Raw genomic sequence first — 57,280 nt, 5'->3', positions numbered from 1 at the left:
CCTGTACAGCCTGCGTCGACGTGCGCACGATGAGTTTCGTCGGGAAGATCTTCTGCTCGGGCTGGAGCCGGGTGCCCGCCGGAGCATTGAGTTGTTCAGTCAACATTCTCGCGGCGTAGACCCCCTTCTCCACCATGGGTTGACCAATGGTCGTCAAGCCGAGCTGAACCGCTTCCGGAATGTCGTCGAAACCGATCACCGAAAGGCTTTGCGGGACGTCGCGATTGAGCGCATGGGCCGTCTTCATGCAAGCGATTGCCATGACGTCCGAACAGGCAACGACCGCCGTGACATCGTTGGAGGTCAGCAGCGTAAACGCCGCCGCTTGTCCGGACGTCGAATCCAATCCGCCCGCTTCAATGATGCTCAGGTCTTCGAACGCCAGGCCAGCTTCGCTGGCGGCTTCGAGATACCCCGTGAGGCGCTCCCTGACGATACGTTCGCTCGCGCTTTCGAATCGCTGCCGGTCAATCGGGCCGCGATAACCGTCAGGATTGAGCCGGTCGATGATGATCCCGATCTTCCGGTGCCCCAGGTCCAGCAGATGTTGGACCTGCATGCGAGCGGCACCCCGGTCGTCAATCCCGACAAAAAACGAGTCGGGTACCAGTGGCGAGTCGATCACCACAAAAGGGATGTTCTGCTTCACCACCGCCAATACCGCGGGGTGGTCATCGGGCAATGTCGAAATGATCAGGCCGTCCACCAGGCCACGCAGCGCCAGGCTGCCATGTTTCTCAGCCGGGGCGCGACCGACGAGCCGGTTGTTGTTGAGGGGAAACAAGGTCAGCGCGACATTTTCCAGTTCCCCCACTTCGCTGATGCCCCGTAGCAAGGCAATCGTGCAGGGGTCAGCGAATGCCAGCGACAGCTTGTCCATCATCATCAGCCCGATCGCCCCGATTTTTCCGGAGCGAAGGCTACGCCCCAGGACGTTCGGCCCCGGGTAGCCCAACGAAGCAGCCACCTGGAGAATGTGCTCGCGCTGGGCCTGCGACAACTTGGAGGGGCGATTGTAGGCGTAGGACACCGCCGGCTGGGACACCCCTGCCGCCAGTGCTACGTCTTTCATTGAAACCGATGCCATCGCGTGTATCCCAAACCTTGAAGGACCTCAGGCGAGGTCCGTGAAAAAAAAGACGCTCAGTGTAACCGCTGGCGGGAAGCCTTCGGAACCAGCCGAGCGGCGCTGACGATAATCGCGGTCATCAGTGAAGCAACGGCCAGCAGCGCCGCCGAGAGACTGGACAGGTGCGCGAACAAACCCACTGCCGCCGGCCCCATCAGGATGCCGAGGTAACCGAGGCTGGTGGCTGCGGCAATCGCCAACTCACCCGGCATCGTGCGCTGGGCACCGGCCAGCGACAGATAAACCGGAGCGACGTTCGCCAGCCCCGCGCCAACGACCCCGAAACCCACCAGGTTCCATAACCAGTTTGTCGCGAACACCACCAGCACGAATCCCGACATGACGATCAGGCCCCCGCCCACGAGCACCGTGCGGGGACCGAGCCTCGCCACAATCCGGTCGCCAGTCAATCGTCCCAAGGCCATCATCACGGCAAACACCGCATAGCCCAGGCCTGCAATGGCAGGCTCGACAGCACGAACCTGAACGAGGAACACCGCGCTCCAATCAAGGATGGCGCCTTCGGCGAGAAATGCGATCAGGCAGAGTATCCCAAGCATCAATACGTTGCCGGAGGGCCTGGCAAAGACAGGGCCGGCTGCGTCGCCGCTACGCCCCAACATCTGGCGTCCGGCCGTCAACACGAAGGCGCCCAGCGCCACCAGCACCGCGCAACTGGCAAGCAACGGTGTCGCACCGAGCCATAACAACCCGGTGATCACCGCGGCGCTGACAATCGTTCCAAGGCTGAACAAACCATGGAAGCCGGACATGAGAGACCGCCCGGTAGCGCGCTCGACCATCACGCCTTGCACATTCATGGTCACATCGACCGTTCCGCAGCCCGCGCCAAAGAGCATGAGGGTCACCACCAGGCCGGAGAACGAATGCACCGTAGCCAACAGCGGCAGCGTCAGGAAAACCAGCGCGATGCCGACATGCATGGTGAAACGACAGCCCCGACGCGCATTCAGGACTCCGGCAAGCGGCATCATGATCAACGACCCCAGCCCAAGGCAAAGTAACAGAAGACCCAACGCGCCGTCGTCGATCCTGGCGCGATTGCGCGCGAACGGAACCAGGGGCGCCCATGCGCCCATGCAGAGGCCGGCCATCAGGAACGTCAGCCGATAGGCAGCCATGTGGGGAGTGATGCACGGCAATGTTTGCTGTTGTGAAGACACGAAGGGCTCTACGTTGGACGGATTAAGTTATACGTATAACCCAAATTCACCAAATAGACCACGCCGCTATGCCCGGAAAACTGTATTTGCCGCCTGAATGGCCATGATCCATCTTAAATACGGACCATAGATCCAAAAGCAGTTGACAGCGAACGGCCACTCGATTTTACTTTTTGCCAGTTATACGTATAACTCATCTGTGCATGCCCCCCACAAAAACAACAGGACAATGCAGCGTGATCAAGACTCTAGAAACGACACCGGTCCCCGGTCGTATCCGCAAGGCGCGCATCGCGACTTTTCTCGGCTTCATGATGATTGGCGCCATGATGTACATCTGGTCCACAGGCGTCAGCGTCTTCCGGGCGCAACTGGGTTTCAGCGGTGAGCTGGGCGATGGGGACTTCGGCTTGATCGCGCTCGGCGTCGGCGTCGGTTCGGCGGCGGGGGCGCTGTGGGTGGGTCGCTTGCTCGACAGCTTCGGGGCGAAGCCGGTCATCACCATCTGCGCCCTCGCCTATCCTCTTTCAATCATTCCACTGGGCTTCGTCACAGGCTTCTGGTTCGCGCTGAGCTTTGGCGTGGTACTCGGCCTGCTGCGCGGCGCGCTGGATACCGCGTTGAACGCCCATGGAGTTCAAGTCGAGCGTTTCTATCGACGCTCGATCATGTCCGGTTTCCACGCGTTCTATTCCTTGGGTGGCTTCTTGCTGGGGATGGTCTGCAGTTGGCTGACCGGCCTGTATACCGACAGCGTACAAGTCCCCTTTACTGTGCTGGGCCTGGCGATGTTCCTGGTGGGGTGCGTCTTCAGCCGATGGCTCTTGGGTAAACACGACGTTCCGGAACCGTCGAACAGCGATTGGCAGACAGGCGCGCCCACTGGCGAAGCCGGTACCGGGCCGTCGGTCAAAACCCTGCTGGTGATGATTGCCCTCGGCACCTTGTTGCTGGGGAGCATGATGGGCGAAAACGCGATTGCCGATTGGGGCCAGGAATACATTCGTCGAGAATTCTCGACCAGTACGTCGACGGCGGGCATGGCGGTGTCTGTATTCGTCGGGGCCGCGTTCGTCGGACGATTGTTCGGCGATCGGTTGGCCGCGGCGTTCGGCAATGCCCAAGTGGTTTTCGGCTGCGGGGTGGTATGCGTGCTGGGCATGATCCTGACCATCGTTGGCGGCAGCGCAACGACGGGGATCGTCGGCTTCGCGCTGTTCGGGCTTGGCCTGTCCTGCATCGCGCCCCTGATGATCTCCGCCGCCGGGCGCAGGGACCCGGAATATGCCGGTCGCAATATCGGAATCGTCAACTGCATCGGTTTTTCAGGGATGCTGGTCGGCCCCGCAGCCATTACCGTGATCGTGAGTAATTTTGGCTTGAGCAAGCTGATGTTTTTCCCGCTGGTCATGCTTGGGCTGCTGGCTACGTTCGGCCCCTTGTTGATGCGCTCGCCCAAATCCACCGTGGCGGAGCAAGCGTCTGCAGCCAACACCGCACCTCGATAATTTCCACGACGCGCTTGCAGCGAAATCGAGGTGATTGAGCGATCATTCACCTCGATTTGCTTCCCCTAGATCATCGGCGAGCTGCTCACCACCCGCAGCGCCAACCCCTCGAACGCATCCAGCGTGATGGTGAACTCGCCCTCGTCCGTGAGATCCCCTTCGACCCGCTCATTGATGATGTCCACCACCGGCCCCGGCGCAATATCCGGCAGGTGCAGGGTTTCAGTGATCGGCGTCGAGCCGAAGTTCAGCGCAGTAATCTGCGTGCCTTTGCCGGCCGGCAGTTCGTGGACCATGATCAGCAGCGCCGGATGTTCGACGTCCGGAATCAGTATCTGGCGACTCGCCGCGATGTCGTAGGCCCGGCGCGCAGCCAGGATCCTGCGCAGTTGCGAGGCGAACGAATCCGGATCCTTCAATTGGCCCGGCAGGCTGCCGTACAAAGTCCTTGCCCGGGGCATCTGCCCAGCCGACAACGGCGCTTGCGGGTTGAGGTCCACCAGGTCGTAGGCACCGCGATGAATCCAGCGCGTATCGCCGTCGCGCATCAGGTGTTCGACCTGCTCCGCCGGCAGCGGCAATGCCCCCACCAGATCCCAGCCCGACAAGGCGAACACGCCCGGCTGCATGGCGTTGAACATCACCAGCAACAGGTGGACCTGGCGAATCTGTTGGATATCGGCGGCGGTGATCGCATCGAGATCGCGAATGCCCAACGCCGCGGTGATGATACTGGCCGTGGTGCAGGACACGCCGTTGGTCACGAACCGGAGGTTGTAAGGCGCATGTTCACCGGACAGGCGCTCGTACATCTGCTCGCGGATGTGCTCGCGTAAGATGCTGCCGGGGAACGTCTGGCCTTGGTACAGGTAGGTGTCGTGGGCGTGCAGCGTCCAAAAATGCACCAGCTCGAGGGTCAATTCGTCGTGGTTCTGCAACGCGTGGATCAGCGACCCCGGATCGATGCCGAAGGCATGCATCTGGCGCAGCATCAACCGCAGGAATTCGGTGTCGCCCATCAGTAATGCATGCTGGTAGGCCGGGCGCGTGATGAAGTCATAGGACAGGTCCGCGCCGCCGTGGGACATGGCGGCGATGTCATCGAGGGTCAGGTTCAGCTCCTGGAAACTGAAACCGCCGGCCTTGCGAATCGCACCGCCGAGCAACTGGTTGCCGGTGATCGACAACGGATGGCTCTCGGACCAGGCGGTGCCGTCGAGCTTGCGTTCCACGCCAAGAAAGCCGTTGGCATCCAGACGGAGGATCTTCGCCCCCATGCAATCGATGGCGTGCAGCGCATCGCCGATGATCATCTGCTGCGCGGCAAAGCTTGGGTCGAGCCAGTTCAGCGACGGCTGGCCTTCCTTGAAATAATGCAGGTAGACCCAACGCCGCGGCTTGCCATCGACGCCTATGACGACAGGGGTCGCACTCCAGTCGGTTTCCTTGACGCCGGGCTCGAAGAAAATCACTCGCTGCAACTGGCCAACGATGTAGTGCTTGTCCCGCAGAGCGTCCACCTGCTGCGCGGTGAGGTTCTGCGCATCACGCCCCTCCTCGACCTCGGGGAGCAGCGGCCAGTCTTCCTCGCGGATCTCCACCATGTGGTAGAGCCCCGGATAATCTTCATAGGCCATTTCTGCCAGGCGAAAATCCGCACCTTTACCAGTATGGGACGGGATGACATCGTCAATGACCACCGCGTTGTGCGCAGCGGCCATGCGCGTCAACGCCTGGAGCTGGGCCTCGGTACCCAGTTCCGGGTCGATGTCGAAGCTGATGCGGTCGAAGTTGCCATCGATGGTCGGAGTGTATCGGGTGCCCCGCAGGCCACCCGATTGCTTCAGCGGGCCGTTGTGGATGCCCTGGATACCGATTTTCGACAACGCGTGCCACAGCGTTTCGTCCCCCAGCGCCTCGAGGACGGTGCCCTCTTCGCGGGTAACGATGGACACTGGGTACGCCGTAAACCACACCGAAGACAGCGCCGAGGCATCACGGGGGCGAGTGTGCGCAAAGGGCTGCTGCCAGAGACGTCCCTGCCCCGAATAGAGCTTGGCCCGCTGCCTCGCAGCCTTGAGCATCGATTGTTCGACCAGCCAGTCAATGTGGTTTTTCTCAGCCATCGTCATGAAAACAATCACCTGTCGGGATGAAAAAACGCAGCAGTCCTGGGGTTCAAAGCTGCGGCTCGTTAGTCATCAGAGGCCTCGACCCGGCATTCGTTGCATTGAGACCAAGGGCCGGTTGTTATTCGCCGGACCGTCTGTTCGGCGTGAACTCTGAAACGCCTGCGCCAGACCAATGTGGGAGCGAGCCTGCTCGCGAAGAGGCCCTTTCTGTACACACCTCATGCTGACCACCGCCTTCGCGAGCAGGCTCGCTCCCACAGGGCATGTCCAAGGAGAGTGCACGATGAAAACTTGGTTGATTACAGGTACATCCACCGGCCTCGGCCGTCTTCTCTGCGAGCGGTTGCTCGGGCGCGGCGACCGTGTCATCGCCACGCTGCGCAGGCAAGGCGCGCTGGACGATTTGCTGGCGTTACACGGCGATCGCTTGCAGGTACTGACACTCGATGTCACCGATACAGCGGCAATCACTGCGGTTGTTTCACAGGCCTTCGAAGCAGCCGGACGGATTGATGTGGTCGTAAGCAACGCCGGTTACGGCCTGTTCGGGGCCGCCGAAGAAGCCAGTCCCGAGCAGATCGAACGCCAACTCGCGACGAACCTCATCGGCTCCATTCACCTCATACGCGCGGTACTGCCGCATCTGCGCGCCCACGGTGGCGGCCGCATCGTCCAAGTGTCCTCGGAAGGCGGCCAGATAGCCTACCCAGGCTTCAGTCTTTACCATGCGACCAAATGGGGCATCGAAGGGTTCGTCGAGTCCGTGGCCAAGGAGGTCGCGCCGTTCGCGATCGATTTCGTGATCATCGAGCCTGGCCCCACCGCCACCCATTTTGCCGAAGGGCTGGATCGCACGACACCCATGGCCTGCTATGAAGACACCCCGGCCGGGGAGGTTCGCCGGGCATTGGCCTCGGGTGACTTCGTCGTCAAGGGCGACGCTGGAAGAACCGTCGAGGCCTTGATCGATGCCGCAGATATGATTCATCCGCCGCTACGCCTGGCCTTGGGCAGTACAGCCTACGCATCCATCAGCGAAGCGCTCGCCGAGCGAATCCGGTCGCTGGAAAAATACAAGGACATGACGTTCTCAGCGGACATCGACGCGAAGGCCTGAACGCTTCAATCGTCATTGAACAGCGCATCAGGATTTCGTTCACCTGGCGGACCGGGCCATTGCAGGGTTGCGCAATTTGAACCAGCGTCCTGTCCGCCAAGCCGGGCCCCGACGAAGGCTAAGGCATCTTCCAGCGAACCATGCAGCACCCCGTCGTGCCCCAGGCCTTCATACATGCGCCAAGTGACTGCGTTGCCGGCGGCGCACAACGCCGCCGCGACCGCATATTGCCGCTCCGGCGTAATCGTGTGATCTGCCTGGCCGGTGGCGATGAACAGCGGGAAGGCGATGGATGCCTGTGGCATGTCGGTGGTCGGGATACGAAGCCCGGCCAGCGTCTCTGGAGTGATGGTCAACAGCTCGGCAAACGAACTGATCTGCAATGCCTTGGATTTGAGCGCGACGTCACGGGTGCAGCTCTGCCGGGCGACCGCCAGCAATTGAAGACCCTTGGTGGTCAGGATGCCTTCTACTCGCGGCCCGTCGTCGCGCAGGCCGCCGGACGCCAGCGCCAGGAACACGGTGTTGGACTGGCGCGGTGGCAGCGAAATGGGGCCTTGGGGAAAGGTGCTGTTCGGTGCCGTCAGCAGCGCGCCCAGGATAGACAGCTCCGGCGCGTAGCTCGCGGCAAGGATGGCCGCGCCCAACGCCGCTCCGCCGCCCTGGGATTGGCCGGCGAGGAACGTGCGATTGGCAATCAGCCCTGGCCGGATGGCGCGGGCAGCGCGAATCGAGTCGATGACGGAGCGTCCCTCGGCTTGCCAGAACGTGTAAGGATGCGGTCCCGGCCCTCCCAGGCCTTGGTAGTCGGTCACGACCACCGCAAAGCCACGCGCCAGCCAGCGATTGATGTACGCCGCGTCGCGATCGCGCAGCCCCGTCCAGGAAGGCGCGCACGCATCGGCAATCCCCAGCGTGCCATGGGCCCAGGCCAGCAGCGGCCAGCCTTCGGCGGGTGGAGTGCCCGTCGGCAGGTACAACGCGCCACTGACCGCAACGAGACCGGAATGCCAGCGTTCGTCGCTGGAACTGTAGAGCAGACGCAACGCCTGCGCGGCGGCGGGCATCTGCGCCTGCACTGGCAGGCTCTCGCTTCTCAGCAGCACCCCGGGCAACGCGGGCATCGCTTCAGGCCAGCGATAGAAGGCCGACAGCTCCATATCCCCTGCGGCAGGACCGACCGGCAGCGTGCCGGCGGCCATCACCACGGACGTGCAGAAGCAAGCACAGGCAAAGGCCACGATTCGGAAAAGGTTCATGGAAGGTTCGCCTCCCTGGAAAGCGCCGCACGCAAGGCGCTGCCCTGCTCGGCAATGACGCTGCGGGCGACGGGCGCCCTTTCATTGAAACGGACAAAACCGTGGGTCATGTTCGGCAAGACTTGCAGGTTCGTCGCCACCCCCGCGTCTCTCAGCCGCTGCGCCAGTTTGCGATTTTCATCCGACAACGGGTCCAGCTCGCCGACCACCAATCGTGCCGGTGGAAGCCCCGTCAAATCAGCAATGATTGGCTGCACCCGCCAGTCGTCTTCGTCATTGGCCAGGTAGCTTGCCCAGTAGGCACTCATGGTCTCGACCGACAGATTCTGTCCTCCATACCCGCCAAGCCGTTGCCACGAATCGGAACTCATGTCCCGCGAGTAGCTGCCGTAGAACAGCAACAACTGCCGGAGCGCATCGATCCCCGAATCGCGTAATGCAATCGCTGCCCCCAACGCCAGGTTGGCGCCGGCCGAATCGCCGCCCAGGGCGTAGCCGCGCACTGGGCAGTCGGTGACGGCGCCCAGATGAATGACACGGCTGATAATTGCCACCACTTCATTGAATGCCACCGGGAAGCGATACTCCGGCGACAGCGCATAGTCGATGGACAGCACCGCTACGCCACTGTCGCGAACCAACTGTCGCAGCGGCGCATCCCAACCGGCCAGCGAGCCATGGCGAAATCCGCCGCCGTGGCAGTAGAACATCAAGCAAGGCGTCTCATCGCCTTCCGGCCAATAGAGCTTGCAGGGCACGTTGCGCCCATTGACGGAAAACCCCAGGGTGCGCTCGTAGGACAACGGGACGCTGCGCTGCGCGGCCCAGGCGTTGATCCGCTCCAGCTGCGCCCGGACGCTTTGCACGTCGCCATGAACCACAGGCAGCAGGCCGGCCTCGCGCAACGACGTTGCCACGGCCAGCAAGTCAGGGTGAACCGGCGGGCGTGAATCCGCCGACGGATTTTCGCGACGAATCATGGCTGCTCATCCTCTCCGGCGGTTCGACGCCCGTCCGCGATAACACAATGGCTGGGTGGGCTGCGTCCTTCGAGCACAGCCACCGCACATTGGGCGGCAATCAGATTGGTACGGTTGAGCCCCTCGACCGTAGACGCCCCGACATGGGGGGTCACGACCACATTGGGGAGTTGGATCAGTTGCTCGGTCACAGGCATCAAGGCGGGATCCGACTCGCTTTCGAACACATCGAGCCCCGCGCCTGCCAGTCGCTTTTCCGTCAGGGCCCTGAGCAGATCGGCATCGCGCACCAGGCCGCCCCGCGCGGTGTTGATCAGCACGGCGGAACGCTTCATCAGGTTCAGCGCACGATCATCGATCAGCCCCCGCGTCTGCGGATTGAGCGGCGCATGGAGCGTGACAAAGTCGCTTTCCCTCAGCAGTGTTTCCAAATCCACAACGCTACCCTCGGCTTGGGCGCTGTCGGGGCTGGAGGTATGGATCAGCGGTTTCACCTCGAACCCGGACAAGCGCTCCAGCACGCCCCGGCCAATCCGGCCCAAGCCGACGATACCAACCGTCTTGCGGTACAAATCGCCGCCCAAAGGGATCGACCAATCATTGGCGGACAGCCCCTTCTGGCATTGCTTGAGCTGGCGACACACCGCGAGCATCAACGCAACGGTGTGGTCGGCAACGCTGGCGTCGTTACCGCCGATCGCGATGGTCGCCACTTTTCCCGCCGCCTCCACCGCTGCAGTGTCGACCCGTTCATAACCCACGCCACGACGGGCGATGACTTGCAGGCGCGGTAGCCTGCTCAACAGACTTGCGGTGATATTCGCGTGGCCGACGATCCAAGCGTCGGCGTCGGCGAGGAGGTCCGCCAGGTGTTGTTCATTCAGGTCGCCGTCCGCTTGCCCTGGTGCGAGATCCGCGATGACCACTTCGCAACCGTGGCGCTTCAGGAAGTCAATCGCCATGGCGTCGAAGAACCGCTGTGTAATGACTATTTTGCGGCGAGATTCAAGCATCGAGGGCCTCTCGAAATAAGGTTCAACGATCAAAATGCATAATCCAGATAGACCCGTGCCTCAGAGCCGCTCACGACGTTATCGGGTTGCGCGGAGACAACTGCGACAAAGTCCTGGTCAATCCGGTAGTTGAGATAAATCAAGCCCACTGAAAGACCGGCGTATTCCTTTTCGTCGAAGCGATAATAGAGACGGTATTCATTTTGCCGCTCGACCACGTCGGTACGCCGGCCGCTGAACGGATCGATCGCATCAAACTTGCCTTGTTTATAAATGCTCATGACTTTGAAGCCATCCAGCGAAGCACCCAATAAAGAATGCCCGCTCAAGTCATACTCGGCGCCAAGTTGCCAGGTGCGCTCGCCATCGTTATTGAAGTCATTACCGGAACGCGTCCAGGCATCCATCCTGCCGTCAACATTATCGCCATGATCGAAATAGGCGTAACCCAATTGCCCATTGCTCAACTTGGCATTTGTTTCGGAAAACGAAACGCCCAGACGCAACTTATCGAGCAATAAACCCACGTTGATATTCAACCAGGTCGCGTCATCATCGTAAGCGGCCTCGCCGGCCTCCCAATCACGCCCCCAGATTCGCCCGGCTTTCTTGAACTGGTAATATTGAGTGTCCAGCACCACACCGGCCTTGTCGCCGAGGGGGGCTTTCAATGTCAGCCCATAACGGGTGCTTTCATTGAAATCCCGCGCCACCCCATGGGCGTAACCCAATTCAACGGCTTTCAAATCGTAATTGATGCCGTAGGTATACAGGTCCTTTATTTCTTCGCCCGTCTGGCTCAGCAGATGCTCGAACTCTTCCCGGTCCCGAGGCGAGGTGCGGTTGATATAGGCCGTTTCAAGCCCCAACGTACCTGGAAGTGGACCGATGCCCATCTCGGTGAAATTCAAATGGGCGCGGCCGCCCTGATAGGAACCCGGCACGATCCGAGTGTCGAGGGTGACCAAGGTCCCCGCATCGAACCGACCGCGACCTATCTGGGAATCAGCGTTCCAACCGGCCCCCTCATAACGCAATTTGAAATAACCCTGTCCGACTTTGGCGAAGCCGCCGTTCGTACCATCGGAATCGTCAAACAAGTCCCGCCCGTTATCCTTCGAGTCGATCATCGCCACGCCATACAACGAAGCGTCAAATCCAACGACCCCGGCCCAATAACTGGAGTTGTAATCCAGGATCGCGCCGATCCCTGTCCCCCCCAATTCGGCCCCGTCGGGAAAACCTCCAAAACGGTCTTCAATCAAGTCATTGGATATCCGCGTATTGATATACATCGAACGAAGATACGCATTCAACTTGCCTTCATGCTGGAACCTGTCTGGATTACTGATGCTTGCTGAAAGACAAACATCAGACACACACAATGTCGACAGCAACGTCATAGCGACGGCGTTAATCGATTTCATCGACCACCTCATCTATTATTCTTATTTTGACGTGAGCAGACGCGAACAGGCGTCCTTGAAACTTCGGCGCAGTGAACTAGTTGATCAGATAATTGCCCGCGTCATAGCGGCCGTTATAATCAGGACAAGACTGCTGCCTATGGCCCAGAGCAGGCAATAGCGTTGCATATCGCCCATGTCACGCTTGATGATTCCACTAATGAGATAAACCGCCGCAACCAATGGGCTTAATGCATGGACCGGTTGCCCCAGCACCGCCGCGCGCGCGATATGCATCGGGTCGATGCCGTATTCGGCAGCCGCTGCCCCGAGCACCGGCAAGATACCGAAGAAAAATGCGTCATTGGACAGCAGGAAGTTAAGCGGCAAGGCAACCAGTGCGGTAATGATGCCGAAGTATTGGCCACCGCCCTCGGGAATCAACTGGACGATTTTCTCTGACATGCCGTCGACCATCCCGGTGCCTGACAAAATCCCCGTGAAGGCACCTGAGGCAAATATAAGCGCGATCACCATCAGCACGCTTTCCGCGTGAGCCGCGACTCTCGCTTTCTGCTCCGCCAGGCGCGGATAGTTGATCAACAGCGCCAGGGAAAACCCTACCATCATCAACATCGGCAAAGGTGCCAGCCCTGTCGCCATCGAGTACATGAGGCCGGCGGTAAGCGCCAGGTTGATCCAGAAAAGTTTCGGTCGATGGGTTTCACTCTGCACGGTCGGTAACGCGGCCTCCTCCGGTGCGGCGTCCTGGGTACCGGGCGTCCATCCCAAGCGGCGCCGTTCCTTGCGGCCTATCCAGAACGCCACGAGAAACGCGTAGACAAGTCCGGCGAACATTGCCGGCACCAACCCCAGGAACATCTGCGCCACATCGAGGTGAAGTGCACTGGCGGCGCGGGCGACCGGCCCTCCCCACGGAATCAGGTTGACCACCGTGTTTGTCAGCAAGAGCATCAACGCCAGAATAAGCGGGTTCATTCCGAGGCGCAGGTAAAGCGGCAGGAATGCGGTCGTTACGATCAGGACCGTCGTTGCGCCATCCCCATCAAAAGAAATAACCGTGGCCAGCAGTGCAGTGCCAAGTACCACTCTAAGGGGGTCATTGCCTACGTAGCGAAGAATGCGTCGCACGGCGGGTTCGAAGAGCCCAGCGTCGAACATGATTGCGAAATACAGGATTGCAAACATCAGCATCAATGCGGTGGGCGCTACTTGCTTCACGCCATTCATCACCATCCCGCCCAGTTCCGGTCCTGCCCCACTGGCCAGCCCGAAGGCAACCGGAATCAGGATAAGTGCCGTCACAGCAGAAAGCCGCTTGCTTATGATCAGTGCCATAAACGTGACGACCATTGCGAAACCTAACCAAGCCATGCGTTTCACCCTTTCGTTATTATTTTTATCGATGCATCGAAATCAATGTGAACATCTCTTGCGCAGCCGAAATCTACATAGGGGGTGAAACCCTGTAAATCTTGATTTTTTTCGTCAACATCCCCGCTGGATCGGGCTTATCAGCCCTCAGTTGTCCCACCAACAGAGACTGGATTTTTTATCGCCAATACATGTTGACGACATGACGGCATATCCAATAAACATGTACGCCTTTCAATTCACTTGAGTGGGCCCGTCATGCCAGAACAAGAAGGCCTTTACCTCTCCGCAGACGAGGCGGCCGCCCTGCTCCGGGTCAGCCTGCCAACGCTGTACGCCTACGTCAGCCGCAAGAATATTCGCTCCATCAAAATTGCCGGGACGCCCAAGCGTCGCTATTGGGCCGAGGATATCCAGCGGCTGGTGAAAGTCCCGGCGGCAGAGAAACCCATGGCGAAGCGCTCGCCGCCGTCGGACAGTGCAATTACGCTGATCACCGATGACGGGCTGTTTTATCGCGGCCACGACGTCATCGAGCTCGCGGATCGCGCAACTGTCGAAGAGGTGGCTGAATTGATCTGGCAGGTGCCGTCGGCGTTCGGCGAGTCACTGCCTCGTGCGCCGAAGGACAGCGCCCAACTGCTGAAGATTTATGAGCACATGTCCGCCCAGGAAAAAGCCATCGCGCTTTTCCCCCTGGTTCAGCGAGAAAACCCCAAGGCGTTCGACCTTTCCCCTGAAAGTTATGCCCGTACGGGCGCCGATGTCGTGAGATGGTTTGCCGCGCTGGTCGTGGGGGCGACCGAGCCGAGCACGCAACCCTTGCACGAGTTCATTACTCGTTCCTGCGGCGCCCCGTTGGCCCACGCCGATCTGATTCGGCGCCTGCTGATCCTCAGTATCGACCATGAGCTGGACCACACCACCCACAGCGTCCGTGTCGCCGCCACGACCGGCGCCACCCCTTATTACGCGGTCATCGCCGCACTCGCCGCCGCCCGGGGCCATAAGGTCGCCTATGGCAGGAATGAAGCGGCCAGCCGCATGATCGAAGAGATTTGTACTGCCGTAGACCCTACGCGGCCGATCTTGCAGCGCTACAACCAGGACGGACACATCGTCGGATTCGGCCCCAACGTCCACTCGATCAACGACCCGCGGGCCAGTAACCTCTTGGCGGCGCTGACCGCTGCCTTCGATGGCGACAGCGAGTTCATCAAGCTGCAAAAGGCTTTCTCGGTGGCCTCTGAGCTCGTTGCGTACCCACCGGAATTCATTCTCATGGTGAGCTTCATCGGCAGGAAACTGGGATTGCACGGGCAGGAAATTTCATTGGGAGGCGTAGGGCGCTCCATCGGCTGGATTGCTCACGCCAGTGAGCAATACAACCAGCACCACGAGGGCAGGCCTCGCGCTCGCTACACCGGGATGTTGCCAACGGCGACCCATACCGGACGCCGCTGATTCCGCCTCGGGCGCTCCTTTGGGCGATGCCATTGGAGCGCAGGCACTGCTAGGAAACAGCCATCGCGGTGAACAACGACTCGAACTCGGTTTGATCTTCAAGTCTCGCCACGAATTCAAGCACCGCGGCCTGTGCCGACGCGTCGATATGGGGCATCGCCATGCGCCGGAACTTGCGTTCGAAGTCGCTATCGGTCATCGGCGTTTCCACCGATCCGGGCCCAGTGATCATCTCGCTCACCACTTGCCCGCCGGAAACCAGGGTCACGCGAACACGGTTGGCAAGGTGCCGTGGGAACAGCGCCGTCAGCGCCGGATCCTCGACGACACTGGTCTTCTCCATCAAGGCAATCGCCGCAGGGTCGGCGATCATCTCGGCAGCGTACGAGCCAACCGTGATGTCACCGTCCAGCAACGCCCGGGCGACGTTATAAGGCAAGCTGTGGTCAGCCGTTTCGCGGGTTCTCGGCAACCATTTCTCAGGGGTATCGGCGAGCACTCGACGGTTGAATTCGGACGTTTCGATTGAAATCGCGGCAATGTCTTTCACACCGTCAATCCGCTTGCGGATATCCAGCGCCGCCCAGACGGCGGTGTGCAGTTCGCCATTGGTTGGGAATGTCTTGGTCAGGGAGCGGCGTATGGCGTAGTCGCCGTTGTCGGATGTACCGAAACGATCAACATCCAGTTCGAATCGCCCCGAAACCTGTTTGAAGAAGCCCATCTCGCCTTCAAACACCGGCGACGGCCCTGTCATGCCGTGACGCGCCAACTGCGCTGCGAAAATAGCGTTGCGCGCCGCATTGGCTGCGGAACAGCCCTTCCAATCGGACAGCGAACCGCTGCGCACTTGGCGCATTGCCAGGTGCCCACTCAGGGCGATGTTGATGGCTTGCTCGGTTTGCACCACGTCCAGCTTCATCAGGTTGGAAGCCGCTGCAGCCATCGCGACGTTGATGTAGTTGACGTGGTCCCAGCCACGCTTGTTCAAGCTGGCCGCATCCTGCAGGCGCATCTGGATTTCATAGGCCAGGACGATGGCCGAGACCAGCTCGGCGCCGGTTGCGTTTTCGGCTTGCGCCAGCGCCAGGCTGGCCGGGATGTTGTCGCTCGGGTGGCCGGGTTCCAGGCTCATGTATCCATCGTTGTAGTCCAGGAAACGAACCATCAGGCCGTTGGTGAAGGCGGCGATTTCTGCTGTCGTCCTGAGGCGGGTGCCGAATATGCTGGAGGATTGCGCCGTGTTCGCGGCGGCGTAACACAGCACTGCCTTGACCGGATCAGCCCCGTAGGCGCCCAGCACGCACGCCAGGCTATCGATAAAACGCTGGCGTACCAGCTTGATGATGTCTTCGGGCAGTCGCTGCTCCCGGAATTCGCAGGCATAGCGCGCGAGCCGCCTTGCAACGGTCGAGTCCGTCATGATGACCTCTAGGGATTAGGTTGGAGGGGCCTCGTCCATGAGGCAAACGTGGGCCTCAGTCGATCACCACATCGAGCAGGCGCACATATTGCTGGCCGGCGTGCATGTCCCGCTCAACCATTCCGCCTTGGGGCGTTGCACGGGGATAGGAAATCTTGACCATTTCCAGGTCGGGCACGGCGATGCGCTTGATCCGTTCGGGGTCAGCTCCGTAGAGCCTTGCGAATTGCGCAGGGGACAGCGCGGCGCAATCGTTATAACGCTCAAAACTCTCGCGCCCGTTGAAAAAGACATCGAACGTAATCCAGAACGGTCCCGCCTGTTTGGATCGTACATGTCGGCAGACATCACGCAACTTGGTCATTATGCAAGCTCCTTTATAGCCATCGACCTATCCGATAAATCAATCCACTCCAAGCGGACCAACTCCATAGGATCTTCAAGTTGCACCACATGGTTCAACTTGAACTCATATATCTGCCCACGAGGTATATCGGCTGGCGTAAAGGCAAATCCGTAGGAAGGCAACTCCTTGCCCATGACACTCGGATAATGAAAGAAATAGGGATTACAGGCGTGAGCAATGGTATTGGCCATCTCCTGAGTGGCCGCCGTTGCCACAAACAACATGCCTATTTCAGGCGGCGGCAATGTTCCAGCGGCGGGCTTTACACCGGTAACAGCATTCCATCCATACATCCGCAGGGAAATATGAAACTCACCCAACTCCTCGGACGGAATGGACTGCCGCGTTCTTTTATAAAGCGCGTCCAATAAACGATCATGAAAACCATCGATATCCTTGAGCACATCGGGGTCCTGTATGCCCACCAACATGATCGTCTGATACATACCGGCTGCGGCGCCTTCCAACTTCATGGTGTACGGCATGGGCTCCCAACGCGAGCCTTCTACCCGGACAGCGCGGCCATTCAAATCGGTATAACGCGCATCGGCAACATTCAAGATGCCGCCGGGCTCCAGCAACCGAAATGGGTCGCTGTTTTCGTACAACATATGAGCCGAAACACTGTGGGGCGTGCATTGGTTATCCCGGCTCAGCGGTTCGACTTCAAAGCCATTCGCGTCGACGCTCAACAAGATGCCCGAGCCAAGCGTAGGGTTGACGGCACATTGCACGCCGCACTCCCCGGTTTTGCCAGCGTGCCACGACGGACCCCAGGGCGCGCCTTTCCAGATGGGGTAGCAACCGATGACCGCGGTGTCGGTCGAGCGGCCGGCCAGTATGATATCGGCGCCCCCGTCCAGCGCGGCAAGAAAGGGCTCCACGCCGAGTGCCGCGACAATGTGCTCACATTGGTCAACGGTCTCATCGCCCAACTCGGTATGAGGCGGGAGCGGCTTGATACGACCTTGTGCATTCAATCGTTTAATTGTCTGCTTGTCTTGTTCGCAATAAATGAGCGCAAATTTCGGCGACACGCCCAATTCCCGAGCGATCTCCAAAGCAATATCCCGGGTCCAATCAAGGTTAAGATCGCCGCCCGCCTGTCCAGCAGTGCCGACAATAATCGGCACGCCGGACTTCGCCTGCGCCTTCATTAGAATTGTCAGGTCGCGCTTGACTGCGCCGCGATTGTTCTTGGACTTCCCAAGTGCAAGATAGGCCGCACCGCTGTCGGTGGAACCCGCGTCCGTGGCAATGACTTGCGCTCCTGCCGCCAACCCGTATTCAATTTCTTCCTCGCGAACACCTGCTCCCAAAGAACCACAAGGAACGATCACCTTTACGCAACCTTCAAATAACTGCTCCATAACACCCTCTTCTTGGCGACTCAGTGGGCCAATAATAGGGGTTGTAATTACGTTGACAAGTGGACAGATTTTGTCCACATAGGCGTGAAAAAACTGCCATCAGGTATTTATCAGAGCTATTTTCAAGGCAACTTTCGCTGCATCTATCAGCCAAAAAATGAGAGCCGTCGAATGCACTTACAAAGCGTTTGCATCGATGATTTGTACTCTATGGCGGGTGTTTTTTCCGAGTCGGTTCCTTTGCCGGATTAAGGCCGGAAAAACGCACAAAAGCGCCCTTCATGGCGCCAACAATCCGTCACAAAAAACCCAAATGTAAAAACTTTTAAATAAGGTGTCATTTTCCCGACAGATGGCACCGACGTCCCATTGCTGAAGGTTTAAAGGCAGGCTCATCATCCGCCGGGAAATCGCTGTGCGTTCAGGCGCCCTACCGCGCTGACACAGGACGTAATAACCACATCGCTCGATGGAGCAACATTAGGATGATGACTGTCTATTTTCTTGTCATGACGATCTGTAGTGGCATGGAAGGTTGTGTGGAAGAGCGAAAAACCGGGCCAACCTATGCATCCAGGGAAATCTGCATCGAAACGGCCAAGGACATAACGCCGCGCAAAGGCGTTAAATACAAATGCCGCAGCGAGCGGTTGTGGGTTTCCAACGAAGTGAAACCGGTTGGAAGCTACGAAGCGGTCGTTTCAACCAAGGTCAAGGAACAGCCTCTACCCTGAGTTGGGCGTGAACGCTTGCGTCATCCTTCCAATACCAGCGACATGTCCGGGTACCGCGCGCACATGAAATCGACGAACGCGCGGACTTTCGGTGCGGCTAGGCGCCTGGACGTGTGCAGGACCCAAAGCTGCGCTTCGACCGTCGACACTGCCCCCCACTGAACCAATTCCCCGCAGGCCAGTTGGCTCCAGGCGATGGACTGCGGGAGAAGTGCCGCCCCACCACCGGCCACCGCGGCGTCGCGAATCATCAGAAATGAAGAAAACCAGAGCCTGGGAATAGGCTCCAGGATCAGGCGCCCATCGTCGAGGTTCCACTGGGTCGGCTGGAAGTTGGAAAACACGATAGCCGGAACGGCACTGACTGCGCCGGGTTCTGGCTTGGCGACGCCAGGCGCGGCCACGACAACCAACCGGTCCTTGGCAAAGCAGCGTCCGACCAGATTGCTGTCCGGGCGTGGGTTGATCCGGATGGCGACGTCAAATTGCTCCTCGACAAGGTCCACCAGACGGTCCTCCGCCAGCACCTCGATCGACACTTGCGGATAAGCCGCGCAGAACTCCGCGCCGATACGCCCCATCGCCAGTTGTGAAAACAACACCGGAGCCGCCACCCGCAAGCGGCCACGAGGTGTCGAGACGCCTTCCTGGGCCGCTGTCATGGCTTCGACGACTTCGCCCAGCGGTCCTTCGGTGCGAGCGATCAGCATTTCACCGGCTTCGGTCAGCTTCAGTCCCCGGGCACTGCGCTCGATCAGCCTGACACCCAGTTGCTCCTCCAGCTCGGCGATTCGACGCGACAACGTCGCTTTCGACCGGCCGCTGGCACGGCTGGCCTTCCCTAACCCTTCGTTGTTGGCGACCAACGCAAAATCGATCAGCGCGTTCAGGTTCATGGTGTTCCATTTTTGAAACGAGGTGTCTGCATTTTGGCGTCTTCGTTTTACTCCTGCAACGGCCTATCGTCTGCTCACTGCAATCGAAATCCACCTTTGATACCGCGACAGGAGATCCACTTATGAGCATCTTGATCACCGGCGCCACCGGCACCATTGGTTCACTCATCACCGCACGACTCGCGGAGCAAGGCGCCGATGTCAAGGCGCTGGTGCGCCAGGCCGGCAAGCGTGAGTTCCCGGCAGGCGTCACCGAAGTCGTCGGCGACCTGACTGACGTAGCCTCGATGCGCGCCGCCCTTGCCTCTTTGCGCACGTTGTTCCTGCTCAATGCCGTCACGCCCGACGAAGTCACCCAGGCCCTGATCGCGCTGAACCTGGCCCGCGAAGCCGGCATCGAGCGCATCGTCTACCTGTCGGTCATCCACGCCGAAAAATTCACCAACGTCCCGCACTTCACCGGCAAGCACACGGTGGAGCGCATGATCGAAAGCCTCGACATCCCTGCAACAATCCTGCGCCCGGCGTACTTCATGCAGAACGAGCTCATGGTTCAGCAGACCATCCAGGACTACGGGGTCTATCCGATGCCGATCGGCTCGGAGGGCGTCTCGATGGTCGATGTGCGCGATATCGCCGACATCGCCGTTGCCGAGTTGCTGCGACGTGACCGGGCGCCTGCTGCGCTTGGGCGTGTCACGCTGGAACTGGTCGGCCCGCAGGCGTTGACCGGCGCCTCCGTGGCGCAGACCTGGCGTTCAGTCCTGGATCGCGAAGTCGCCTATGGCGGCGACGACGTGGCCGCCTTCGAAGCGCAAATGGCCTCGTTCGGCCCAGGCTGGTTGGCCTACGACATGCGCCTGATGATGGCCGGTATCCAAAGGTTCGGCATGAACGCAGAGGAAGGGACGGTCGAGCGACTGCAAGCCATCCTGGGCCGTCCGCTGCGCACTTATGAAGACTTTGTCCGCGAGGCTGTCGGCAACGCGTGAATGCTCAGGCACGGTGCTCTGCCGGTGGGAGGCCATGGCTTTCCACCGTGCTCGACAAATAGCTTCCCATTTTTCGATGAACCGATACTGTAGCGACATCTCCTTTTTCCGAGCTGTCGCTCATGACCCAAAAGCTTGCCGAATCTGCCATCGAAAACGATCTTCCGAGACCTGAGCCCATCAGCTTGCGGGTGGCTTTCTGGTTCTGGCTGAAACTGGGCTTCATCAGCTTCGGCGGCCCTGCCGGGCAGATTTCGATCATGCACCAGGAGCTGGTCGAGCGGCGACGCTGGATCTCCGAGCGACGTTTCCTCCACGCGCTCAACTACTGCATGTTGCTGCCCGGGCCCGAGGCCCAGCAGTTGGCGACCTACATTGGCTGGCTGATGCATCGCTCCTGGGGCGGCGTGGTCGCCGGCGCCCTGTTCGTCCTGCCGTCGCTCTTCATCCTGATCGCGCTGTCCTGGATGTATATAGCCTTCGGCGAAGTCCCGGTGGTGGCCGGCCTGTTTTACGGGATCAAGCCGGCCGTCACGGCGATCGTCGTGCAGGCGGCGCATCGAATCGGTTCGCGGGCATTGAAGAACAATTGGCTGTGGGCCATCGCCGCGGCTTCGTTCACGGCAATCTTCGCATTCAACGTGCCCTTCCCCCTGATCGTGCTGGGCGCAGCGCTCATCGGTTATGTTGGCGGCCGGCTGGCACCGGAGAAATTCCAGGTCGGTGGGCATGGCGCCGCAAAAAAATCATTCGGACCGGCCCTGATCGATGACGAAACGCCCACTCCCGACCACGCCCGTTTCAGCTGGCCGAGGCTCGCCTTCCTGGCGATGCTGGGTGTTTTGTTGTGGGCTCTGCCGATGGGCTTGTTGACTGCGCTGTTTGGTTGGGAAGGCACGTTGACGCAGATGGGCTGGTTTTTCACCAAAGCTGCCCTGCTGACCTTCGGTGGCGCTTATGCGGTGCTGCCTTACGTCTATCAAGGCGCGGTCGGTCACTACGGCTGGCTGACCCCGACCCAGATGATCGACGGCCTGGCGCTCGGCGAAACCACCCCCGGACCGCTGATCATGGTGGTGGCTTTCGTTGGGTTTGTCGGTGCCTATGTGTCGCAGGTGTTTGGCGCCGATCAAGTGTTCCTGGCTGGTGCCGTTGCGGCAGCCCTGGTCACCTGGTTCACCTTCCTGCCCTCTTTCCTGTTCATCCTGGCGGGCGGCCCGCTGGTGGAATCGACCCACAACGAACTCAAGTTCACCGCACCGCTCACCGCCATTACCGCAGCGGTGGTCGGGGTGATCCTCAACCTTGCATGTTTCTTTGGCTATCACGTGCTCTGGCCACGCGGATTCGCCGGCAGCCTCGACTGGCCATCGGCACTGATTGCGCTGGCGGCGGCGGTCGCGCTGTTTCGCTTCAAGCGTGGCGTGATCCAGGTGTTGCTCGGCTGTGCGCTGGTGGGCTTGGCCGTGCATCTGTTGCGCTAGGGCTCAAAACATTCTCCAGAGGCAACTTTTCTGGAAACAGATGTCTACCGGATGCGCGGTGCTTGCCGCCTCACTGGAGACGTTTTCCCATGCGCCACCTCACCACCCTCGCCTTTGCAATCATGTGCGTGACGGCGCAACAGACCCATGCTGAAGACCTCGACCGGGCCCGGGAACATATCGGCGTTATTGGGCACAACAGCGGGAAGCGGAAAAAACCGAACGGGAGAATGACTCGCACCAGAAGGCCCAGGAGTCAACGGCTCGTGAAAAACGCAAGCATTACGAGCAGAGCCAGCGTGAGGATGCCAGGCGCAGGGCGGACTTCTATCGCCAGCGCGACAACGCGCGTCGCCAATGAATGGAGCATGAAGGTTGTGAAAGTCGGAGAGCGCCGCGTGACGCCGATCTTGTTACGCGTCGAGGACGTCGGCTAACCGGTCCCTTGAGGAGCGGCAAGAAAAGGTGCTGGCCCAAAAATATATGAAACGTATATGATTTGATTACGTTTCATATAGGAGCCACACATGGGCATTGTGAACATCGACGACGAACTCCACGATCAGCTGCGCAAGGCGACCAAGGTGTCCTGCCGCTCGATCAACGCGCAAGCGGCCTTCTGGATCAAGGTTGGCATGCTGTGCGAGACCAACCCTACCCTCAGCTTCAACGAGGTCATCCAGCGCGAGCTCAGTGACGCCGGTGTCACCGCGCAGCCACTGGAGGCTAGCGTCCAATGATCAAGCGCCCCGAGGAACTGGCCTTGATGGCCGAATCCGGCCGGTTGCTGGCGTCGGTGTTCGAACGGCTGGACCGGACCCCTTTGATGGGCCTGTCGACGCTTCAGATCGATGAAATGGTCGAGCACATGATTGTCCGCGATCTTCAGGCCCGCCCCGCCAGCAAGGGACAATACGGCTATGGCTTCGTGCTGAACTGCTCGATCAACGAGGTGGTCTGCCATGGAGTACCGTCGCGTTCGCAAGTGCTTCAGAACGGCGACATCGTCAATCTGGATATCACCCTGGAGAAGAACGGCTATATCGCCGATTCCAGCAAGACCTACCTGATTGGCGACGTCGATCCAGCCGCCAGGACGCTGGTCCAGGTGACCTACGAAGCGCTGTGGAAAGGCATTCGCAGCGTCCGCCCGGGCGCACGCCTGGGCGATATCGGCTCAGCCATCCAACGCCATGCCACGCTCAACGGATATTCGGTGGTCCGTGAATATTGCGGCCATGGCATCGGCCGGCAGATGCATGAGGAACCCCAGGTGTTGCACTTCGGCAAGCCGGGAACCGGGCTCGTCCTGCGTGAGGGCATGGTTTTCACCATCGAGCCGATGCTCAACCAGGGTGCGCCGCACGTCAGGACCGAGGCCGACGGATGGACCGTGGTGACGAAGGACGGGGCGCTTTCTGCGCAATTCGAACACACCGTGGCGGTGACAGCGTCAGGCTTTGCGGTGTTGACGTTGCGTACTGATGAATTGGGCATGGTTGACCGCTGATAACGCCGGTGTGATGTGCGCCGTTGTCGTTCACGCGTTCACGTAACGTTCGAAACGCGCTGCCAGAAAAGACCTCAACACCTGCACCGCAGGGGTCAGCGAAGTTCGGTGGGCGCACACCAGTTGCAGCGGTGCTGGCTGTCCATGGTCCGGCGGGAAGATTTCCACCAGGCGGCCATTGCGCAGGTCGTCCATGACGTCGAGCTTGGATTTGTAGACGATTCCGAGCCCAGACACCGCCCAGCGCCTGACGATGTCCGCATCATCGCTGATCCGGTTTCCCATCACCTGCACCGTTTCCACCCCTTCTGGTGTCTGGAAACTCCAGCGCTCGAAGGTCTGTTCGCCCATTACATAACGAAGGCAATTGTGCCCGCTCAATTCGGCAGGCGTCCGTGGCTGGCCATGGCGAGCGATGTACTCAGGGGATGCGCACACGGTCCTCCTGTTGGAGGGCTCCAGCGCCAAGGACACCAGGCTGGAGTCGGCCAACTGGCCGTAGCGGATGCTCGCGTCCAGGTGCTCGCTGAACAGATCCGCGACCTGGTCGCTGACGCGCAACTGCAACAACACCTTGGGGTGCAACTGCTGGAACTCATCCAGCCACGGCAGCAACAGGTTGCGCCCGATGTCCGAAGGCATGGACAGCCGCAGCGTCCCGGCGACTTCATCGCGTCCCTGGGCCAGGGCAAGCTCGCCGTCCCCCAATGCTTCCAGCGCCTGCCGTGCATGAGTCAGGTAGCGTTCACCGTCATCCGACAGACGCAGCCGCCGCGTGGAGCGCACGAACAACCGCACCCCAAGGCTCCCTTCCAGCCGTTGCACTGCGACGCTGGCCAATGCCGGAGAGATGTCCAGCAAGCGTGCCGCCGCTGAAAGGCTGCCGACGTCGGTGGTGGTCACGAACACCTGAAGATCATCGACTCGAATGATTTTTTTCACGCTGTAGGGCCTCTCGATTCAGCCGGCGATTTTTTTCCGAACCATCGCCACGAGGTTTTCACCAACGCCCTCGATGCTTTTGTTCTGCGCAACGACCTGGGCCCCTTCCATCAAATAGGTGAGTTCCATCGCCACGGGGTTCGGCTCGGGCAGACCGGCTTCGACACAGAGCGCCACCAACCGGAGGAACTGACGCTTTTTGTGTTCTTCGATAAGAATGCGGGCGGGATGGGCCGGCTCCGGTATCTCCGCCAATGAATTGGTAAATGGACAGCCCCGATAGGACGAGGCCGAGAGATCCCGCGCGATGAACTCGGCAAATCCGAGGATCTGCGCCTTGGGATCACCGGCATGCTGCGCGGCCAGGGTTTCGAAAATGTCGGAGTATTGCTCGACGAGCAACCGCAACCACTCCAGCACCAGCGCGTCTTTCGAATCGAAATGCCGGTAGACGGTCATCTTGGTCGATTTTGCCTTTGCCGCAATGGCATCCACCGTCACCCGACTGATGCCTTCGCTAAAAAACAGTTCCTCGGCTGCATCGAGAATTCTTTCTCGAGGGGCCAATTGGGGAATTCGTTCAGGCCGCATGGCGCTCTCCACTTGACATCGATACTCAACGGTATCTTACTATACCTATCAGTATCGACCGATACTGAAGAGTAAATCATAACGCTTTTGCCAGGCTACTGGCTCGGAGAATGTGATGAAACCTGCTGAATACGCCGCACACGATGCACTGGGCCTGGCTGAGCTGATCGCCAGCGGTCAAGTCACCCAAGCCGAAATCCGCGCTGCGGCACTGTCCGCCATCGAGCAGCTCAATCCCCAGATCAATGCCGTGATCGAGGTTTGGGAAGATGAACCCGCGGCCGCTACCGGGCCGTTCGCCGGCGTGCCCTTTCTGGTGAAAGACCTGGGCCTGACTGCCAAGGGGCGTCTGAACGAGTTGGGTAGCCGCCTGGCTGCCGGATGCATCGCCGAGGAAGACTCCAACCTGATGGCCCGCTTGCGGCAGGCAGGCCTGGTAACCCTCGGCAGGACCACCACACCGGAACTGGCCGCCAGCACCACCACCGAAGGCGTATTTTCAGGACCGACACGCAACCCCTGGGACCTGAGCCGCAGCGCGGGTGGCTCTAGCGGTGGCTCGGCCGCCGCCGTCGCCGCCGGCCTGGTGCCTGCCGCGCACGCCACCGATGGCGGCGGTTCGATCCGCGTTCCCGCAGCCTCCACGGGGTTATTCGGCCTCAAGCCCAGCCGGGGCAGGATTTCAATGGGCCCGGCGGTGGACGAGGTGTGGGCCGGGCTCGCGGTTCATGGGGTCGTCAGTCGCACCGTGCGCGACAGCGCTGCCCTGCTGGATGCAATCCAGGGCGCAGCCGTAGGCGACCCTTTCGAGATCGCCAAGCCGCAGCGTGCCTATTCGTCGGAAGTGATGCGCGATCCGGAATCACTGCGCGTTGGCCTTCTGCTCCATCCGCTGAACGCCACTCGCTCGGTCGAGCCGGTCGTCGATGCGACTCGCCACGTTGCCGTCCAGCTCCAAGGCATGGGGCACAACGTGGACGAAGTCTGCCTCGACATTGGCCTCGGCTGGGAAGGCTTTGTCGAAATGAACGCCCGGTTCTGGTCAGCCAACACCGCTGCCTGGATCAATGCCATCGCCGCTGGAACCGGCCGCGCCATCGATGCCAGCGCACTTGAGCCGGCCACGCTTGCGCTGCACCGGATGGGCAGTGAACTGACTGCCATCGATTTACTGGAGGCCATGCATTACAGAAATGTGGTGACCCGCAGCCTGGGCAACTTTTTCTGCCAATACGACATCCTGCTGAGTCCGACGCTGCCCGCGCTGCCGCCTGCAATAGGTCAATACAACGCGGGCCAGGAGCAGTTGGACGGCAAGAGCTGGATGGATCGCGTATTCAACCACTCGCCTTTCACTGCCTTGGCCAATGTAACGGGGTGCCCTTCCATGTCGGTGCCGCTGGCCTTTGATCCGGACACGGGCCTGCCGATCGGCATGCAATTCTCGGCGGGTTTTGGTCGGGAAGACGTGCTGCTGCGCCTGGCAGGTCAATTGGAGCGCGCATTGCCTTGGACCGCGCGCAGACCCCAAGTCTGGGCTGGGAAGCTATGACTCGCTGAACTAATGTCCGGGCATTGGACGGCCCGGGCGTTTTATACCGTGCGGCTGTCCTGTCGAGTCCGGCTTCAGGGCGCGGCTTGACTGAGGCAATCGTGGCATACGCAGCAACTGTCCGATTTCCTCTGCACTGACGGCCTTGCTGAAAAAGTAACCTTGAATCTCATCGCAGCCATTTTCCCGCAGGAAGGCCTGCTGCTCTTCGGTTTCGACACCTTCGGCAATGACCTTGAGGTTCAGTTTGTGCCCCAACGAAATCACCGCGGTGGCGATGGCCTTGTCGTTTTCGTTATCAGGCAGGTCACGCACGAAAGACTGGTCGATCTTGAGTCTCGCAATCGGGAAGCTCTTCAACGCCGCAAGACTGGAATAGCCGGTGCCGAAATCGTCGATCGAGAGACTGGTGCCCATTGCCTGCAGCGCCTTCATTTTGCTGATGGCTTGCTGAAGGTCTTGCATGATCAGGCTTTCCGTCAGCTCCAGCTCAAGGTACATCGGCTCCAGCCCGGATTCTTGCAAGGCATGGTTGACCCGGTCGATCAGGTTTCTTTCGACGAACTGGCGCGCCGAGATGTTCACCGACACGGTGATCGGCGGCAAGCCGGCCGCCTGCCACGCCTTGTTCTGTCGGCATGCGGTATGGATCACCCAGTCCCCGATGGGCACGATCAAGCCGGTTTCTTCGGCCTGGGGAATGAACTTGATGGGAGACACCACGCCAAGCTCGGGATGCTGCCAGCGAATCAACGCTTCCACACCGATGATCTGGCCCGACTGCAAATCCACCTGTGGCTGGTACAACAACAGGAACTCGTCATTGTCGAGCGCGTTTCGAAGCCCATCCTGCATGGCCAGCTTGCCCTGGACCTTGGTATTCATCTCGCTCGTGTAGAACTGGAAGCTGTTGCGACCTAACTCCTTGGCCCGGTACATGGCGGCGTCGGCATTGCTGATCAACGTGTCGGTGTCGCTGCCGTCGGCAGGGTAAGTCGCCAGCCCTATGCTGCAGGTGACGTGGAGTTTATGGCCGCTGAGGTGGATCGGTTGCAGGATGGCTTCCTGGAGCTTGTGCAGGACGGGCGTCACGCCGTCGAGGTCCGAGGGCTGGTCGAAAAGGATGATCACAAACTCGTCGCCTCCCAATCGCACAACGGTGTCGGTACGACGGACACACTCCACCATGCGCTGGGCCACGGTCTTCAACAGTTCGTCCCCGGCACTGTGCCCAAGGCTGTCATTGACCAGCTTGAATTTGTCCAGGTCGAGAAACACCACCGTCACCAGCCGGTTGTAGCGCTGGGCATAAAGCATCGCCTGCTTGAGGCGGTCTTCGAGCAGCGTGCGATTCGGCAGCCCGGTCAGCACGTCATGATCGCCCATGAAGCGAATGCGCTTTTCGGTCAACTGGCGTTCGATGGCAATCCCGGCAAGCGGGGTCGCCAGGTCGATCAGTTGCGTCTCGGCCGGGCTGGGGCTGCGCACGGTCTTGGCATACAAGGCAAACGTACCCAGCACCTTTCGCTCGTGGGACAGGATCGGCGTCGACCAGCAGGCGCGGAACCCGTAGGGCTCGGCAATTGAACGGTACGCCTCCCACAGCGGATCCTGTTGGATGTCCGTGACGATGACCGGTTCTCGTCGATACGCCGAGGTGCCACATGAACCAACGCTCGGACCAATCTCGATCCCGTCGATGAGCTGGCTATAGGCTTTGGGCAAGCTGGGTGCGGCCCCGTGGTGCAGGTGCTTGCCTTCCTCATCCAGCAACAGGATCGACACCATCATGCCCTCCAGCTGGGACTCGACCAGGTGAGCCAGGCTGTCGAGCACTTCGGCGAGTTCGGTGCTCCTGGCGATCAGCTCCAGGACATGCCCTTGGCCGGCACGAATGACCGCCTCTTGCTCCAGCCGGCTGTTCTGCACGGCGAGCCGTTCAGTGGCGATGCTCAGTTGGGCTGTTCTTTTTTCCAACTGAAGCCGGTCCTCGAGAAACTGATTCACCGCCCGCGCCATGTTGCCGATTTCGTCGTTGCCATGGTCCGCCATCATCAAATGGGTCTTGTCCGTGTGCTCCTGGCGCAACTGCCGGCTTATCTCATTCAGGCGCACGAGCACATGGCGGCCCATGAAGACCCGGGTCACGAACCAGGCGAGCACCAGGCTGGCGCCCAACATGATCAGTACCCATTGCTGGCTACGGTTCGAGTCCTCCACCAGCCGCTGCACGGCTGCCCGATAGTCCTCGGTATAGGCGTTCGATTGCGCACGGGCCAAGGCGACCAACACCCCGGCCTGATTCTGCAGTTCCTCGTTGAAGCGCTTTATGACGTTGTGCTGATCGACGAGCGTCCCGCGCAGGGAAAACAGATCGGGCTTGCCCATGCCAGCGTCAAGTGAAGCTGCCTCGGGTGACAAACGTTCATAGCGCACCCGCAACCGTTGCACGGCCTCACTGTCAGCCGCCTGCGACAGATCGAAAAGCAACACCGCCCGCTCCAGGCTGGCCGGCGTGTTGGCCGCCGTTAACCGGGCGGTGCGATCCTCCAGGGCCTGCTCGAACGTTATCTCGGTTCGCAGCAGGCTTTCACGCAACTGCGCAACGATGTTGGCGGTATTGCGGAACAACTGGCTCGACTGGTGCATATCGAGTATCGCCACGGCACTGTTCGCGGCGGTCAACTGCTGAACCAGTTGGTCCAGGGCTCCAAGCTGTTCGACGGTCGCGGCATAGCTCGATCGCAGGACGTCGGGTGAACGAGTGGTCAGGAGCTGGTCGGTCTGGCGTTCGATCAGCAATGTACGCTGCACCATGTCCTGGCCATTTTGCATGCGGACCAGCCGCTCATCCGTCAGTTGCCGAGTGGCGTTGTTCGAGGAACGCAACGCGTAGACCGCCGTGGCTCCCCCCGCGAGAATCAACAGCGCCAGCGCCACAAACGCCAGCGCGAACTGGGCGCGGAGTGATTGTGGCCAGAGCCGGCGTCCAAGCCGGGAAAAAATATCCAACATCAGGGGTTCCATTGGCGGCGATAGATGTCTCGATAGCCGTTATCCGGATCGTACTGGGATTTTTTTCCGCCATCGAAGGCGATATTGTCGGCGTTGACCAAGTGGATCGGCGCGATGAAGCCACTCACCGGCTGGCCTGCAAACAGCCGGTTCAATTCGTCCATCACTTGCCAGCCATGCAAGTTGAGCGGCTCGGCGACGGTGACGGTCTGGTAGGTTTTCGCCTGGATGCGCAGGAAAGCCGACGCGCTGCCATCCCCGGCGGAGAGCAGGCTGATGCCATCACTGGGAATCGCGGCGCCGGTCAACGAGGCAATCGAGTAGTCGAAATAGATATCGTTGATCGCCAGCGTGTGGGTCCAGCGCTTGCCATAGCGCTGGAGCAACTCCCTGGTGACCGCCGGCATCTTCTCGCTGCTTTCGGAGATCGCAACGTCCCGCATTTCCAGCATCGAACATCCCTGACAGGCCCGAATGACATCTTCCATGGCCTTGGCTTTGGTCATGGCAATGCTGTACCTGGAGTCGGTGAGGATGACCACGCCGGCCTGTCCGTTTGACTGCGCCACCGCCGCCATGGCGGTAAGGCGAGCCACTTCAAGCGGGTCGCTCGTGACGTTCATGGCCACCGGCGTACCGTCAATCGGCCCGGGGCGCACCCCAGCATGCCAGCCGACCACCGGGATGTCCTTGTCGGCGAAGCGCGTCAGTGCCGCGTTGTTCTCAAGGGCATCGGAGCCGCACAGGATCAGGCCGTCGGGCTTCGCGGCCAGGGCATCGGACAAAGCCTTGGCGCGCCCGGCCGATGAGCCTGCGCCATCGAATATCTTCAGCGTCCAGCCCAACGCGCTGGCCGCCTCCCGGGCACCCTGCGCGACACCGACAATGCCCCCGTTGCGCAAGTCTTCTGCGACAAGGGCGATGCTCTTGCTCCTCTGGGCTTGCGGGCCGGATTCAGGACCGCTCCAACGAGCGGCCCCGAGGGTGGCCTTGGCCAAGATTTCCCGGGCTTGAGCCACCGTCACCGTGGCAGCTGCTTCGTTTGGTTGCTCCTGGCCGTAGCCGGCAGTTGCCGCGAGAAAACAGGAGACCGCAATGGACGTCATCCAGCGTAGCGACGGCCCGATCAAACAGCTTCGATCAGCCCGGATGAGGCGGGAACTGGGGCCGGTGGCGCGATCATGGTCTGGCATGGCGTCCCTTTGCCAAGAGTGCAGTACCGAAAGGATAGTCGGGTTCTGCAATTATCAAGTCCTTTTCGGGCCGCCAACCGCGCCCAGGCCGGCGACCCTGGCTACGCCCGGCTTATTGGCGCCCCTCGTAGTTGACCATCCAGGCGATCCCGAAACGGTCTTCGAACATGGCGAAGCGTTCCGCCCAGAACGTCTTTGCCAAGGGCATGTGCACGCTGCCACCCGCGCCCAGGCCGTTGAACAGCCGCTCGGCCTCCTCCGCGCTGTCAACGTTAAGGGATACCGACACGCCTTGCGGCTTGCGATACGGCTGGCCTGGTGGGCAGTCCGACGCCATCAGGCTGAAATTGCCCACGGTCAGGCAGGTGTGCATGATCAGGTCCGGGTCCTTGGGCATGCCGACGTCTTCTGGCGCGTCGGCAAAAGACATGGAAAACAACTCGCCGCCCAGCACGTCCTTGTACAACGCGAAGGCTTCCTTGCAACGGCCATCGAAGGTCAGGTACGGAATGATTCTCATGGTGTGCTCTCCTTTCATCGGTTTCACGATTGACTGGATATCTGCGCCCGCAGACGTTCTTCCTGTGCTTGTAATTCAGGCGTGAAGCTCTCGCCGAACTCCTCGAGTTCGAAGATCTGGCGGATCTCGATTTCACTGTCGCTGATCATCGGGTTCGGACAACGCTTGACCCAGTCGACCGCCTCCTGCAGCGACTGAACCTTGAAGATCCAGAACCCGGCGATCAGCTCGCTGGTCTGGGCGAAAGGCCCCTCGACAACGGTCCGGTCCTTGCCGGAAAACCGCACGCGCACGCCTTGCGAACTGGGATGCAGGCCCTCGCCGGCGAGCATCACCCCAGCCTTGGCCAATTCTTCGTTGTAGGCACCCATGGCGGCCAGCAGCTCCGCGCTGGGCATTTCTCCGGCTTCCGATTCCGGACTGGCCTTGACGATCACCATAAATCGCATGCTCATATCTCCTGGGATTGAATGGATCAAGCCGTCCGTGTGGCGGCTCTACAGGGTAGTCGAATGGCGATGGCGGAAATCGACAGCCTGGCGGGATTATTTTTTCGAAAAGCGGTAAAGACTGGATCAGGCATGTCATTGCGCGATACCTGACAGCGGAAACAGCGATTGGTTAGCCGCTCGACCCTCGCTTTATATTCTCAGGGCTGAAAAGTCCGTCGAATAATAAAGCGAGAGCCCGCTCATGATTAAGATGCTAGCCGCTGTACGCAGGAAACCCGGCATGACCCATGGTGAATTCCTGGAGTACATAGAGCACCAGCACGGAAGGATCGCCCAAGCCAAGCCTCTGGGCGTCAAACGCTACGTTCAGAATCATGTCATCGACGCGGCCTTTGGCGTCGATTCCGATAATGCTTACACGCAAACTTTTCACAGGGATTCGATTACCGAATTGTTCTTTGAAAACATGTCGGACCTGATCGCCACCTTCAGCGACCCCTATACCCAGCAGACCACGGGGCCTGATGCAAAGAACTTCGCTGACCTTTCCAAGCAGGTTGCGCAACTGATGGATGAGGTCGAGCTGTCCGAAACCGGTGTGTTGCCGACGGATTGGAAGGCCATGCTTTTCATCAAAAAGAACCCCGCGGTGCAGCTCGAGGCTTTTTTCAACGCCTGGGATCGCGCTCATGCTGCGGCGGCGAGTGAATATCCGGCGTTCCAAAAGGCCCTGCGCAGGCATGTTCGCGCCCGGTATATGCCCGAAGGGGACCGGGTGACATCGTATTTCGGGCCGGACATAGGCGTTTATGAAGGCGTTTCCAGCCTGTGGTTCGAAAACGAAGCGGATCTTCAAGACTTTCGGCGGTACCAGCGGTCATTGTTCCAACAGCTTTCCGACGACGGGATCGCGCTGTCGTCAGAATCGTTTTTCGTTTATGTGAAGGAAGTTGTCATTCTTGATCTGGACCGATAGATCATTGGCAATCGCAACCAAATGATTGCATTGGCATGGCTGGCTCTGAAATAAAAAAGGACGACTATCAAAGCCGTCCTTTTTATTCATGCCCGGGCGTGGCTCAAACAGGCTCGGCCAATAGCGCAGTGGATTCGCGCATGATCTGGGCATGCTCATCCTTGTCACCGCCATTCTTTTCTATCTCGCACAGGCGGGCGGAGTTCTCGACCACTAGTTGGCAACGCTCCCAACGTCGCGCCTCGAATCGGGCCAGGGCGGTCTGAAGATCACTTTCGGCGAGCAGTTCCTCAGCCAGCACGATGGCGCTCTCGATGCCAATGCCAGCCCCGGAAGCCAGGTGCGGCGTGGTGGCATGCACCGTATCCCCGATCATCACGATGCGGCCTTGGTGCCAGGGCAACGGCACCAACAGATTGGCCAGCGGGCGATAGTCGATATTGGCGCCCGACTCGTAGAGTTGCGGCACCAGCGCTTGCAGGATCGGGGCCGGGAACTCGCCCAGCAGACGGGCCATCTCGCCAGGCCAGGTGGCCGGATCGATCCACTCGGAAAAATCGCGATTCTCCATCAGGAACATGTACATGTGCGTGTCGGAAATCGGATTGACACCAACCTTGGTACGTCCCAACCAGTGGGTGGGCCGGACGATTTCCGGCGGGCGCCTCAATACTGCGCGCCAGACACTTTGGTGGATGGGTTTTGGCGACGGTGCTTGTGGGAAAAACTCCTTGCGCATCCGCGAATGCACACCATCGGCGGCGATGACCAGGTCATAGCGTTCGGCGGTCCCGTCGGTGAAAGACACCTCAACGCCATCATCCTGTTCGATGATGCTGTCGTAGGTGATGCCAAGGCGCACGCGGGTGCCCACTTCCCTGGTTTTATCGGCGAAGATTCGAGCCAGCACCGGGCGCAGGATGCCGCCGCCACAAGGAATCGGCTTATCGCTGACAGGAGGACGAAGTGCCAATTGGACGATCAGTTCGCCCGTCGGTGAAAACACATCGAAGTCGGTAGACAGGTACCCTTCCCCAGCCACCCGTTCAAGAATTCCAATCGTATCCAGCGCTCGCAACGTAGGCCCACTGAGCGTAATACCCGCCCCCAGCGGACACCACAGCGGGTCTATCTCCACCAGGTCGACTTCGACGCCCTGGCGGGCGAGCTGGATGGCCGCGGTCATACCGGAAAACCCGCCTCCGATTACCAGGACCTTACTGACTGCTGCAATCATCGCGCTCTCCTAATTATTCTTATTTCAATCGGGCGGACATTGCCTGGCGCACCGACAAGCTCTGCGGCGTCATCGAATCAATGCCGCAGAATGATGAAAATGCCGACGAAAAATGCCGGATCAGCCACGAGACTATCGAATCGGGTATCAGCGCTGAAATCGCTTTGCACAATCCGAGGTATCGCTGCCGGCGATGGGTCTCGCCGCAAGGCTGCCCAATTGCTGCACACCTCCCACAGGCTAAGTGCCTGGCCTGATATGCCCACACCAGCCACCACAACCCCGTGGCGAGGGAGCTCGCTCCCGCTTGGGTGCGAAGCGCCCACAAAACAGGGGCTGCTGCGCAGCCCAGCGGGGATAAATCCCCTCGCCACAAAAACGCTCAGCGGTGCGTCAGCCACGAAGGTGCAAGCCCAAGCATCAATAGACCAAACACTCGTGTGGGAGCGAGCCTGCTCGCGATAGCGGTACATCAGCCCACAGCGATAGTGGCTGTGCCGCCGACTTCGCGAGCAAGCTCGCTCCCACAAGGTTATGTGCCTGGCCTGAAATGACCACACCAGCCACCCCAACCCCGTGGCGAGGGAGCTTGCTCCCGCTTGGGTGCGAAGCGCCCACAAAACAGGGGGCCGCTACGCAGCCCAGCGGGGATAAATCCCCTCGCCACAAAAACGCTCAGCGGTGCGTCAGCCATGAAGGTGCAAGCCCAAGCCTCAATGGACCAAACACTCTACCCCACAAGGTTATGTGGCTGGCCTGATACGGCCACACGAGCCACCACAACCCCCGTGGCGAGGGGATTTATCCCCGCTGGGCTGCGCAGCAGCCCTAAAACAGTGAACTCAATCTTTCTGACAGACCGAATTGGCTGGTTTGGGGCCGCTACGCAGCCCAGCGGGAGCAAGCTCCCTCGCCACAAAAGCGCTCAGCATTGCGTCAGCCATGAAGGTGCAAACCCAAACCTCAATGGACCAAACACTGGAAATACGGGTGGGAGCGAGCCTGATATGGCCACGCCAGCCACCACAACCCCGTGGCGAGGGAGCTTGCTCCCGCTTGGGTGCGAAGCGCCCAAAAAACAGGGGGCTGCTGCGCAGCCCAGCGGGGATAAATCCCCTCGCCACAAAAGCGTTCAGCGGTGCGTCAGCCAAGAAGGTCCAAGCCATGCATCAATGTGCCAAACACTGAAAATACTTGTAGGAGCGAGCCTGCTCGCGATAGCGGTACGTCAGCCCACAGCGATGCTGGCTGTGCCGCCAACTTCGCGAGCAGGCTCGCTCCCACTGGTTTCACACGCTCTCCAAGCCATCCCAGCAGAGGTATTTCACTTCAAGGAACTCGTCGATTCCCAGGTGGGATCCCTCTCGCCCAAGACCGCTCTGTTTCACGCCACCGAAGGGTGCGACCTCATTTGAAATCAGACCGCAGTTGATGCCCACCATGCCCGATTCGATGCGTGCGGCGTTGCGCCAGATGCGTGCCGCGTCACGGCTGAACAGGTACGCCGCCAAACCGAACTCGCTGTCATTGGCCATCGCGATGGCCTGGTCATCGTTGTCGAAACGCACCAGCGGCATGACCGGGCCGAAGATCTCCTCGCGAGCGACCCGCATCCCGTGGGTCACATCGGTCAGCAAGGTGGGCTGGAAGAAACACCCGCCCAGCGCATGGGGTTTGCCGCCGGACAGCAGCCGGGCACCTTGCGCCAGTGCATCATCCACCAGCGCCTGGGATTTTCGTACGGCCGCGTCATCGATCAACGGCCCGACCTGCACGCCAGGCTCCAGGCCATTGCCCACCTTCAGGCGCGCCATCCGCTCAACGATGCGCTCGGCCAATGCGTCATGAACCCCCGACTGCACCAGCACCCGGTTCGCGCCGATACAGGATTGCCCGCCGTTGCGAAACTTGGCCACCATCACGCCGTCGGCTGCAGCATCGAGGTCCGCATCGTCGAAGACAATGAACGGAGCGTTGCCGCCCAGCTCCATGGAGCATTTCTTGACCGTCTGCGCCGCTTGCGCCAACAACAGCCGGCCCACTTCGGTGGACCCCGTGAAGGTGAGTTTGCGCACCAACGGGTTGGCCGTGAGCTCACCGGCAATGTCGCGAGTGTCATTACCGGTGATGACACTGAAAACGCCGCCCGGCACCCCCGCGCGCAGGGCCAGTTCAGCGAGCGCCAACGCGGTCAAAGGTGTCTGGCTGGCCGGTTTCACCACCATGGTGCAACCGGCCGCGAGGGCTGGAGCGGCCTTGCGCGTGATCATCGCGGCCGGGAAATTCCAGGGCGTTATCGCCGCGCAGACGCCGATGGGCTCGCGCAGTACGACGATGCGCTGAGTGTCCTTCACCCCCGGAATCAGATCACCGCGCACCCGTGTGGCTTCTTCGCCAAACCATCGCACGAAAGACGCCGCGTAATCGACTTCACCGCGCGCCTCCTCCAGTGGCTTGCCCTCCTCCAGGGTAATCAGCGTGGCAATGTCCTCGCGATGTTCGACCATCAGCTCATACCAACGGCGCAACACCTCGCCACGGCGCTTGGCCGTCAAGCGACGCCACGGGCCGAAGGCGTCGTGCGCCGCATCGATAGCCTGCCGGACTTCAGCTTCGCGACAGCGCGGCAACTCGGCCAGCACCGTCTGATCCACCGGGTTGCGCAACGTGTACCGACCGTGCGGCGTCTCGGCCAGCCATTGTCCAGCGATGTAGGCGTCGGTACGCCACAGCGTGGGATCCTTGAGTAAATGTTTCACTGTGCAATCCTCCCCATCAGCACAGATGGCGCCCGATCATGAAGGCGCTGTCCGGGTCCGAAGTCACCGGCAACCCCGACGCAACCAAGCCTTGGCGCAGCGACTTCATGAAGCGATCCGGGACGCGCATCGCCGGGGCACGCAACGGGCCGCCATTGAAGCCGGCGAGCCAGTCCTGGTATTTCCACATCGTCCGGTTAAGCACACCGGTACCGCCGGCGTAGCTCTGCGCGGCAGCGCCGTTGGCACTGCGGGCCGGATTGACCTTCCAATACAGTTCCATCGCCTCTTCAAAGCGCCCCGTGCGCGCCAGTTCGAACGCTTTCGGGTAGTAGTCGCTCATCCAGGCGGTGTTGCTGGTGCCAGAAAACTGCAGTTTCATCAGGCTCATCAAGGGGATCGCGTCACCTTCGATCGGGCAACTGATCACCACCTGATCACGGAAGTGGTAATACATCTCGCAAATGCCCGCCGGCAGTGGGAACCCTTGCTCCGATTTGATCGCCGCGATGTTCGGGCAATCAGCCAACAGCCGACGGACCAACTCCAGGGACATACCCGCCGGATGCACCCGTTCAAAACCCCACAACGGAATCGGAAACAGCATCACGGCAAGGTCCGTCGCGTCGCAGAACGCCTTGGTGTAGTCGTAGATTTCCTGCTCGTTGGTCGGCCAGAACTGCGGTGGATAGGACAGCAGGACAATATCCGCACCGGCATTCTCGGCGAGCTTCACCGCCTCGATGTTCTCGGCAAGCGTCCCAAAAGCAGCATGGAAGAACAGGATCAGGTTTTTCCCCGACTCACGGGCCCAGGCCGTGAACTGCGCGTTCTCCTGGGGAGAGATCGCCAGTTCGCTGCACAGCAACGTGGCGCTGTAGCCCAGGCCGACCGTATGTTCAATGTCGTGGCGAATGCCACGTTCGTTGAGTCGCTTCAGATCGGCGCTGAAACTTGGAATGGTGACAGCCGAGCAGCCCACCAGGTTTTCCCGCGCCCAGGTACGGGCGTCCGCTTTCTTGTATGTGGCCATGATGATTTCCTTTGGACAGTGAGGGTTATTTCGAGACAGGGACAATGCTGGCAGGCAGCTCGATGCCGAGGCCTTGTTGCCGGGCGCGCTCGTACAGCGCTTGGGCGATGACGACGTCCTGCAGCGCCGAGCCCACCGATTTGTAGAGAACGATGTCGCTTGCCTGCTGGCGCGGGGTGACACGGCCCGCGACCAGGTCCGACAGCGCGACCAATTTGTCGGCGACATACACGCCGGCACTGATCGCGGCGATGGCGTCACCGGTATCGTGGAGCACCTCTTGCGGCATATCCGCGACAATGCAGGCGGCTCGCTCCATCGTGACCGGATCAACCTCCCGTTGCTCAGGCAAGGTGGAACCCAACGACACGACCGTGGCGCCCGGGCAAAGCCACGCGCCTTGCAACACCGGAGACTCGTCACGGCTGCGGGCGGCACAGATCACCACGTCAGCGTCCCGCACCGCCTCCTGGGCGCTGCTCACCGCCTGGATATCCAGCCCGGGCCTGAAGCTTTCGGCAAAACGCTCACGGCTCGCGGGCGTTGGACTGAACACCCGGACATGGGACACGTCGCGCACCGACTTGAGGCAGTCCAGCGCACCCCGCGCCTCGAACCCGGCGCCAATCACCCCCACCCGCAGCGCTCGCTGGGGCGCCAGCAAATCGACCGCCAGCGCAGCGGTGGCGGCGGTACGCAGACCGGTCACCCGGTTGCCGTCGATCAGCGCACTGAGGGCCATGGTCTGCTGGTTGAACAAGGCGATCAGGTAGCTGGCGCAGCGCGCCCGCATGGAAGCGGCAATCAACTTGCAGCCCATCTGGCCACCGGTGGGTGGTACGGCGGTCAAACTGCGCAGCCAGAGCCCGTCGCCACGTGCCATGGAACGAGGCGGCACCATCGCGTCGGACGTCGGATGGGCATACGCCTCGGCGAGTGCGGCGACGGCAGTGCCCCAATCGGCGAGAGAGGCAACATCGGCATCGCTGAGGAAAAGCGTCGGGGCGATGACTTGGGATTCTTGAGCGTGATGCATGGTGCGAACCTCGCAATCGGTATCAATCGTTGGTTGACTGACACCCTACGAGGCGCTCCCCGCACCGAATACTGCTGGGGAGCGAAAGCAGCTATCGCTTAAGTCGATGGCATGGACAGGTTGCAGATCAACCGGCGCACCTCACGGGAGGCACGCGTCACCGGGCGCCGGGGCGACTCCGCCAGGACAACGAAGCGCTCGAGGACCGGCTCGACGATTCGCGATGACACCAATCGCTGATCCAACGAGCCCGGCAGCACCGACGCAATGGCATAGCCGCCCCCCGCCGCCACGACTTCGTACTGCAGCTGGACGGAATCGGCTTCCACGGCCACGGATAATTCGACACCTTGATCGGCGGCCAAGTGGTCGAGCCTGGCCCTCAACAGATGCGGTCGCCCGGGTACGACCAGGGGCAATCCAGATAACTGCTTCAACGGAATGTCTCGACTGGCGAAAAGAGGATCGACCGCAGGCCCCACCAGATGCAGTGGGAGCCTTGCCAGCAGATGCGCTTGCCCGATGCTCGCCTCGCTCTCGCGCAGCACCAGCGCCATATCCAGGCGACCGTCGTGCAACTGCTCTTCGAGTTGAGCACTGGCGCCCTCGATCAAATGCAACCTTACCCCGGGCATCTGCGCCCGCACCGTGGAAAACAGCGTCCCCGCGAACCGCCGCACCGCTGAGGGCAACATGCCCACGACCACCTCGCCCACCGGTTTTCCACGCAGGTTGCGAATGTCATCGGCAAGGCCTTCCGCGTCCGCAATCAGGCCGGAGATACAGGGCAACAGTTGTTCGCCGAATTCGGTCAGGACCACACCTCGTCCGGTGCGATGGAACAGGCGCTCGCCACATTGCGACTCGAGCAAGGCGATGTTGCGACTGACCATGGATTGCGGCATGTCCAGCAATACGGCGGCCTTGCTGAGGCTGCCAGCCGCCACGACACGGACGAACAAGGTCCAGCGCGGATCGATGATGGTCAGCGCAGTGGCTGGATGCTGTGTCGTCGTTTCCGGCACCTGGGCATCGTGAACGCTGGTCATGTCAGCAGCTCGTTGCGGGCCTGATGCAGGTACTCGCGACTGTCCTGGAGGTGCAGGCGCATGGCCGCGCGTGCGCATTCGGCATCCTGATTGAAGATCGCCTGGTAGATCTGTTCGTGCTCGCTTTGCATGCGCTGTTCGTAGTGCAAAGGCTCATCATGGAACAGCCGCGCGGAATCCAATCGGCTGCGGGGAATGATGACCACGCCCAGGTTGAGCAACGTGTTGGCGATGTAGTGATTGCCAGTCGCCTCGGCGATGCCCAGATGGAACTGGAAATCCAGCGCCGCCCGATCATTGAGGCTGACTGCCGGCTGCCCGAGCTGATCGAGCAGCGCTCGCAAACCCGCCAACTGATCAGGGCGGCGGCGTTGCGCAGCGAGCCCGGCGGCTTCGACTTCCAGGCCAATCCGGAACTCCATGATTGCCAGCGAATCGACAATGACACCGATCGTCGCCGGGTCGATGAAGGTCTTCAATGACAGCGTGCTATCGCGCACAAACGTACCGATGCCATGGCGTGTCTCGACCATTCCGGCGGCCTGCAAACGCGACATCGCCTCGCGCACCACGGTCCTGCTGACTCCGTGTTCGAGCATGAGGGCCGACTCGGTGGGCAATTGTTCTCCGCTACGCAGTCGCCCCTCGATGATGTGCTCGGAAAGCAGCACCTCAAGCCCTCGGGAAAGATTGCCGCGTTTTTTTCCATCCGCCGCACGCACGGTCATTCCTCGAAAATCGCCACGGCGCGGACGAAGCCGGCCGAAGCGTGCCTGATCTTGTAAGGGAAGCAAGACACCTGGAAGCCATGGGCCGGCAGGCATTCCAGGTTCGCCAGTTTTTCCATCTGGCCGTAGCCGATGTCGCGCCCGGCCTTGTGCCCTTCCCAGATGATCGAGGCATCGCCGGTGGCGGCGAAGCGTTCGCGCGTGTACTTGAACGGCGCATCCCAACTCCAGGCATCGGTGCCGACCACGCGCACGCCGCGCTCGAGCAAATACAACGTGGCCTCGCGGCCGATGCCGACCCCGGCGTCCAGATACCCTGGCTGGCCGAACAATGCACCGGCGCGGGTATTGACCAGGACGATGTCCAACGGCTGGAGCACGTGCTCGATGCGCGCCAGCTCAGCCTGTATTTCGGCGGCGCTGACCACATGACCGTCTGGCATATGGCGAAAATCCAGTTTCACCCCCGGTTGCAGGCACCAGTCCAGTGGCAGTTCGTCGATGCCGAACGCCGGTTTGCCGCCGTCCGTGGTCGAGGCGTAATGCCAGGGGGCGTCCATGTGCGTACCGCTGTGGGTAGTGATCTGCAGGCGCTCCGCGGCCCAGGATTCGTCGCCGGGCATTTGCGCCTTGGACAGGCCGGGAAACATCGCGGCCATCTCCGGCCAGCCTTGTTGATGGTCCATGTAGTCGATTTTCGGCAGCAACGGTGGCGGATCGGTGTAAGGGTTATTGTCCAGGGTCACGGACAGGTCCACCAGACGGCGTTTAGTCGGTTGCATGATCAGTCACTCCAAGCGCCACCCGCCCTCGCGCACGACGCGCCGAGGCAGCAGGCTTCAAACTGTTGCGTATCAAGGCGGCTGCCGAGCCGTCATGGCGAAAGCCAAGGGCCCGGGCCAGTGGGGTTTTCATCGCCGGGAAACTGCCGAACAAGGCTTGCAGCCCGGCATCCGGTGCGAAGCTGATCAGCCCACGGCGTTCCTGGCCGTAGGCAGCGGCCAGGGCATCGATGACCTGGGCAATGGACAGGTGCAACAACGGCAGTTGCCAGACCCGTGATTCGCCGAGTTCGGCGGTCGGCAGCTCGGCGGCTCGCAGCAGGTTATCGACGCAGCACCGCACCGACATCCACCACGCCTGCGCCTGCGGCGACACTGGGCAGCAATACGGCTCGCCCAGGGCAAAAGCCTGCAGCAGATCGCTCATGAACGCCGAACGCAGGCCGTTGGGCTCACGTGGACGCGCGACGATGCCGGGCAGGCGCACGGCACGACCGTCCACCTCGCCTCGCCGAGCCAGGTCATTGAGGGCCGTTTCCACCATCACTTTGTGCGCGCCATAGCTTATCTGCGGGTGTGGCACGGCACGCTCATCCATGCGCGCCGGCAGGTCGCCGCCGTACACCGCCACGCTGCTGGCGTACACCAGCACCGGCACGCCAGGCTGTTCGCGCAACTGATCGAGCAACTCCAGGCTCGCCAGCAAGTTGACCTGATAGCCCAGTGAATACTGCTGCTCGGCCGCGCCGCCCGGCACGCTCACCAGGTGGAACACCACATCGATGCCATCGGCCAGGGCGCGACGCAGCAACGCGGCATCGGTGATGCTGCCGCAATGACGGCGCAGGCGCTTATCGTCAGTGAAACCCGCCAGCTCCTTATCCACCAGGATCAACGCGCTGATGGGCTGGCCTCGCAGTTGATTCGTGTCGAGCAGACGCTGCACCAATGCCCGCCCGACAAAACCGTTTGCACCGGTAATCATCACGCGCATGGGCGCTCTCCGCAGACGACACGCTGGTCTATCGCGCCAAAGACCGACTGCCCTTGCGCATCGATGACGTCCATGCGCACACGGTCGCCAAATCGCATGAAGGACGTTTGAGGCGCGCCCTGTTCAATCATCTCCACGGCACGACGTTCAGCGATGCAAGCCGCCCCAACGCTGGGATCGGCATTGGAAACCGTGCCGGAACCGATCACGCAGCCGGCCCTGAGACGCCGGGTCAGGGCCGCATGGGCAATCAATTGATGAAAGCCGAAATGCATGGCGCCACCGTGGGCATGCCCGAACCACTGGCCATTCCACTCGACCTTCAGCGGCAAGTGCACGCGCCCGTCGCGCCAGGCTTCGCCCAACTCGTCGGGGGTGATTGCCACCGGTGCGAAACTTGACGAGGATTTGGCCTGGATAAAACCGAAGCCCGTCTTCATTTCGCGGGGTGCCAGTGCGCGCAAGCTGACATCGTTGACTTGCACGATGAGGCGGATACGGGCGATGGCGTCTTGTGCCGAGCATCCCATGGGAACCTCATCGACGACCACGGCGAATTCACCTTCGAAGTCGATGCCATGGCTTTCACTGGGCAGCACGATGTCCTCGCGAGCGCCGAGAAAATCATCGCCAGAGCCTTGGTACATCAGCGGCGTGTGTTCGACACCTTCGATGGGATCCAGCGAAAACGCTTTCTGCATCCGCTCGCCATGGCTGAGAAACGACGAGGCATCCAGCCACTGCCAGGCACGCGGCAAAGGTGCGGCGGCTTGTTGTGGATCGAAGGCGAAGGCCTCGGCCAGTGAGCCTTCGTTCAAGGCGTCATAGCGAGCGCGCAAAGCGGCTTCGACGCTCGGCCAATGCTCGATGGCCTCCTGCAGGGTCCCGGCGATGTCACTGGCCTCCACCGCCCACGCCAGGTTGCGCGATACCACCAACAGACGACCGTCGCGGCTGTGATCCTTGAGGGTACTGAGCTTCATACCTGTGCTCCTTGCAGCTCGGGGGCGAAGCGACCGTCGAGCAGCACGAAGAGCATGCGGGCCATCTGCTCGGTGCGATTGCTCCAGGCGTGATTGGTGCCGCGCTGCACGACGATGTCACCGCGCTTGAGATGCACCTCTTCGCCATCGAGGACCAGCCAGACCTCGCCCTCCGTCACCACGCCGTAATCCAGTGTTTCGGTGCGGTGCATCAGCTTGTGCCTTGAGTCCGCCTGCCCCGTACCGGCATGGGCCTGGCCTATTTCGGCAAAGGCCGCCGCGGCATCCTCGGCACTGACCTGGTTCTGGACGCTGTCGGGCGGGATGTCCACCACGCGGATGACGCTGCCCAGCGGCGCCGGGCTCAATTGAAGCGGCTTGCGGGTGGGATCGTCGCCGTTGTCGAGCACGGCCGGGCTGGCGCCGCTGTTCCAGATCTCGTGGAAAACCGTGCCGGGTACGGCCTTGAGCGGGAAGCTGTTCGGCGTCGGTCCGCTGAGGGCGACCACCGCCCGCCCCTGGGCATCGTGCCCGGTGACCACGCGTTTGAAACCAGGAAGCTGTTGCATGTTCAAATCCTCAATCTGTTGGTGGAACGTGCCAGCGGGTAAAAATGAATTCATGGGAAAAACCTTAAAGATCGAGCACCAACCGCGCGCTCCTGGCGCGCGAGCAGCAAGGCGTGAACTGGTCGTTGCGCGCTCGCTCGGCATCGGTCAGGAACATGTCGCGATGATCCGGCTCGCCTTCCAGCACGCGCGTCAGGCAAGTGCCGCAGATGCCCTGCTCGCAGGACAACGGGATATCGATGCCGGCCTCCAGCAGCACCTGGGCCACGCTGAGCGCGGCAGGCACCTGCAAACACTGCCCGGTACTGGCCAGTTGCACCTCGAACCCGCCCGCCTCGCTGGCCGGCGCAGCGGCGGCGGTAAAGTATTCGCGGTGCAGTTGCGCCTCGGCCCAGCCCTGCGCGCGTGCAGTACCGAGCACATGCTCCATGAAGCCATTCGGGCCGCAGACATACAGGTGACGATCACTGGACGGCGTGGACAGAATCCGAGCGCTGTCGAGACGCTGGGCATCCTCGCCGTCGTCCACATGGACATGCACGCAATCGGCGAACGCCGACTGGCGGATGTACTCGATGAAGGCCATGCGCCCGGCCGAACGACCGCAGTAGTGCAACTCGAAAGGCGCGCCGATCCGCGCCAGGCGCTCGGCCATGCAAAGGATCGGCGTGATGCCGATACCGCCCGCGAACAACAGGCTGAAGCCCGCACCATGTTCCAGCGGGAACAGGTTGCGCGGCTCGCTGATGCGCAACCGGCTGCCTTCCTGGACTTGCTCGTGCATGGCCTGGGAACCGCCGCGAGACGCGGGATCGAGCAACACGCCCAGCAGGTAGCGGTGCCGCTCCTCGGGGTGATTGCACAATGAATATTGGCGCACCAAGCCATCAGGCAACTGCACATCGACATGCGAGCCAGCGCTGAAGGCAGGCAGCAGGCGATCTTCGACCGGGGCCAGTTCGAAGCTGTAGATGCCTTCGGCTTCGCGCCGCTTGCGAGTGACGACGACTTCAATCATCACTTGGCACCTGCAGGCTGCTCGGCAGCGATCATGCGATCCAGCACACGCCGCGCGCGGATGGCGCCTGCATCACCGACCAGCAGGACCGGCTTCAAGTCCCAGAACGACGCATCGCCCATCATGCGCTGCTGCGCCTCAAGCATCGGCAAGTCTTCGTCGGCAAAGGGCCGGTTGATCGCGGCCGCTTGCTCGTCGGCGAATCGCTCGGCGAATTCGCCCATTGCCTTGGGAAAGCAGACTGAGAACCAGTAGTGAGTCGTGGTCTCGGTCTCCGGGGTGAACAGGTGCGGGATCGGTGTGGAAATGCCCTGGGCCCTGGGTAGCCCGGTCGCCACCGCGCCGGAGAACAACAACATGTTAGCCGGGGCATCCCAGCGCACATCGATCCAACGGTCCACCGGCGTGCCTTGCGCAATGTTCCAGGCGCTGTAGAGAAATTCCGGCATGATTTCCGCAACAGTCTGGCGGTTGGACCAAACGGTGTTGCCCTCCTCCTGCACGCTGGTCAACGCGCTCTTCACGCCATCGCCACCCAACGTAGACGGGTGCAAAAACTCGATATGACCCAGGTCCATGATGTTGTCGGTTTCCAGCACGTAGTTGGCCCGCGCGTGCAGGTAGCGTTTACCGACGTACCAATGGTCATCGTCCATGCAACTGAAATCCGCGATCAGCGTCGCATCGGCCAGTTGTGGATCGCCCATCCAGATCCACAGCACGCTATGGCGCTCGACCAGCGGGTAGGTCTTGACCTTCGCCGCCTTGGGAATTGCGCCATCACCGTGGGGGTTATGCACACAGGTGCCGCTGCCGTCGAATTCCAGGCCGTGATACGGACAACGCACCGCATCGCCTTTGAGGACTCCCATTCCCAGCGGTGCGAAACGGTGCGGGCAGCGATCGGCAATGGCTTGGGCGGTACCTTGGGTATCGCGAAAAAACACCACGGGTTCATTGAGAAGGGTTCGTTGAAACAGCTCGCCAGCCTTGACCTCGGTTCCCCAGGCGGCTGCGTACCAGACGTTGCGTAGAAAGCTCATCGCGATTCCTCTTTTTCAAAGCTTGCTAACGGGCTGGCGTGCGTCGCCGCGCACTCGGCCTCAATCAAACGACGCAACACCCGCCGACAGCGCACGGCTCCGGCATCGACAGGCAGCAACACCGGGTTGAGACCCAGCAAGTCAACCTCGCCAATCTGGTGCTGCTGCGCCTCGACCATGGGTTTGTCTTCACCGGCGAAAATACCGATCAGCATGTCCTGGACGAAGGCATTCAACTGGGCGTTGTCCTGCTCGAAACTGCGCGTGTTGGCGAAGAAATAATGGGTATTCGTCGCGTCCTGCGGGGTCATCAGGTGCAGGTTCCACGTCACCGGCCCCTCTTCCCTGGGACGCCCTGGCGCGGTGGCGCCACTGCCCAGCAGCATCAGGCCAGGCGCGTGCCAGACGACTTCGGCCCAGACGTCTGCCCGGGTCGGGTCTTCAAGGTGAGCGCCGAAAGCCGGCGGAGGGACATCATCGGCGGCCCACCAACTGATGCGCACACGATCGTTGGGCAGCTCCTCGACGGTGGCGCGGGTGCGTGACAACGCTCCGCCACCGAGGGTATCCGGGTGCAGGAAGTCGACGTGGCTCAGGTCCATGATGTTGTCGGACAGCAATTCGTAATGCGCCCGGGTTGGCAAATACCCGTGTCCCTTGGCATGGGTGGGCGCCTGTTCGAAGAAGGAAAAATCAGGAATCAGCGCATCGCTTGCCAAGTGCCGATCGCCCGGCCACACCCAGATCGCGCCGTGGCGCTCAACAACCGCGAACCCACGAACACAAGCAGCCTTGGGGATATTTCCCTCGCCATGGGGATTGTGCGTGCATTGGCCACTGCCCTCGAAACGCAAGCCGTGGTACGGGCACTGGATGCTGTCGCCGACAACCTTGCCCATGTGCAGCGGGGCAAAACGGTGCGGGCAACGATCGGCGAGCGCCTGGATCGCGCCCCGGCTGTCGCGAAAGAAGACCATGGGTCGTTCGACGATGGTCCTGCCAAGCATCGCACCAGGCGCCAGCTCATCCGCCCACCCAGCGATGTACCAGGTGTTGAGCAAATAGCTCATGTTGCTCTCCTCTTGTTCTTGTTTTGTTGAGACGTGAGATCAGCGCTCAGGCTGCGCCGCAACCGCAGCGGAAAAAGCCGAGCCGCTGCCACGCAATCGAATACAGGCCACGGCCACCAAGAGTTGAATTCCGGCAAAAATGCCCAGCGCGGCGGGCAACTCACTGGTCACCCCGCCGGTGATCGCCAGCACCACCAGCGGGCTGACGAACTCCCCGGCGAAGAACATCGACGTGAAACCACCGGCGGCGCGGCCACGCTGCTGGAAGTCGACCTGGGCCATGATCCAGGTGAGCAGGGTCGGCATCATCAGGCCGATACCCAGGCCATTGATCAGTACGGCGATCACCACCCAACCATGGCTGCCGGCCACCGCCAGCAACCCGCCGCCGATACCTGCGGCGACGAAGGCCAAGAGCATCTGCCGGTACGCCGGCACGCCACTGAACAAGCGGAAACTCAACGCGCCGACCAGCACGCCAAGTTGATTGGCGCCCATGGTCAAGCCAATCTGCTGCGACCCTTCGACATGCAGCAGGTTGAGCAGATAACCGACTTGTACCGGCACGATGAATAGGCTCAATCCAGCCAGGAATGACAGGGCGTACAACGGTGCCAAGGCGCGCCACGGAAATGGCCTGTTCATGGCCTTTTTCGCGGCGACGACATGCCCGCGCGGCTCCCACAACAGCCAGGCCATCAGCGGCAGCAACACCAGCCCCAAGCCATACAGCGCAAACGGCGTGCGCCAGCCGTGCTCACCCAGCACGCCCCCGATGGCAATGAAAATCGCCGCCGACAACGAGGTCGCGACCATTTGCAGGGCGAACATGCGTTCACGCCGCGCGCCGTTGTAGTAGTCGCCCATCATCGTGGTGCAGCACGTCATGATTGCCGCCTCGGCCAGGCCGATGCCGGCGCGGCTGACGACGATCGCCTGCAACGAATCCAGCCAGAGCGGCAGCACGCCACAGACGGTGTAGAGACACATCGCGCCGATCAGCAACGACTTGCGCCCGAGTCGGTCGGCAATGATTCCGGCGAACGGTGCCAACAGGGCAATCATCAGCGCCGGTAGCGTCAAGGCGATGGGAACCAGCACCGCGACGCCCGGCGTGTCGGCGAAGTGTTCCTGCATGCGCGGCAAGACGGGGGCCAGCAGCACCGCGCCGAGAACCGGCAGGCAACTGCCAAGCAACAGCAACAACGACTGCGGCAGCCGCGCCTGGCGTTCAACGTTCATCACGCACCTCCGGTGGTTGGGTCGCGCAGAACGCCACCCCGAAAGCGACCAGACCGGTTCGAAGCGCTAGCCAGAGATGCTGCTGGAGCTGATACATGCGAGGCATGGGAACATCCTTTCTTATTGTCATGACGCGATGGGTTGGGCGCAGGGCGTTGCGCGTTGATCGTGCCCCGAGGCCTGCGAACCAAGGGCCTGGTGCAGGCAATCACCCTCCTCGACCACGGCTGGCGTGAGCGCCAAACGTGTCGGTGGGCTGGGATCAGCCGACGCCTGTTCCCGGCTGATCCGTTCGCTCGGCAACAGGAAGTGCGCCAGGGCCGGCAACAGGACCAGGGCGCCGACCATGTTCCAGACGAACATGAACGCCAGCAGCACGCCCATGTCGGCCTGGAACTTGATCGGCGAAAACATCCACGTGGCCACGCCGATCGCCAGGGTCACACCGGTCAGCATCACCACCTTGCCGGTGGACAGCAGTGCCCGGTAATACGACTCAGACAGGCTGGTGCCCTGGCGCATGTGACCGAGCAGGATGCTCATCACGTACAGCGCGTAGTCCACGCCGATGCCCACGCCGAGGGCGATCACCGGCAGGGTCGCGACCTTGACGCCGATGTCCAGCCAGACCATCAGCGCTTCGCAGAGGATGGAGGTGAGCATCAGCGGAATCACCGCGCACACCGTGGCGCGCCAGGAGCGGAACGTCACCAGGCAGAGCAGGATCACGGCGCCGTAGACCCAGAACAGCATTTCCCGATTGGCCTGCTTGACGACGATATTGGTCGCGGCCTCGATTCCAGCGTTGCCGGCAGCCAGGAGGAACTGGACGTCATCGGTATTGTTCGCCGCCGCGAACTGCTCGACGTGATCCACCAGGCCGGTCAGGGTCTGCGCCTTGTGGTCGGAGAGGTAGGCATACAGCGTCAGCAGGCTGCAGTCTTCGTTATAGAGCCCGCGTGGCGCCCCGGCGGTGATCATGTTGAGCATCGCCTGGTTGTTCTGCAGCTCGTACCACTTCGGGCTGCCTTCGCTGAGGCCTACCAGCATCCGGCGGTTGAGCAGCGCCAGGGAATTGGTCGAGTCGACACCTGGCAAGGTGCGCAATTGCCAGTCGAGGGCATCGACCTTGTTCAGGATGTCATAGCGCGAACAGGCACTGGCGGGCGTCTTGATCATCACCGCGAACAGGTCGCTGCTGGCGCCGTAGTGCCGGGTCAGGAACGCGTCGTCCTGGTTGTAGCGCGAATCAGCCCGCAGTTCGGGTGCGCCCGCATCGAGATCACCGACTTTCAATTGCAGGCTGACCACGAAGCCGAGCGTCGCCAACGCCAGGCTCAAGGCGATGCACAATGCCGCCCAGCGACGCCGGGTGAACAGATCGAGGAAGCGCCAGAATCCATGACGATGTTGGCCGGCTTGCTCGGCGTGCTCGCTTTTCAGGCTCAGCCGCGCCGCGTGGCCGCTGACGCCGACATAGGAAAGCAATATCGGCAACAGGATCAAATTGGTGAAGATCAGTACCGCGACGCCGATGCTGGCGATCATCGCCAGGTCCTGGATCACCTGGATCTTGATGATCATCAGCACCGCGAAACCGACCGCGTCACAGAGCAGCGCTGTGAGGCCGGCGAGAAACAGGCGACGGAAAGTGAAGCGCGCGGCGACCACACGGTGCATGCCGCGACCGATGTCCTGCATGATCCCGTTCATCTTTTGCGCCCCGTGGCTCATGCCAATGGCAAACACCAGGAACGGCACCAGCACCGAATAAGGGTCCAGCTGATAATCCAGCAACGGCAGCAGGCCAAGCTGCCAGACCACCGCCACCAATGAGCAGAACACCACCAGCAAGGTGCTGCGGATGCAGCGGGTGTACCAATACAGCACGACGGTGGTGATCAGGATCGCCACGGCGAAGAAGATCAGGATCTGCCGCAGGCCGGCGATCAGGTCGCCGACTTTCTTGGCGAAACCGGTGATATGAATATCAACGCTGTCGCTCTGGTATTGGCTGCGCAGCGATTCCAGCTGTTGCGACAACCGGGTGTAGTCCAAGGGCCTGCCGTCGGGGGTGCGCTGCAACAGCGGGACCTGGATGATGCTCGAGGCCTGGTCGAATGCCACCAACTGACCGATTTCGTTGGACAGCTGCACATTGCGCCGCAAGGCCGCCAGGCTGTCGGAACCACCGTCGTAGTTATCCGGGATCACCGGCCCGCCTTCCAGGCCGGCTTCGGTCACGGCGACCCAGCGCGTGGCGGGCGTCCACAACGATTTCATATAGGCGCGATCAACACCGGGCAGCAGGTAGATCTTGTCGCTCAACGCCTGCAAGGTCTTGAGGTAGTCAGCGTCATAGATTTCGCCCCGCTTGTTCACCACGGCGATGCGCAAGGCGTTGCCCAGCCCGCTCAACTCCTGCTGGTGCTCAAGGTAGTTGGCAATGTAGGGATGATGGGTGGGGATCATTTTTTCGAAACTGGCATTGAGCTCGACACGACTGGACTGCCAACCCAACACCAGTGTGGTCGCCAGGCACAGCAGCAACACCCACAGGCGATGGTTGAACAATGCACGTTCGAGCATCGAGCCGGAGCGCGGATCGAAATCGTCGAACGCGTTCGCAGGGGATTGGGGGAACTTACCAGGGGACGTCATAACCTCACTCCGAAGCGGCAGTGGCTGGCTGCGCAATACGCTGCAGCCCGGTGAAACCGGCGACGACCAGGCTGCCATCGGCGGCCTCGATCAGACTTGAAACAGGCTTGCCCAACGGCTTGCCAAATGGCAGCAGCGCCTCCCCGCCGTTGCGAAACAGCGTGCCGGCCTGGTTGACCAGCAACACTTGGCCGTCGGCCAGGCGGGTGGCGTCGTTGAAGGAAATCGGTACAGGGACTGACAGGCGCTGGAAGCTTGTGCCGGCATCGTTGGAAACAAAGGCATTGCCCTTCAGCCCAGCGACCAGCAGCGCGCCATCGGCACGGCTCTGCAGCGTGAAGAAAGTGCCTTCGTAAGGGCTGTCCAACTGGCTGAACGACGTCGCGTCGTCGTCCGAGCGCGCCAGGTAACCTTGCTCGCCCGCCAGGAACCAACGTGGCCCTTGGCGACTGATGGCGTACAAGTGCAAGCCGTTCGGGTTGGCGATGCGCCCCATCAATGACTGCCAGGTCGCGCCGCCATCGGTGGTCTGCAGCGCCAAGCCATAGGCCCCGACGATCAACCCACGGTGTGCATCGATGAACTGGAGCGCCAGGAAGGGTTTGTCCGCTCCATCGGCAACCAGACGCTCGGCAGTTTGGACCCGTGCCAGGGCGTCGTCCGGGTTGGCCGCGGTGGCCTGCTCGGCCTTGGCGGCCTCCAGTTCCAGCTGCGCCACGCGCACGCCGTCGAGTTGCAGCGTCCAGTGCTCGCCACCATCACGCGTCGTCAGCACCACGCCTGCGTGGCCGACCGCCCAGCCCTGTTGCGCATCGACAAACTGCACCGCCGTCAGGCTGACCGACACCGGCACCGAAGCCTGACGCCAGCTCTGCCCGTTATCGTCGGAAAACACCACCAGCCCGCGCTCACCCACGGCGACGAGGCGTGTACCGGCACGCGCCAGATCGATCAATACACCGTTCTGTGCAGCCGATACCTGCATGGCCGGGGTCTTCAGCGGCACGTCCACGGCAGCCGGCCCGGCCAGGCACTCGCTCGCGGCGACCGGCAGACACAGGGCCAGGAGCAAGGCGCCCGCCTGACTGATTCTGTTCATAACCTACCTCGGAAAAACACTCGTCCCCCAAAGGCAGACCGACGGGCCTGCCCCTGGCTCTCAGCCCGGTTAGCGCACGCCGCGTCCAGCCATCGCCGCTGGCGAGAACTCCGAGGCCTTGTAGCGGTCCACCGCGCGATACTGCTCGGGCAACCCGGCATAGAGGTTCTGGATAAACCACGCACCGGAGGTCAGGTCATAAAAACCGGAAGACAGTTGCACCAGGCCTGGCAGGTCGGGCAATACGGAAGGCAGCGACCAGAGGGTCTTGGCCAGTTGGCCGCTGGCGTCCCAACGGTCGCCGAGCAGGGCTTGCCAGGTGTCCTCGTCGAGGTAGTAACGGCCCTTGGGCAACTGGTGGCGCTTGCCGGCGGCCACCGTCGACTCGACCACCCAGACGCGGTGCAACTCCCAGCGCACGTAATCCGGGTTCAGATGGTGCTTGCCCAGCAGGTCCTGCGGCTGGGCAGCGTTCTGCACCTTGTTGGTGTTGTAGGGAACGTAGATCTCCTGCTTGCCTACCAGTTTCCAGTCGAACCGGTCCGTACGCCCGCCCCACACGCTCAACTCATCGAAGGACATGACCCCGGCGGTGGAAGGCGTCGGCGTATCACAGCAAGCGTTGGGTAGCGTGCGCACGCGGCGCTGGCCGCTCAGGTAGACATGGGCCTGGGATTTGTCGCCGTTGATGTTTTCACGCCCGAGAATTTGCTCGCCAGCACGAATCGCCGGGCCGAGATTGACGAAGTGCACCAGCCAGTAGTCGCCCGAGTAGTTTTCGGGGCCGCCTTCCTGGAAGTAGTAAGGCATTTCCTGGGTCAACAGGCCGTCGCTGGTCATCACCTGGTTGCCGTCGGCCGTCATCAGATAGTGGCGAAAATGCCCCGCCACTGAAGTGCCGCGCCAGTTCAACACGTGGTTCCAGATCGCCTCGGTTCCGTTCTGTGGAATCGGAAACGGGATTCCGCCATAGGCACCGTCGGGAATCAGGCCGGCGCTGCTGTTGATCAGTTTGGCGCGGGTCGCATTCTTGAACGTATTGTCATAGACCCATTGCGGCGCGGCCGCCGTGCGCCGGGTCGGGTAGACATCGATGCGATAGGTCTCCGGAAAGCGCTTGAACAGCTCCTTGGTGCCGTCGCTGAGCTTGTCGGCGTACTTGGGCAGGTTCTGCGCGGTAATGCTGAACAAGGGCTTGTCGGCGGCAAACGGATCGCTGCGCTTGCCGCCCGGCACATAGCCCGGCTCGACCTTGGTGTAGCCACCGTCCCAGGCCGGGATGCTGCCGTCGGCATTGCCGGCCTTCTCGGCGCCGAAGGGCGTCAGGGTCTTGCCCAGCGCGGCGGCTTGCTCGACGCTGGCGGCCAGGGCGATCGGCGCGGCGGCGGCCAGCAGGGTTAAGCACAAGGCCTTTAGAGTGAACTGAATGGTCATGCGCAAATCCTCTTAGAACGTGGTCTTGACGGAGAAAGCCAGGTAATCCCGGTCCTTCAGCGACTGCTTGTAGTTGAACTGGTTGGCGGCGTTGAGGCTGGTGTCCTCGGGACCGTAGAAGTGGGTGTAGGTCAGCCCCACGGTCACTTGGTCCAGGTAGGTGGCGGAGACACCGACGTTCATGTCCCCTCCCCGGTCGGGACCGAACCCGCTGATCACCGCCGACTTGCCCATGGGGAAATAGCTGATGCCCAAGGGCACGCTGATATCCACGCCCGGGAAGAACTGGCGATAGGTCGGCGTGTACACCAGCTTCAAGCCCAGGCCGTCATCGGTGGCGTTGGGGTCCAGCGCGGCACGGTTCCTGGTCACGGCCAGCAGGCGGTTCCAGGCGACCTCGCCCACCAGGCTGGCTTCGTTGGCAACAAAGGAAGGGCCTAGCGAAGCCAGGACGTTGAGGTTGACGTGGGCCGTGCGGCCGACGGCGTAGAGGGCGTCATCGTTGTTGTCCGCGTCGACGCCCGGCAGGACGGTCTGGGCGTTGGACACCAGCGGCATGTTCCAGCGCATCGATGCCTCGCCGGCAAAGCTGTACTCATTCACCGAGGTCGCGAAACTGGCCCCCAGTACGCGAATATCTTCCGGGTAGACCCAGGAGTATTCGCCGACCTGCCCGGTGCTGAAGTTCGGCCCGGTGGCATTCGGCTTCAAATACAACGTCGGGGTTTTCTCGTGGTACTGCAGCGCGTACAGGCCGTAATCCGTCGTCCCGGTGTTGTACTTGAGCTGCAGGCCGCCCTGGCCGGAATTCCTGGCCTTCTTGTCCTTGCCATGGAAAAACGCCGCTGGGCTGTTGGCATTGCCGCCGAGGAAATCCGGGAATGGCCCACCCGTGATCAGCCGTTCATTGCCGTCGCCGATGGTATCGCTGGTGGAGAAATAGCTGCCGGCGCCAGGCAAGCGAGTGGCTTCCCACTCCAACTGGTAGAAGGCGCCCAATGACAGATCATCGGTCAGTTGGTAGGCGGTCGAGAGCTGGTTGACCGGCCGGGTGATTTCCTTGAACTGCGTGTTGGGCACCGACTGCGCCTTGACCACGTCCACCGGCGCCATGGCCCCGGCAATCCCGTTGCCGCCGAAGAACAGGCTCTCGCCCCAGATCAGGCCGTGGCGCCCTGCGCGAACCGACAAGGTACGGTCGGCCAGTTCACCGTTCCAGTAGACAAAGGCGTCCAGCAGTTCACCGTCGCCACCGTGCAATTGCTGGGTGTCGTGGGTGAATTCGTCGAAACCCACCGACCGCTGGTTGGCGCTGGCCGCGTCGTTGTTGTCGTTGCGGTCCTGGTACACGGTGTCGTACCAGGCGGCGCCGCTCAGACGGGCACCGAAGTTGTGAAAACCAATGTCCAGTTCGGAAAGAATATCCAGGCGATTGGAGATCAACCCCTTGCCGAAGTTGTGATCGCCGTCATTCTGGTTCAGCGCCGTCTGGCCCTCGCTGAGTTTGCTGCTGGGATCCTTCAGCCGCCAGGCCGCGCTGTACTTCAGCGTATTGTCCCAACGCAAGCTGAGATCGGGATTGCCGGTATCGATCTGGAAGGCCTGGGCAGCCGAGGCGCCAAGTCCCAGGCTCGCAGCAAGGGTCAGGGTAAAGGGGACGCGCCGCGACGCAGCGATCTTGCGAGTAGCCATCGAAGTAACCCTCTTATTGTTTTTTTTGTATGTCAGTTCTTCTGGTAAAACCGTGCCGCAATCCAGCCAGGCCTACCGACTGTTTTTGCACGCATTCGCTGCCGGGTTGTGTTCACTTTCTCGGCAAAGCAGGCGTTTGACTAATCGCATGTAGGGATACGATGTATCAGAAACCGCGATACGTTCATGACCCCGCAGGCACCTCCAATTGGCCGGCTTGGAGCACCAGCCAATCGGCCTCCGCGTGCCATTGCAGAGCAATCAGGCTTTCGCCCAGACATGGTCCGTAGACGCACACGCCAGTGTCCGGAAGGAACCTGGCACCGTGGGCGTAACAGATGATCTGGCGGCCATCGACGCTGAGAAAACGGTCCTTGCGGTACTCCAGGCGCACCTCCAGATGCGGGCAACGGTTGCGATAAACCCGCACCTCGCCGTCATGGCGCAGGGCAAACACGCTGTCCTTTCCGGTGCCCAGAGGGTCGAACCCGCGGGACTGCCCTTCGACCAATTCATCCAGGCGGCACAGCATCAACGCTTCATGACTCATGGACGAAATCCGCACTCAGGCCTGCTTGGGCGGCGGGCCGCTCGGGAACCATTTCTCCCGGGAGGTGAAAAGGAACAGCTGCGAGTTATCCGCCGACAGCGGCGCCTGGCGCGCTTGCCAGGCGTCGTCATGCTTGTCCATGTCGGCGTCGTATTCGATGTGGCAGCCCAGGGGGCTGTTGAAATACCAGAACCAGTTGGAGCCGAAGAGATGGCGGCCCGGGCCCCAGAAGCTGGTCCAGCCTTGCTGTTCGAAACGGCGTCCGGCCAGCAGCACTTCCGTGCCGCTGCCCAGGTGAAAGGTGAAGTGCTCGCAGCCCTTCATGTGCGGCGGCGTCTGGATCATGAACAGGCAGTGATGGTCATCGGAACCGGCCGGACGCATGAACGGGCCCGCGCCGACGAAGGCATCGGTGGTCACGAAGCCCAGGCGCTTGTAGAAGGCTTCGGCCTTGACCGCGTCCGGCACGAAATACACCACATGGGACAACGTGCGCGGCAAGGCCTGCATGTCCGGGTTGACTGCCGGCTGGTTGACCGGACGCTGGGGAGCATGGCCCGGTGCGTTGGTCAGATCGGCGGGCGCGCTGTACGGGCGTCGCACACTGACCTGGAAACCAATGGCGAAACCCATGTCATCCACACTGTGCACGGAACCGTCGGCGCCGCGAGTCACCGGGCGATCGCGCCCCAGCTCATCGGCGATGGCCTCGAGATCCGCCAAGCCGGCCACGCCATAGACGGTTTCACGAATCGAGGGTGCGGGCCCGATGGCCGCTGGCAAACGGACGTCATCCGCCCGGCGGATAATCACCGCCGTGCCGTCGAGCGCTTCGAAACGACCGCCCTCGCTGTCGACATCGACAGGTTGCAGACCGTAATCACGCAGGCAATGAGTACAGGCTTGAATATCGTCGACGCCAAAAATCAAGGCATCAAGACCGATGATGTTCATGGTTACCGCTCCATTGTAATTATTCAGCTCAAGGCCAGGCCCCGCCCGGGGGCTCCGTCTGTGCGCTGCCAAGACAGGTTTCGGAGTCGATGAAGCGTCACCGCCAACCGACTGTGGGCCGATACTGAAGGGGCAGGAATTCACTGACTAATCGCTTGTCGGGATGCGACCTATCGGCAAATGCGATACCTGCCGGCACCGCGCAAGCGGCGGGGAATATTGGATAGGCATCACTCGATTCGCCCGCTTGCGGGGCTTGACGCCGCGATAGGAAGGTCGGAATGTATTTACAAAATAAATACAAGAATCGAGACCGCCATGCGTTTCAACCACCTGGATCTCAATCTCCTGGTGGCGCTTGATGTGTTGCTGGAAGAGCAGAACATCACCCGCGCCGCCGAACGCCTGCACATGACTCAATCCGCTACCAGCGGCGTACTGGGCAGGCTGCGTCTGTATTTCGAAGATGAACTGCTGGCGCAGGTCGGGCGCAAGATGCAACCCACGCCCTATGCCCGTGAACTGGCGGCGCCGGTACGGGAGATATTGCTGACGATCCAGTCCTCGATTACCGCCAAACCGGTCTTCGATCCCGCCACCAGCAAGCGCCACTTCCGCTTGATCACCTCGGACTACCTGATCAGTGTCCTGTTCGCCCGGGTTATCCAGAAGATTTCCCTGGAAGCCCCGCACATCACCTTCGA

50 protein-coding genes (2 of these 50 only partly in view) are annotated in these 57,280 nt (G+C 61.2%); 12 read left to right on the top strand and 38 right to left on the bottom strand.

Annotated features, from left to right (window positions below; all coding sequences use genetic code 11):
• Together FHK92_RS01005 and FHK92_RS01000 are read right to left on the bottom strand one after the other, a co-directional pair.
• Positions 1 to 1,087: the 5' portion of a LacI family DNA-binding transcriptional regulator gene (locus FHK92_RS01005; RefSeq protein WP_181286385.1), read on the bottom strand. Its footprint begins 8 nt before the window's first position; only the first 1,087 of its 1,095 coding nucleotides appear in the window; its start codon is at positions 1,085 to 1,087; its stop codon lies beyond the left edge, outside the window.
• A 56-nt stretch (positions 1,088 to 1,143) separates the two neighbouring features.
• On the bottom strand, positions 1,144 to 2,271 hold the full coding sequence (locus FHK92_RS01000) for an MFS transporter (RefSeq protein WP_181286482.1): 1,128 nt from the start codon (positions 2,269 to 2,271) through the stop codon (positions 1,144 to 1,146).
• Between the two features lie 278 nt (positions 2,272 to 2,549).
• On the opposite strand from FHK92_RS01000, the gene FHK92_RS00995 reads away from it, so the two are divergent.
• Complete coding sequence (locus FHK92_RS00995; protein ID WP_375154590.1) at positions 2,550 to 3,821, top strand: MFS transporter; 1,272 nt, start codon at positions 2,550 to 2,552, stop codon at positions 3,819 to 3,821.
• Between the two features lie 65 nt (positions 3,822 to 3,886).
• Here FHK92_RS00995 and treS read toward each other — a convergent pair whose 3' ends face one another.
• On the bottom strand, positions 3,887 to 5,953 hold the full coding sequence (gene treS, locus FHK92_RS00990) for a maltose alpha-D-glucosyltransferase (RefSeq protein ID WP_181286384.1): 2,067 nt from the start codon (positions 5,951 to 5,953) through the stop codon (positions 3,887 to 3,889).
• Positions 5,954 to 6,236: 283 nt separating this feature from the next.
• On the opposite strand from treS, the gene FHK92_RS00985 reads away from it, so the two are divergent.
• Positions 6,237 to 7,070, top strand: a complete 834-nt coding sequence (locus FHK92_RS00985; RefSeq protein ID WP_181286383.1) for an SDR family oxidoreductase — start codon at positions 6,237 to 6,239, stop codon at positions 7,068 to 7,070.
• A gap of 5 nt (positions 7,071 to 7,075) precedes the next feature.
• Here FHK92_RS00985 and FHK92_RS00980 read toward each other — a convergent pair whose 3' ends face one another.
• The 5 genes from FHK92_RS00980 to FHK92_RS00960 form a co-directional block, all read right to left on the bottom strand.
• Positions 7,076 to 8,329 carry a lipase family protein gene (locus FHK92_RS00980; protein WP_181286382.1) on the bottom strand — a complete coding sequence of 418 codons (1,254 nt, stop codon included), beginning with the start codon at positions 8,327 to 8,329 and terminating at the stop codon, positions 7,076 to 7,078.
• Positions 8,326 to 9,309, bottom strand: a complete 984-nt coding sequence (locus FHK92_RS00975) for an alpha/beta hydrolase fold domain-containing protein (protein WP_181286381.1) — start codon at positions 9,307 to 9,309, stop codon at positions 8,326 to 8,328. The genes FHK92_RS00980 and FHK92_RS00975 overlap by 4 nt, the downstream gene beginning before the upstream one ends.
• On the bottom strand, positions 9,306 to 10,322 hold the full coding sequence (locus tag FHK92_RS00970; protein WP_181286380.1) for a phosphoglycerate dehydrogenase: 1,017 nt from the start codon (positions 10,320 to 10,322) through the stop codon (positions 9,306 to 9,308). Before FHK92_RS00970 ends, FHK92_RS00975 begins: the two co-directional genes overlap by 4 nt.
• Positions 10,323 to 10,351: 29 nt before the next feature.
• Positions 10,352 to 11,749: an OprD family outer membrane porin gene (locus FHK92_RS00965; protein WP_181286379.1), complete on the bottom strand. Its 1,398-nt coding sequence runs from the start codon at positions 11,747 to 11,749 to the stop codon at positions 10,352 to 10,354.
• 84 nt (positions 11,750 to 11,833) lie between these two features.
• Positions 11,834 to 13,123, bottom strand: a complete 1,290-nt coding sequence (locus FHK92_RS00960; protein WP_181286378.1) for a CitMHS family transporter — start codon at positions 13,121 to 13,123, stop codon at positions 11,834 to 11,836.
• 258 nt (positions 13,124 to 13,381) lie between these two features.
• Here FHK92_RS00960 and FHK92_RS00955 point away from each other — a divergent pair, with 258 nt between their 5' ends.
• Positions 13,382 to 14,587: a citrate synthase gene (locus FHK92_RS00955; RefSeq protein WP_181286377.1), complete on the top strand. Its 1,206-nt coding sequence runs from the start codon at positions 13,382 to 13,384 to the stop codon at positions 14,585 to 14,587.
• A gap of 49 nt (positions 14,588 to 14,636) precedes the next feature.
• Here the strand turns inward: FHK92_RS00955 and FHK92_RS00950 are convergent, their stop codons facing one another.
• From FHK92_RS00950 to FHK92_RS00940, 3 genes are read right to left on the bottom strand one after another with little or no spacing between them, the layout of a single operon-like run.
• Complete coding sequence (locus tag FHK92_RS00950) at positions 14,637 to 16,010, bottom strand: MmgE/PrpD family protein (protein WP_181286376.1); 1,374 nt, start codon at positions 16,008 to 16,010, stop codon at positions 14,637 to 14,639.
• Positions 16,011 to 16,065: 55 nt separating this feature from the next.
• On the bottom strand, positions 16,066 to 16,374 hold the full coding sequence (locus FHK92_RS00945; RefSeq protein ID WP_181286375.1) for a DUF4387 domain-containing protein: 309 nt from the start codon (positions 16,372 to 16,374) through the stop codon (positions 16,066 to 16,068).
• Entirely contained in the window at positions 16,374 to 17,786 is a 1,413-nt protein-coding gene (locus tag FHK92_RS00940) for an acyclic terpene utilization AtuA family protein (RefSeq protein WP_181286374.1), read from the bottom strand. The genes FHK92_RS00945 and FHK92_RS00940 overlap by 1 nt, the downstream gene beginning before the upstream one ends.
• 485 nt (positions 17,787 to 18,271) lie before the next feature.
• Between FHK92_RS00940 and FHK92_RS00935 the strand changes: the two genes are divergently transcribed.
• On the top strand, positions 18,272 to 18,520 hold the full coding sequence (locus tag FHK92_RS00935; protein WP_181286373.1) for a hypothetical protein: 249 nt from the start codon (positions 18,272 to 18,274) through the stop codon (positions 18,518 to 18,520).
• A 20-nt stretch (positions 18,521 to 18,540) separates the two neighbouring features.
• Here FHK92_RS00935 and FHK92_RS00930 read toward each other — a convergent pair whose 3' ends face one another.
• Positions 18,541 to 19,416 (bottom strand): LysR family transcriptional regulator, encoded by an 876-nt coding sequence (locus tag FHK92_RS00930; protein ID WP_181286372.1) that lies wholly within the window; start codon positions 19,414 to 19,416, stop codon positions 18,541 to 18,543.
• 122 nt (positions 19,417 to 19,538) lie between these two features.
• On the opposite strand from FHK92_RS00930, the gene FHK92_RS00925 reads away from it, so the two are divergent.
• The 5 genes from FHK92_RS00925 (at position 19,539) to map (ending at position 23,402) form a co-directional block, all read left to right on the top strand.
• The gene (locus FHK92_RS00925; RefSeq protein ID WP_181286371.1) at positions 19,539 to 20,408 is read left to right on the top strand and encodes an NmrA/HSCARG family protein; all 870 of its coding nucleotides are present in this window, start codon (positions 19,539 to 19,541) and stop codon (positions 20,406 to 20,408) included.
• A 122-nt stretch (positions 20,409 to 20,530) separates the two neighbouring features.
• A complete protein-coding gene (gene chrA, locus FHK92_RS00920; protein WP_181286370.1) occupies positions 20,531 to 21,892 on the top strand; it encodes a chromate efflux transporter in 1,362 nt (453 codons plus the stop codon).
• Between the two features lie 89 nt (positions 21,893 to 21,981).
• Positions 21,982 to 22,329, top strand: coding sequence for a hypothetical protein (locus FHK92_RS00915; RefSeq protein WP_181286369.1), 348 nt, complete (start codon positions 21,982 to 21,984; stop codon positions 22,327 to 22,329).
• A gap of 90 nt (positions 22,330 to 22,419) precedes the next feature.
• Entirely contained in the window at positions 22,420 to 22,632 is a 213-nt protein-coding gene (locus tag FHK92_RS00910; protein WP_181286368.1) for a ParD-like family protein, read from the top strand.
• Entirely contained in the window at positions 22,629 to 23,402 is a 774-nt protein-coding gene (map, locus tag FHK92_RS00905) for a type I methionyl aminopeptidase (protein ID WP_181286367.1), read from the top strand. The genes FHK92_RS00910 and map overlap by 4 nt, the downstream gene beginning before the upstream one ends.
• Positions 23,403 to 23,432: 30 nt before the next feature.
• Here the strand turns inward: map and FHK92_RS00900 are convergent, their stop codons facing one another.
• Together FHK92_RS00900 and FHK92_RS00895 are read right to left on the bottom strand one after the other, a co-directional pair.
• Positions 23,433 to 24,335: a LysR family transcriptional regulator gene (locus FHK92_RS00900; protein WP_181286480.1), complete on the bottom strand. Its 903-nt coding sequence runs from the start codon at positions 24,333 to 24,335 to the stop codon at positions 23,433 to 23,435.
• A 27-nt stretch (positions 24,336 to 24,362) separates the two neighbouring features.
• Positions 24,363 to 24,935, bottom strand: a complete 573-nt coding sequence (locus FHK92_RS00895) for a TetR/AcrR family transcriptional regulator (protein WP_181286479.1) — start codon at positions 24,933 to 24,935, stop codon at positions 24,363 to 24,365.
• A gap of 115 nt (positions 24,936 to 25,050) precedes the next feature.
• Between FHK92_RS00895 and FHK92_RS00890 the strand changes: the two genes are divergently transcribed.
• Positions 25,051 to 26,487 carry an amidase gene (locus tag FHK92_RS00890; RefSeq protein ID WP_181286366.1) on the top strand — a complete coding sequence of 479 codons (1,437 nt, stop codon included), beginning with the start codon at positions 25,051 to 25,053 and terminating at the stop codon, positions 26,485 to 26,487.
• A gap of 9 nt (positions 26,488 to 26,496) precedes the next feature.
• On the opposite strand, the gene FHK92_RS00885 is transcribed toward FHK92_RS00890, so the two are convergent.
• From FHK92_RS00885 to FHK92_RS00870, 4 genes are all read right to left on the bottom strand, one after another.
• The gene (locus FHK92_RS00885) at positions 26,497 to 29,514 is read right to left on the bottom strand and encodes an EAL domain-containing protein (protein ID WP_181286365.1); all 3,018 of its coding nucleotides are present in this window, start codon (positions 29,512 to 29,514) and stop codon (positions 26,497 to 26,499) included.
• Positions 29,502 to 30,521 carry a substrate-binding domain-containing protein gene (locus tag FHK92_RS00880; protein ID WP_309109592.1) on the bottom strand — a complete coding sequence of 340 codons (1,020 nt, stop codon included), beginning with the start codon at positions 30,519 to 30,521 and terminating at the stop codon, positions 29,502 to 29,504. The genes FHK92_RS00885 and FHK92_RS00880 overlap by 13 nt, the downstream gene beginning before the upstream one ends.
• A gap of 286 nt (positions 30,522 to 30,807) precedes the next feature.
• Positions 30,808 to 31,215 carry a VOC family protein gene (locus FHK92_RS00875; RefSeq protein ID WP_181286363.1) on the bottom strand — a complete coding sequence of 136 codons (408 nt, stop codon included), beginning with the start codon at positions 31,213 to 31,215 and terminating at the stop codon, positions 30,808 to 30,810.
• A gap of 23 nt (positions 31,216 to 31,238) precedes the next feature.
• Entirely contained in the window at positions 31,239 to 31,664 is a 426-nt protein-coding gene (locus FHK92_RS00870; protein WP_181286362.1) for a YciI family protein, read from the bottom strand.
• 283 nt (positions 31,665 to 31,947) lie between these two features.
• Between FHK92_RS00870 and FHK92_RS00865 the strand changes: the two genes are divergently transcribed.
• On the top strand, positions 31,948 to 32,643 hold the full coding sequence (locus FHK92_RS00865; RefSeq protein ID WP_258232531.1) for an EthD domain-containing protein: 696 nt from the start codon (positions 31,948 to 31,950) through the stop codon (positions 32,641 to 32,643).
• Positions 32,644 to 32,746: 103 nt separating this feature from the next.
• On the opposite strand, the gene FHK92_RS00860 is transcribed toward FHK92_RS00865, so the two are convergent.
• The 20 genes from FHK92_RS00860 to FHK92_RS00765 form a co-directional block, all read right to left on the bottom strand.
• Positions 32,747 to 33,880, bottom strand: coding sequence for an FAD-dependent oxidoreductase (locus tag FHK92_RS00860; protein ID WP_181286360.1), 1,134 nt, complete (start codon positions 33,878 to 33,880; stop codon positions 32,747 to 32,749).
• A 1,289-nt stretch (positions 33,881 to 35,169) separates the two neighbouring features.
• The gene (locus tag FHK92_RS00855; protein WP_181286359.1) at positions 35,170 to 36,639 is read right to left on the bottom strand and encodes an NAD-dependent succinate-semialdehyde dehydrogenase; all 1,470 of its coding nucleotides are present in this window, start codon (positions 36,637 to 36,639) and stop codon (positions 35,170 to 35,172) included.
• Between the two features lie 16 nt (positions 36,640 to 36,655).
• Positions 36,656 to 37,672 carry a dihydrodipicolinate synthase family protein gene (locus FHK92_RS00850; RefSeq protein ID WP_181286358.1) on the bottom strand — a complete coding sequence of 339 codons (1,017 nt, stop codon included), beginning with the start codon at positions 37,670 to 37,672 and terminating at the stop codon, positions 36,656 to 36,658.
• Positions 37,673 to 37,697: 25 nt separating this feature from the next.
• The gene (locus FHK92_RS00845; RefSeq protein ID WP_181286357.1) at positions 37,698 to 38,708 is read right to left on the bottom strand and encodes an ornithine cyclodeaminase family protein; all 1,011 of its coding nucleotides are present in this window, start codon (positions 38,706 to 38,708) and stop codon (positions 37,698 to 37,700) included.
• A 98-nt stretch (positions 38,709 to 38,806) separates the two neighbouring features.
• Entirely contained in the window at positions 38,807 to 39,757 is a 951-nt protein-coding gene (locus tag FHK92_RS00840) for a LysR family transcriptional regulator (protein ID WP_258232530.1), read from the bottom strand.
• Positions 39,754 to 40,485 (bottom strand): FadR/GntR family transcriptional regulator, encoded by a 732-nt coding sequence (locus tag FHK92_RS00835; protein ID WP_181286356.1) that lies wholly within the window; start codon positions 40,483 to 40,485, stop codon positions 39,754 to 39,756. The genes FHK92_RS00840 and FHK92_RS00835 overlap by 4 nt, the downstream gene beginning before the upstream one ends.
• Positions 40,482 to 41,267: a cyclase family protein gene (locus FHK92_RS00830; RefSeq protein ID WP_181286355.1), complete on the bottom strand. Its 786-nt coding sequence runs from the start codon at positions 41,265 to 41,267 to the stop codon at positions 40,482 to 40,484. Before FHK92_RS00830 ends, FHK92_RS00835 begins: the two co-directional genes overlap by 4 nt.
• Entirely contained in the window at positions 41,254 to 42,261 is a 1,008-nt protein-coding gene (locus FHK92_RS00825) for an NAD-dependent epimerase/dehydratase family protein (protein ID WP_181286354.1), read from the bottom strand. The genes FHK92_RS00830 and FHK92_RS00825 overlap by 14 nt, the downstream gene beginning before the upstream one ends.
• Positions 42,252 to 43,244 (bottom strand): fumarylacetoacetate hydrolase family protein, encoded by a 993-nt coding sequence (locus FHK92_RS00820; RefSeq protein ID WP_181286353.1) that lies wholly within the window; start codon positions 43,242 to 43,244, stop codon positions 42,252 to 42,254. Before FHK92_RS00820 ends, FHK92_RS00825 begins: the two co-directional genes overlap by 10 nt.
• Positions 43,241 to 43,813 (bottom strand): cupin domain-containing protein, encoded by a 573-nt coding sequence (locus FHK92_RS00815; RefSeq protein ID WP_181286352.1) that lies wholly within the window; start codon positions 43,811 to 43,813, stop codon positions 43,241 to 43,243. The genes FHK92_RS00820 and FHK92_RS00815 overlap by 4 nt, the downstream gene beginning before the upstream one ends.
• 64 nt (positions 43,814 to 43,877) lie before the next feature.
• A complete protein-coding gene (locus FHK92_RS00810; RefSeq protein ID WP_181286351.1) occupies positions 43,878 to 44,831 on the bottom strand; it encodes a PDR/VanB family oxidoreductase in 954 nt (317 codons plus the stop codon).
• Positions 44,831 to 45,874, bottom strand: coding sequence for an aromatic ring-hydroxylating dioxygenase subunit alpha (locus FHK92_RS00805; RefSeq protein ID WP_181286350.1), 1,044 nt, complete (start codon positions 45,872 to 45,874; stop codon positions 44,831 to 44,833). Before FHK92_RS00805 ends, FHK92_RS00810 begins: the two co-directional genes overlap by 1 nt.
• Entirely contained in the window at positions 45,871 to 46,944 is a 1,074-nt protein-coding gene (locus FHK92_RS00800) for an aromatic ring-hydroxylating dioxygenase subunit alpha (protein ID WP_181286349.1), read from the bottom strand. Before FHK92_RS00800 ends, FHK92_RS00805 begins: the two co-directional genes overlap by 4 nt.
• Positions 46,945 to 46,983: 39 nt before the next feature.
• Positions 46,984 to 48,186: an MFS transporter gene (locus FHK92_RS00795; protein ID WP_181286348.1), complete on the bottom strand. Its 1,203-nt coding sequence runs from the start codon at positions 48,184 to 48,186 to the stop codon at positions 46,984 to 46,986.
• Between the two features lie 126 nt (positions 48,187 to 48,312).
• Positions 48,313 to 50,847 (bottom strand): efflux RND transporter permease subunit, encoded by a 2,535-nt coding sequence (locus FHK92_RS00790; protein WP_181286347.1) that lies wholly within the window; start codon positions 50,845 to 50,847, stop codon positions 48,313 to 48,315.
• Between the two features lie 4 nt (positions 50,848 to 50,851).
• Positions 50,852 to 51,946 carry a WD40/YVTN/BNR-like repeat-containing protein gene (locus tag FHK92_RS00785; RefSeq protein ID WP_181286346.1) on the bottom strand — a complete coding sequence of 365 codons (1,095 nt, stop codon included), beginning with the start codon at positions 51,944 to 51,946 and terminating at the stop codon, positions 50,852 to 50,854.
• Between the two features lie 69 nt (positions 51,947 to 52,015).
• A complete protein-coding gene (locus FHK92_RS00780) occupies positions 52,016 to 53,380 on the bottom strand; it encodes a DUF1329 domain-containing protein (protein WP_181286345.1) in 1,365 nt (454 codons plus the stop codon).
• Positions 53,381 to 53,392: 12 nt separating this feature from the next.
• Complete coding sequence (locus FHK92_RS00775; protein WP_181286344.1) at positions 53,393 to 55,072, bottom strand: DUF1302 domain-containing protein; 1,680 nt, start codon at positions 55,070 to 55,072, stop codon at positions 53,393 to 53,395.
• Positions 55,073 to 55,256: 184 nt separating this feature from the next.
• On the bottom strand, positions 55,257 to 55,622 hold the full coding sequence (locus FHK92_RS00770) for a Rieske (2Fe-2S) protein (RefSeq protein WP_181286343.1): 366 nt from the start codon (positions 55,620 to 55,622) through the stop codon (positions 55,257 to 55,259).
• 15 nt (positions 55,623 to 55,637) lie between these two features.
• The gene (locus tag FHK92_RS00765) at positions 55,638 to 56,576 is read right to left on the bottom strand and encodes a VOC family protein (RefSeq protein WP_181286342.1); all 939 of its coding nucleotides are present in this window, start codon (positions 56,574 to 56,576) and stop codon (positions 55,638 to 55,640) included.
• 318 nt (positions 56,577 to 56,894) lie between these two features.
• Here FHK92_RS00765 and FHK92_RS00760 point away from each other — a divergent pair, with 318 nt between their 5' ends.
• Positions 56,895 to 57,280, top strand: partial view of a LysR family transcriptional regulator gene (locus FHK92_RS00760; protein WP_181286341.1) — the 5' portion only. It continues 526 nt past the right edge of the window; only the first 386 of its 912 coding nucleotides appear in the window; it begins with the start codon at positions 56,895 to 56,897; the stop codon falls past the right edge of the window.

It is taken from the genome of Pseudomonas brassicacearum subsp. neoaurantiaca, from assembly GCF_013608025.1.
In the GTDB taxonomy this organism is placed as follows: Bacteria; Pseudomonadota; Gammaproteobacteria; order Pseudomonadales; family Pseudomonadaceae; genus Aquipseudomonas.
The sequence above is the reverse complement of the archived record's forward strand: the minus strand, read 5'-3'. Positions and strand labels throughout refer to the sequence as shown.

What these genes read in the sequence shown, in the direction of transcription:
- FHK92_RS00865 (WP_258232531.1), top strand. Translation starts at nt 31,948, where the DNA reads ATGACCCATGGTGAATTCCTGGAGTACATAGAGCACCAGCACGGAAGG.
- FHK92_RS00820 (WP_181286353.1), bottom strand. Translation starts at nt 43,244, where the DNA reads ATGAAGCTCAGTACCCTCAAGGATCACAGCCGCGACGGTCGTCTGTTG.
- FHK92_RS00935 (WP_181286373.1), top strand. Translation starts at nt 18,272, where the DNA reads ATGATGACTGTCTATTTTCTTGTCATGACGATCTGTAGTGGCATGGAA.
- FHK92_RS00950 (WP_181286376.1), bottom strand. Translation starts at nt 16,010, where the DNA reads ATGACGGACTCGACCGTTGCAAGGCGGCTCGCGCGCTATGCCTGCGAA.
- FHK92_RS00940 (WP_181286374.1), bottom strand. Translation starts at nt 17,786, where the DNA reads ATGGAGCAGTTATTTGAAGGTTGCGTAAAGGTGATCGTTCCTTGTGGT.
- FHK92_RS00945 (WP_181286375.1), bottom strand. Translation starts at nt 16,374, where the DNA reads ATGACCAAGTTGCGTGATGTCTGCCGACATGTACGATCCAAACAGGCG.
- FHK92_RS00890 (WP_181286366.1), top strand. Translation starts at nt 25,051, where the DNA reads ATGAAACCTGCTGAATACGCCGCACACGATGCACTGGGCCTGGCTGAG.
- FHK92_RS00845 (WP_181286357.1), bottom strand. Translation starts at nt 38,708, where the DNA reads ATGCATCACGCTCAAGAATCCCAAGTCATCGCCCCGACGCTTTTCCTC.
- FHK92_RS00830 (WP_181286355.1), bottom strand. Translation starts at nt 41,267, where the DNA reads ATGCAACCGACTAAACGCCGTCTGGTGGACCTGTCCGTGACCCTGGAC.
- FHK92_RS00955 (WP_181286377.1), top strand. Translation starts at nt 13,382, where the DNA reads ATGCCAGAACAAGAAGGCCTTTACCTCTCCGCAGACGAGGCGGCCGCC.
- FHK92_RS00895 (WP_181286479.1), bottom strand. Translation starts at nt 24,935, where the DNA reads ATGCGGCCTGAACGAATTCCCCAATTGGCCCCTCGAGAAAGAATTCTC.
- FHK92_RS00765 (WP_181286342.1), bottom strand. Translation starts at nt 56,576, where the DNA reads ATGAACATCATCGGTCTTGATGCCTTGATTTTTGGCGTCGACGATATT.
- FHK92_RS00960 (WP_181286378.1), bottom strand. Translation starts at nt 13,123, where the DNA reads ATGGCTTGGTTAGGTTTCGCAATGGTCGTCACGTTTATGGCACTGATC.
- FHK92_RS00840 (WP_258232530.1), bottom strand. Translation starts at nt 39,757, where the DNA reads ATGACCAGCGTTCACGATGCCCAGGTGCCGGAAACGACGACACAGCAT.
- FHK92_RS00965 (WP_181286379.1), bottom strand. Translation starts at nt 11,749, where the DNA reads ATGAAATCGATTAACGCCGTCGCTATGACGTTGCTGTCGACATTGTGT.
- FHK92_RS00775 (WP_181286344.1), bottom strand. Translation starts at nt 55,072, where the DNA reads ATGGCTACTCGCAAGATCGCTGCGTCGCGGCGCGTCCCCTTTACCCTG.
- treS (WP_181286384.1), bottom strand. Translation starts at nt 5,953, where the DNA reads ATGACGATGGCTGAGAAAAACCACATTGACTGGCTGGTCGAACAATCG.
- FHK92_RS00860 (WP_181286360.1), bottom strand. Translation starts at nt 33,880, where the DNA reads ATGATTGCAGCAGTCAGTAAGGTCCTGGTAATCGGAGGCGGGTTTTCC.
- FHK92_RS00790 (WP_181286347.1), bottom strand. Translation starts at nt 50,847, where the DNA reads ATGACGTCCCCTGGTAAGTTCCCCCAATCCCCTGCGAACGCGTTCGAC.
- FHK92_RS00810 (WP_181286351.1), bottom strand. Translation starts at nt 44,831, where the DNA reads ATGATTGAAGTCGTCGTCACTCGCAAGCGGCGCGAAGCCGAAGGCATC.
- FHK92_RS00825 (WP_181286354.1), bottom strand. Translation starts at nt 42,261, where the DNA reads ATGCGCGTGATGATTACCGGTGCAAACGGTTTTGTCGGGCGGGCATTG.
- FHK92_RS00930 (WP_181286372.1), bottom strand. Translation starts at nt 19,416, where the DNA reads ATGAACCTGAACGCGCTGATCGATTTTGCGTTGGTCGCCAACAACGAA.
- FHK92_RS01000 (WP_181286482.1), bottom strand. Translation starts at nt 2,271, where the DNA reads ATGGCTGCCTATCGGCTGACGTTCCTGATGGCCGGCCTCTGCATGGGC.
- FHK92_RS00795 (WP_181286348.1), bottom strand. Translation starts at nt 48,186, where the DNA reads ATGAACGTTGAACGCCAGGCGCGGCTGCCGCAGTCGTTGTTGCTGTTG.
- FHK92_RS00835 (WP_181286356.1), bottom strand. Translation starts at nt 40,485, where the DNA reads ATGACCGTGCGTGCGGCGGATGGAAAAAAACGCGGCAATCTTTCCCGA.
- map (WP_181286367.1), top strand. Translation starts at nt 22,629, where the DNA reads ATGATCAAGCGCCCCGAGGAACTGGCCTTGATGGCCGAATCCGGCCGG.
- FHK92_RS00785 (WP_181286346.1), bottom strand. Translation starts at nt 51,946, where the DNA reads ATGAACAGAATCAGTCAGGCGGGCGCCTTGCTCCTGGCCCTGTGTCTG.
- FHK92_RS00800 (WP_181286349.1), bottom strand. Translation starts at nt 46,944, where the DNA reads ATGAGCTATTTGCTCAACACCTGGTACATCGCTGGGTGGGCGGATGAG.
- FHK92_RS00805 (WP_181286350.1), bottom strand. Translation starts at nt 45,874, where the DNA reads ATGAGCTTTCTACGCAACGTCTGGTACGCAGCCGCCTGGGGAACCGAG.
- FHK92_RS00850 (WP_181286358.1), bottom strand. Translation starts at nt 37,672, where the DNA reads ATGGCCACATACAAGAAAGCGGACGCCCGTACCTGGGCGCGGGAAAAC.
- FHK92_RS00875 (WP_181286363.1), bottom strand. Translation starts at nt 31,215, where the DNA reads ATGAGAATCATTCCGTACCTGACCTTCGATGGCCGTTGCAAGGAAGCC.
- FHK92_RS00770 (WP_181286343.1), bottom strand. Translation starts at nt 55,622, where the DNA reads ATGAGTCATGAAGCGTTGATGCTGTGCCGCCTGGATGAATTGGTCGAA.
- FHK92_RS00915 (WP_181286369.1), top strand. Translation starts at nt 21,982, where the DNA reads ATGCGCCACCTCACCACCCTCGCCTTTGCAATCATGTGCGTGACGGCG.
- FHK92_RS00925 (WP_181286371.1), top strand. Translation starts at nt 19,539, where the DNA reads ATGAGCATCTTGATCACCGGCGCCACCGGCACCATTGGTTCACTCATC.
- FHK92_RS00910 (WP_181286368.1), top strand. Translation starts at nt 22,420, where the DNA reads ATGGGCATTGTGAACATCGACGACGAACTCCACGATCAGCTGCGCAAG.
- FHK92_RS00970 (WP_181286380.1), bottom strand. Translation starts at nt 10,322, where the DNA reads ATGCTTGAATCTCGCCGCAAAATAGTCATTACACAGCGGTTCTTCGAC.
- FHK92_RS00885 (WP_181286365.1), bottom strand. Translation starts at nt 29,514, where the DNA reads ATGGAACCCCTGATGTTGGATATTTTTTCCCGGCTTGGACGCCGGCTC.
- FHK92_RS00985 (WP_181286383.1), top strand. Translation starts at nt 6,237, where the DNA reads ATGAAAACTTGGTTGATTACAGGTACATCCACCGGCCTCGGCCGTCTT.
- FHK92_RS00815 (WP_181286352.1), bottom strand. Translation starts at nt 43,813, where the DNA reads ATGCAACAGCTTCCTGGTTTCAAACGCGTGGTCACCGGGCACGATGCC.
- chrA (WP_181286370.1), top strand. Translation starts at nt 20,531, where the DNA reads ATGACCCAAAAGCTTGCCGAATCTGCCATCGAAAACGATCTTCCGAGA.
- FHK92_RS00870 (WP_181286362.1), bottom strand. Translation starts at nt 31,664, where the DNA reads ATGCGATTTATGGTGATCGTCAAGGCCAGTCCGGAATCGGAAGCCGGA.
- FHK92_RS00780 (WP_181286345.1), bottom strand. Translation starts at nt 53,380, where the DNA reads ATGACCATTCAGTTCACTCTAAAGGCCTTGTGCTTAACCCTGCTGGCC.
- FHK92_RS00975 (WP_181286381.1), bottom strand. Translation starts at nt 9,309, where the DNA reads ATGATTCGTCGCGAAAATCCGTCGGCGGATTCACGCCCGCCGGTTCAC.
- FHK92_RS00980 (WP_181286382.1), bottom strand. Translation starts at nt 8,329, where the DNA reads ATGAACCTTTTCCGAATCGTGGCCTTTGCCTGTGCTTGCTTCTGCACG.